At 64.4% G+C, this 55,016-nt stretch carries 58 protein-coding genes and 1 pseudogene (2 of these 59 running past the window's edge); 29 read left to right on the top strand and 30 right to left on the bottom strand.

Going from position 1 to position 55,016, the window contains the following annotated elements:
- Positions 1-121: the 5' end (the start) of a response regulator gene (locus tag G8O24_RS00580; RefSeq protein ID WP_188095470.1), read on the bottom strand. The gene continues 266 nt to the left of window position 1, outside the view; only the first 121 of its 387 coding nucleotides appear in the window; it begins with the start codon at positions 119-121; its stop codon lies off the left edge, out of view.
- Positions 122-361: 240 nt separating this feature from the next.
- Here G8O24_RS00580 and G8O24_RS00585 point away from each other — a divergent pair, with 240 nt between their 5' ends.
- The 3 genes from G8O24_RS00585 to G8O24_RS00595 are packed head-to-tail and all read left to right on the top strand — an operon-like array spanning position 362 to position 4,481.
- A complete protein-coding gene (locus G8O24_RS00585; RefSeq protein WP_188095472.1) occupies positions 362-3,166 on the top strand; it encodes a PAS domain S-box protein in 2,805 nt (934 codons plus the stop codon).
- A gap of 54 nt (positions 3,167-3,220) precedes the next feature.
- The gene (locus G8O24_RS00590) at positions 3,221-4,216 is read left to right on the top strand and encodes a P1 family peptidase (RefSeq protein ID WP_188095474.1); all 996 of its coding nucleotides are present in this window, start codon (positions 3,221-3,223) and stop codon (positions 4,214-4,216) included.
- 52 nt (positions 4,217-4,268) lie between these two features.
- Positions 4,269-4,481 carry a KTSC domain-containing protein gene (locus tag G8O24_RS00595; RefSeq protein WP_188095476.1) on the top strand — a complete coding sequence of 71 codons (213 nt, stop codon included), beginning with the start codon at positions 4,269-4,271 and terminating at the stop codon, positions 4,479-4,481.
- Between the two features lie 13 nt (positions 4,482-4,494).
- On the opposite strand, the gene G8O24_RS00600 is transcribed toward G8O24_RS00595, so the two are convergent.
- Entirely contained in the window at positions 4,495-5,295 is an 801-nt protein-coding gene (locus tag G8O24_RS00600; RefSeq protein ID WP_188095478.1) for an EF-hand domain-containing protein, read from the bottom strand.
- A 253-nt stretch (positions 5,296-5,548) separates the two neighbouring features.
- Between G8O24_RS00600 and rpe the strand changes: the two genes are divergently transcribed.
- The 4 genes from rpe (at position 5,549) to G8O24_RS00615 (ending at position 6,942) form a co-directional block, all read left to right on the top strand.
- Positions 5,549-6,250, top strand: a complete 702-nt coding sequence (rpe, locus tag G8O24_RS00605; RefSeq protein ID WP_188095480.1) for a ribulose-phosphate 3-epimerase — start codon at positions 5,549-5,551, stop codon at positions 6,248-6,250.
- Positions 6,251-6,409: 159 nt separating this feature from the next.
- Complete coding sequence (locus G8O24_RS45030) at positions 6,410-6,544, top strand: hypothetical protein (RefSeq protein ID WP_283815463.1); 135 nt, start codon at positions 6,410-6,412, stop codon at positions 6,542-6,544.
- 4 nt (positions 6,545-6,548) lie between these two features.
- Positions 6,549-6,728: a hypothetical protein gene (locus G8O24_RS00610; protein WP_188095482.1), complete on the top strand. Its 180-nt coding sequence runs from the start codon at positions 6,549-6,551 to the stop codon at positions 6,726-6,728.
- A 22-nt stretch (positions 6,729-6,750) separates the two neighbouring features.
- Positions 6,751-6,942, top strand: a complete 192-nt coding sequence (locus tag G8O24_RS00615) for a hypothetical protein (RefSeq protein WP_188095484.1) — start codon at positions 6,751-6,753, stop codon at positions 6,940-6,942.
- Positions 6,943-6,948: 6 nt separating this feature from the next.
- Here G8O24_RS00615 and G8O24_RS00620 read toward each other — a convergent pair whose 3' ends face one another.
- The 5 genes from G8O24_RS00620 to G8O24_RS00640 form a co-directional block, all read right to left on the bottom strand.
- Positions 6,949-8,382 (bottom strand): serine/threonine protein kinase, encoded by a 1,434-nt coding sequence (locus G8O24_RS00620; protein ID WP_188095486.1) that lies wholly within the window; start codon positions 8,380-8,382, stop codon positions 6,949-6,951.
- A gap of 4 nt (positions 8,383-8,386) precedes the next feature.
- On the bottom strand, positions 8,387-9,127 hold the full coding sequence (locus tag G8O24_RS00625; RefSeq protein ID WP_188095488.1) for a metallophosphoesterase family protein: 741 nt from the start codon (positions 9,125-9,127) through the stop codon (positions 8,387-8,389).
- A gap of 117 nt (positions 9,128-9,244) precedes the next feature.
- Entirely contained in the window at positions 9,245-9,850 is a 606-nt protein-coding gene (locus G8O24_RS00630; RefSeq protein WP_188095490.1) for a hypothetical protein, read from the bottom strand.
- On the bottom strand, positions 9,843-10,529 hold the full coding sequence (locus G8O24_RS00635) for a DUF2135 domain-containing protein (protein WP_188095492.1): 687 nt from the start codon (positions 10,527-10,529) through the stop codon (positions 9,843-9,845). Before G8O24_RS00635 ends, G8O24_RS00630 begins: the two co-directional genes overlap by 8 nt.
- A complete protein-coding gene (locus G8O24_RS00640; protein WP_188095494.1) occupies positions 10,526-11,326 on the bottom strand; it encodes a MotA/TolQ/ExbB proton channel family protein in 801 nt (266 codons plus the stop codon). The genes G8O24_RS00635 and G8O24_RS00640 overlap by 4 nt, the downstream gene beginning before the upstream one ends.
- Before the next feature lie 184 nt (positions 11,327-11,510).
- Between G8O24_RS00640 and G8O24_RS00645 the strand changes: the two genes are divergently transcribed.
- The 3 genes from G8O24_RS00645 (at position 11,511) to G8O24_RS00655 (ending at position 13,949) form a co-directional block, all read left to right on the top strand.
- Positions 11,511-12,881: a sensor histidine kinase gene (locus G8O24_RS00645; RefSeq protein ID WP_188095496.1), complete on the top strand. Its 1,371-nt coding sequence runs from the start codon at positions 11,511-11,513 to the stop codon at positions 12,879-12,881.
- Between the two features lie 7 nt (positions 12,882-12,888).
- A complete protein-coding gene (locus G8O24_RS00650; RefSeq protein ID WP_188095498.1) occupies positions 12,889-13,539 on the top strand; it encodes a response regulator in 651 nt (216 codons plus the stop codon).
- Between the two features lie 101 nt (positions 13,540-13,640).
- Positions 13,641-13,949: a hypothetical protein gene (locus G8O24_RS00655; RefSeq protein ID WP_188095500.1), complete on the top strand. Its 309-nt coding sequence runs from the start codon at positions 13,641-13,643 to the stop codon at positions 13,947-13,949.
- A gap of 9 nt (positions 13,950-13,958) precedes the next feature.
- Here the strand turns inward: G8O24_RS00655 and G8O24_RS00660 are convergent, their stop codons facing one another.
- Entirely contained in the window at positions 13,959-14,543 is a 585-nt protein-coding gene (locus tag G8O24_RS00660) for a TetR/AcrR family transcriptional regulator (RefSeq protein WP_188095501.1), read from the bottom strand.
- A gap of 576 nt (positions 14,544-15,119) precedes the next feature.
- On the opposite strand from G8O24_RS00660, the gene purB reads away from it, so the two are divergent.
- Positions 15,120-16,427, top strand: coding sequence for an adenylosuccinate lyase (gene purB / locus G8O24_RS00665; RefSeq protein ID WP_188095503.1), 1,308 nt, complete (start codon positions 15,120-15,122; stop codon positions 16,425-16,427).
- A gap of 127 nt (positions 16,428-16,554) precedes the next feature.
- Entirely contained in the window at positions 16,555-17,727 is a 1,173-nt protein-coding gene (locus G8O24_RS00670; RefSeq protein WP_188095505.1) for a M20 aminoacylase family protein, read from the top strand.
- Positions 17,728-17,772: 45 nt separating this feature from the next.
- Here G8O24_RS00670 and G8O24_RS00675 read toward each other — a convergent pair whose 3' ends face one another.
- A complete protein-coding gene (locus tag G8O24_RS00675; protein WP_188095507.1) occupies positions 17,773-19,128 on the bottom strand; it encodes a globin-coupled sensor protein in 1,356 nt (451 codons plus the stop codon).
- Positions 19,129-19,713: 585 nt separating this feature from the next.
- Here G8O24_RS00675 and G8O24_RS00680 point away from each other — a divergent pair.
- On the top strand, positions 19,714-20,211 hold the full coding sequence (locus G8O24_RS00680) for a Crp/Fnr family transcriptional regulator (RefSeq protein WP_244645680.1): 498 nt from the start codon (positions 19,714-19,716) through the stop codon (positions 20,209-20,211).
- 10 nt (positions 20,212-20,221) lie between these two features.
- On the opposite strand, the gene G8O24_RS00685 is transcribed toward G8O24_RS00680, so the two are convergent.
- Both G8O24_RS00685 and G8O24_RS46325 read right to left on the bottom strand, forming a co-directional pair.
- Entirely contained in the window at positions 20,222-21,916 is a 1,695-nt protein-coding gene (locus tag G8O24_RS00685; RefSeq protein WP_244645681.1) for a putative bifunctional diguanylate cyclase/phosphodiesterase, read from the bottom strand.
- A 78-nt stretch (positions 21,917-21,994) separates the two neighbouring features.
- A pseudogene (locus tag G8O24_RS46325) lies at positions 21,995-22,213 on the bottom strand (hypothetical protein); the annotation flags it as partial.
- Between G8O24_RS46325 and G8O24_RS44210 the strand changes: the two are divergent.
- On the top strand, positions 22,106-22,438 hold the full coding sequence (locus tag G8O24_RS44210; protein ID WP_244645682.1) for a hypothetical protein: 333 nt from the start codon (positions 22,106-22,108) through the stop codon (positions 22,436-22,438). The pseudogene G8O24_RS46325 and the gene G8O24_RS44210 overlap by 108 nt on opposite strands.
- 208 nt (positions 22,439-22,646) lie before the next feature.
- Here G8O24_RS44210 and G8O24_RS00690 read toward each other — a convergent pair whose 3' ends face one another.
- Positions 22,647-24,554: an acyl-CoA synthetase gene (locus tag G8O24_RS00690; protein WP_188095510.1), complete on the bottom strand. Its 1,908-nt coding sequence runs from the start codon at positions 24,552-24,554 to the stop codon at positions 22,647-22,649.
- 249 nt (positions 24,555-24,803) lie between these two features.
- On the opposite strand from G8O24_RS00690, the gene G8O24_RS00695 reads away from it, so the two are divergent.
- Both G8O24_RS00695 and G8O24_RS00700 read left to right on the top strand, forming a co-directional pair.
- On the top strand, positions 24,804-25,895 hold the full coding sequence (locus G8O24_RS00695; protein ID WP_188095512.1) for a SecDF P1 head subdomain-containing protein: 1,092 nt from the start codon (positions 24,804-24,806) through the stop codon (positions 25,893-25,895).
- Between the two features lie 258 nt (positions 25,896-26,153).
- Positions 26,154-26,960, top strand: coding sequence for a Crp/Fnr family transcriptional regulator (locus G8O24_RS00700; RefSeq protein WP_188095756.1), 807 nt, complete (start codon positions 26,154-26,156; stop codon positions 26,958-26,960).
- Between the two features lie 7 nt (positions 26,961-26,967).
- Here the strand turns inward: G8O24_RS00700 and G8O24_RS00705 are convergent, their stop codons facing one another.
- Positions 26,968-27,609: a glutathione S-transferase family protein gene (locus G8O24_RS00705; RefSeq protein ID WP_188095513.1), complete on the bottom strand. Its 642-nt coding sequence runs from the start codon at positions 27,607-27,609 to the stop codon at positions 26,968-26,970.
- A gap of 162 nt (positions 27,610-27,771) precedes the next feature.
- The gene (locus G8O24_RS00710) at positions 27,772-28,323 is read right to left on the bottom strand and encodes a cytochrome b (protein WP_188095515.1); all 552 of its coding nucleotides are present in this window, start codon (positions 28,321-28,323) and stop codon (positions 27,772-27,774) included.
- Positions 28,324-28,490: 167 nt separating this feature from the next.
- On the opposite strand from G8O24_RS00710, the gene murI reads away from it, so the two are divergent.
- From murI to G8O24_RS00735, 5 genes are all read left to right on the top strand, one after another.
- The gene (gene murI / locus G8O24_RS00715; RefSeq protein ID WP_188095517.1) at positions 28,491-29,288 is read left to right on the top strand and encodes a glutamate racemase; all 798 of its coding nucleotides are present in this window, start codon (positions 28,491-28,493) and stop codon (positions 29,286-29,288) included.
- A gap of 74 nt (positions 29,289-29,362) precedes the next feature.
- Positions 29,363-30,136: an HpcH/HpaI aldolase family protein gene (locus tag G8O24_RS00720; protein WP_188095518.1), complete on the top strand. Its 774-nt coding sequence runs from the start codon at positions 29,363-29,365 to the stop codon at positions 30,134-30,136.
- 170 nt (positions 30,137-30,306) lie between these two features.
- Entirely contained in the window at positions 30,307-31,074 is a 768-nt protein-coding gene (locus G8O24_RS00725) for an acyltransferase (RefSeq protein WP_188095520.1), read from the top strand.
- A 202-nt stretch (positions 31,075-31,276) separates the two neighbouring features.
- The gene (gene rpsD / locus G8O24_RS00730) at positions 31,277-31,894 is read left to right on the top strand and encodes a 30S ribosomal protein S4 (RefSeq protein WP_128965520.1); all 618 of its coding nucleotides are present in this window, start codon (positions 31,277-31,279) and stop codon (positions 31,892-31,894) included.
- An 89-nt stretch (positions 31,895-31,983) separates the two neighbouring features.
- Complete coding sequence (locus tag G8O24_RS00735) at positions 31,984-33,051, top strand: threonine aldolase family protein (RefSeq protein ID WP_188095521.1); 1,068 nt, start codon at positions 31,984-31,986, stop codon at positions 33,049-33,051.
- 3 nt (positions 33,052-33,054) lie between these two features.
- On the opposite strand, the gene G8O24_RS00740 is transcribed toward G8O24_RS00735, so the two are convergent.
- From G8O24_RS00740 to grxD, 4 genes are read right to left on the bottom strand one after another with little or no spacing between them, the layout of a single operon-like run.
- Positions 33,055-34,317: a serine hydrolase domain-containing protein gene (locus G8O24_RS00740; protein WP_188095523.1), complete on the bottom strand. Its 1,263-nt coding sequence runs from the start codon at positions 34,315-34,317 to the stop codon at positions 33,055-33,057.
- Positions 34,298-35,584: a serine hydrolase domain-containing protein gene (locus G8O24_RS00745; RefSeq protein WP_188095524.1), complete on the bottom strand. Its 1,287-nt coding sequence runs from the start codon at positions 35,582-35,584 to the stop codon at positions 34,298-34,300. The genes G8O24_RS00740 and G8O24_RS00745 overlap by 20 nt, the downstream gene beginning before the upstream one ends.
- Positions 35,585-35,630: 46 nt before the next feature.
- Positions 35,631-36,182, bottom strand: coding sequence for an O-acetyl-ADP-ribose deacetylase (locus G8O24_RS00750; protein ID WP_188095526.1), 552 nt, complete (start codon positions 36,180-36,182; stop codon positions 35,631-35,633).
- A 3-nt stretch (positions 36,183-36,185) separates the two neighbouring features.
- On the bottom strand, positions 36,186-36,512 hold the full coding sequence (grxD, locus tag G8O24_RS00755; protein ID WP_128926634.1) for a Grx4 family monothiol glutaredoxin: 327 nt from the start codon (positions 36,510-36,512) through the stop codon (positions 36,186-36,188).
- 238 nt (positions 36,513-36,750) lie between these two features.
- Here grxD and egtB point away from each other — a divergent pair, with 238 nt between their 5' ends.
- Entirely contained in the window at positions 36,751-38,049 is a 1,299-nt protein-coding gene (egtB, locus tag G8O24_RS00760) for an ergothioneine biosynthesis protein EgtB (protein ID WP_188095757.1), read from the top strand.
- A 50-nt stretch (positions 38,050-38,099) separates the two neighbouring features.
- Positions 38,100-39,071 carry an L-histidine N(alpha)-methyltransferase gene (gene egtD / locus G8O24_RS00765; protein WP_188095527.1) on the top strand — a complete coding sequence of 324 codons (972 nt, stop codon included), beginning with the start codon at positions 38,100-38,102 and terminating at the stop codon, positions 39,069-39,071.
- A 22-nt stretch (positions 39,072-39,093) separates the two neighbouring features.
- Here the strand turns inward: egtD and G8O24_RS00770 are convergent, their stop codons facing one another.
- Positions 39,094-40,278 (bottom strand): low temperature requirement protein A, encoded by a 1,185-nt coding sequence (locus G8O24_RS00770; protein ID WP_188095529.1) that lies wholly within the window; start codon positions 40,276-40,278, stop codon positions 39,094-39,096.
- Positions 40,279-40,317: 39 nt separating this feature from the next.
- Positions 40,318-40,554, bottom strand: coding sequence for a BolA family protein (locus tag G8O24_RS00775; RefSeq protein ID WP_015685068.1), 237 nt, complete (start codon positions 40,552-40,554; stop codon positions 40,318-40,320).
- A gap of 196 nt (positions 40,555-40,750) precedes the next feature.
- Between G8O24_RS00775 and G8O24_RS00780 the strand changes: the two genes are divergently transcribed.
- Both G8O24_RS00780 and G8O24_RS00785 read left to right on the top strand, forming a co-directional pair.
- On the top strand, positions 40,751-41,110 hold the full coding sequence (locus tag G8O24_RS00780) for a DUF427 domain-containing protein (protein ID WP_188095530.1): 360 nt from the start codon (positions 40,751-40,753) through the stop codon (positions 41,108-41,110).
- A gap of 66 nt (positions 41,111-41,176) precedes the next feature.
- Complete coding sequence (locus G8O24_RS00785; protein WP_188095532.1) at positions 41,177-42,283, top strand: alpha/beta fold hydrolase; 1,107 nt, start codon at positions 41,177-41,179, stop codon at positions 42,281-42,283.
- A gap of 15 nt (positions 42,284-42,298) precedes the next feature.
- Here the strand turns inward: G8O24_RS00785 and G8O24_RS00790 are convergent, their stop codons facing one another.
- Entirely contained in the window at positions 42,299-42,472 is a 174-nt protein-coding gene (locus tag G8O24_RS00790; RefSeq protein ID WP_092228199.1) for a DUF1328 domain-containing protein, read from the bottom strand.
- Between the two features lie 185 nt (positions 42,473-42,657).
- Between G8O24_RS00790 and G8O24_RS00795 the strand changes: the two genes are divergently transcribed.
- On the top strand, positions 42,658-43,845 hold the full coding sequence (locus G8O24_RS00795; RefSeq protein WP_188095533.1) for an acyltransferase family protein: 1,188 nt from the start codon (positions 42,658-42,660) through the stop codon (positions 43,843-43,845).
- Positions 43,846-43,872: 27 nt separating this feature from the next.
- Here the strand turns inward: G8O24_RS00795 and purL are convergent, their stop codons facing one another.
- Positions 43,873-46,083 carry a phosphoribosylformylglycinamidine synthase subunit PurL gene (gene purL, locus G8O24_RS00800; RefSeq protein ID WP_188095535.1) on the bottom strand — a complete coding sequence of 737 codons (2,211 nt, stop codon included), beginning with the start codon at positions 46,081-46,083 and terminating at the stop codon, positions 43,873-43,875.
- A 188-nt stretch (positions 46,084-46,271) separates the two neighbouring features.
- On the opposite strand from purL, the gene G8O24_RS00805 reads away from it, so the two are divergent.
- Positions 46,272-46,751, top strand: coding sequence for a PaaI family thioesterase (locus G8O24_RS00805; protein ID WP_188095537.1), 480 nt, complete (start codon positions 46,272-46,274; stop codon positions 46,749-46,751).
- A gap of 54 nt (positions 46,752-46,805) precedes the next feature.
- Here the strand turns inward: G8O24_RS00805 and G8O24_RS00810 are convergent, their stop codons facing one another.
- Complete coding sequence (locus tag G8O24_RS00810; protein WP_188095538.1) at positions 46,806-47,777, bottom strand: tripartite tricarboxylate transporter substrate binding protein BugD; 972 nt, start codon at positions 47,775-47,777, stop codon at positions 46,806-46,808.
- Entirely contained in the window at positions 47,774-48,475 is a 702-nt protein-coding gene (gene purQ, locus G8O24_RS00815) for a phosphoribosylformylglycinamidine synthase subunit PurQ (RefSeq protein WP_188095540.1), read from the bottom strand. The genes G8O24_RS00810 and purQ overlap by 4 nt, the downstream gene beginning before the upstream one ends.
- A gap of 167 nt (positions 48,476-48,642) precedes the next feature.
- Between purQ and G8O24_RS00820 the strand changes: the two genes are divergently transcribed.
- Positions 48,643-49,659, top strand: coding sequence for a magnesium and cobalt transport protein CorA (locus tag G8O24_RS00820; protein ID WP_188095542.1), 1,017 nt, complete (start codon positions 48,643-48,645; stop codon positions 49,657-49,659).
- A gap of 22 nt (positions 49,660-49,681) precedes the next feature.
- On the opposite strand, the gene purS is transcribed toward G8O24_RS00820, so the two are convergent.
- Positions 49,682-49,921, bottom strand: coding sequence for a phosphoribosylformylglycinamidine synthase subunit PurS (gene purS, locus G8O24_RS00825; protein WP_061847426.1), 240 nt, complete (start codon positions 49,919-49,921; stop codon positions 49,682-49,684).
- A gap of 13 nt (positions 49,922-49,934) precedes the next feature.
- Positions 49,935-50,702: a phosphoribosylaminoimidazolesuccinocarboxamide synthase gene (purC, locus tag G8O24_RS00830; protein WP_172782948.1), complete on the bottom strand. Its 768-nt coding sequence runs from the start codon at positions 50,700-50,702 to the stop codon at positions 49,935-49,937.
- A gap of 319 nt (positions 50,703-51,021) precedes the next feature.
- On the opposite strand from purC, the gene G8O24_RS00835 reads away from it, so the two are divergent.
- Positions 51,022-51,345, top strand: a complete 324-nt coding sequence (locus tag G8O24_RS00835) for a DUF1476 domain-containing protein (protein ID WP_188095544.1) — start codon at positions 51,022-51,024, stop codon at positions 51,343-51,345.
- Between the two features lie 58 nt (positions 51,346-51,403).
- Here G8O24_RS00835 and cynS read toward each other — a convergent pair whose 3' ends face one another.
- From cynS to G8O24_RS00855, 4 genes are all read right to left on the bottom strand, one after another.
- Positions 51,404-51,892 (bottom strand): cyanase, encoded by a 489-nt coding sequence (gene cynS / locus G8O24_RS00840; RefSeq protein WP_188095546.1) that lies wholly within the window; start codon positions 51,890-51,892, stop codon positions 51,404-51,406.
- Positions 51,893-51,956: 64 nt separating this feature from the next.
- Entirely contained in the window at positions 51,957-52,889 is a 933-nt protein-coding gene (locus G8O24_RS00845) for an ABC transporter ATP-binding protein (RefSeq protein ID WP_188095548.1), read from the bottom strand.
- A 3-nt stretch (positions 52,890-52,892) separates the two neighbouring features.
- Positions 52,893-53,732: a nitrate ABC transporter permease gene (gene ntrB / locus G8O24_RS00850; protein ID WP_188095550.1), complete on the bottom strand. Its 840-nt coding sequence runs from the start codon at positions 53,730-53,732 to the stop codon at positions 52,893-52,895.
- A 169-nt stretch (positions 53,733-53,901) separates the two neighbouring features.
- Positions 53,902-55,016, bottom strand: the 3' portion of a protein-coding gene (locus G8O24_RS00855) for a CmpA/NrtA family ABC transporter substrate-binding protein (RefSeq protein WP_188095553.1). Its footprint extends 265 nt past the window's final position; the window shows 1,115 of its 1,380 coding nt (coding positions 266-1,380); its start codon lies beyond the right edge, outside the window; the stop codon is at positions 53,902-53,904.

The raw sequence follows: 55,016 nt of genomic DNA on the forward strand, positions 1-55,016 counted from the left end.
AGGCTTTCAGGCCGGCCGCGCCCGTATCCGCTTCAACCACGTCATAGCGATTGACCCGGAGGATGATCGAAACCATGGCGCGCACGTCCTTCTGGTCGTCAACAATGAGGACACGAGGCATGGGAACAACTCCCGGATTTGTATCATTGATTGGTTCAATTCAACGACGAGGTGTGCCGCGGCAGTATGGGGCCGTCCAGTAAAGCCAATCTTACCGATTCCCTATTCCGATTCCCCGTTCAGCTTAAGTAAGCTGTAACCCTCGGTTGAGTCGCCGGAGCATCCCCGCAGGACACGCGCCCGGAGCGGGCTACCATGGAAGTCAAGGCAGCCGGCCAAACGAAGTCACGTGGACTGCCCCATGCCGACCCAGCGAGAGGTCAACGTGCACGCAGAGAACGACCGAAGCACATTCCTTTCGACGTTACCGGCCAAGCAGAGCGACCGCACTGCAGCATTGGCGATTGTCGGAATCTCCGCAATCCTGTTCGCTCTGGCCGTCCCCTTCGCGGGAACCCCGCTGCCCCAGGTGCCGGCCTTTGTGGCCAGCTACCAATCGGCGCTCGCCGTCAGCGACATCATCACCGCGGTTCTGCTGCTGTCGCAATTCTCCGTCCTGCGCAGCCGGGCGCTGTTGCTGCTGTCGACCGGATATTTGTTCACGGCGGCGGCAGCGTTGACCCACGCCCTCACCTTCCCGGGACTGTTTGCTCCAACCGGGCTGCTCGGCGCCGGCTCACAGACCACCGTCTGGCTCTACATGATCTGGCACGGCGGGTTCCCGTTGTTCGTGCTGGCCTACGGATGGCTGAAGGACGGTAACGGCGGCAACAAGATCGCGGCGCCGACCGGACGCTCGATCATGTTCGTCGTCCTCGGCGTAATCGCCGCAATGATCATCATTGCCTGGATCGTCACCGCGCAGCACGATCTGCTGCCGGTTCTGCTGAGGGACCGTCGCTACACCGCCACCATGATCGGCGTGGTGTCGTTCGTCTGGTCTCTGAGTTTCGCGGCCTTGGTCACGCTGTGGCTCCGCAAGCCGCACACGGTGATCGACATCTGGTTGATGGTCACGATGTGCGCCTGGCTGTTCGACATCGCTCTGTCGGCCATCGTCAATGTCGCCCGCTATGATCTCGGCTTCTACGTCGGCCGGCTCTATGGCCTATGCGCCGCGAGCTTCGTGCTCGCCGTACTCCTGATCGAGAACGTCCGCCTCCAGGCGAGCACGATGGGCCTGGTCGGCCGCTTACGCGAACAATCGGCGTCCGACCGCGACTATTACGGCAAGCGTCTTGCGCTCTACGGCGCGGTGGTCGAGTCCTCCAACGATGCCATCATCACCGAGTCGCTCGACGGCGTCATCACGGGCTGGAACAAGGCTGCTGAGCGCCTGTTCGGCTATTCGGCCGCTGAAGCCATCGGCCAGTCGATCTATCTCGTGGTCCCGGAGGACCGGAAGGCCGAAGCCAGGGGTCTTCTCAACCGTATCAGCGGCAACGAGTCGATCGCCCAGCACGAAACCGTCCGCATCCGCAAGGACGGCCGTGCAATCGACGTCGTCCTGAACGTCTCGCCGCTGCGATCGGACAACGGCCAGATCATCGGCGCATCCAAGATCGCCCATGACATCACCGACGAAAAGCAGGCGCGGGAGAAGCTGCGCCGCGAGATCGAGGAGCGCCAGCGCATCTTCGAGACCTCGCAGGACCTGATCCTGGTCACCGACGGTTACGGCAATTTCATCCAGGTCAGTCCGAGCGTCAAGGACATCCTCGGCTTCAACCCGGAGGACATGGTCGGGCACAGCGCGACCGAGTTCATCCATCCTGACGACCTCGAGAAGACCCGAGGCGAGATGCGCGCGGCACGGCGCGGCGCAATCAAGCGCAGCTTCGAGGCGCGCTACTATCACTATGACGGCCACGAGGTCTCGCTGAACTGGATGGGCACATGGTCGGAGCCGGTGAAGCGGCATTTCTTCATCGGCCGCGATCTCACCGACAAGCAGGCCGCGGAGGCCCAGCTGCGGCAGGTCCAGAAGATGGATTCCATCGGCCAGCTGACCGGCGGCGTCGCCCACGATTTCAACAACGTGCTCACCGTCATCACCGGCACGATCGGCATCCTGGCGGACGCGGTCGCCGACCGGCCCGAGCTTGCCGCCATCACCAAGCTGATCGACGACGCCGCCGAACGCGGCGCGCAGCTGACCAAGCATCTGCTCGCCTTTGCCCGCAAGCAGCCGCTTCAGCCGCGCGAGATCGACGTCAATGCGCTGACGCTCGAGGCCGCCAAACTGCTGCACCCGACGCTCGGCGAGCAGATCACCATCATGCCGCAGCTCACCGAGGATGCCTGGCCTGCTCTGGTCGATCCGGGCCAGCTCTCCACCGCGATCCTCAATCTCGCCCTGAACGCGCGCGACGCCATGCCCGACGGCGGCACGCTCGTGCTGGAGACCCGCAACATCTTCCTCGACGACGGCTATGCCAGCATGAATCCCGATGTCGTCGCCGGCAATTACGTGATGATCGCGGTCAGCGACACCGGCTCGGGCATTCCGGCAGCCCTGCTGGAGCGGGTGTTCGACCCCTTCTTCACCACCAAGGAGGTCGGCAAGGGCACGGGCCTCGGCCTCAGCATGGTGTTCGGCTTCGTCAAGCAGTCCGGCGGCCACATCAAGATCTACAGCGAGGAAGGCCACGGCACGAGCGTGAAGATCTACCTGCCGCGATCCACCGGCGTGCAGGAAACCGAATACGAGGCGCTCCAGAACGCCCCCCTCGCCGGCGGCAACGAGAAGATCCTGATCGTCGAGGACGACGCGCTGGTGCGGCAGTATGTGGTGACCCAGGTCAAGAGCCTCGGCTATGCCGCGCTCGAAGCCGCCAATGCGGCCGAAGCCCTCGTCATCATCGATGCCGACAAGGACATCGACCTGCTCTTCACCGACATCATCATGCCGGGCAACATGAATGGCCGCCAGCTCGCCGACGAGGCGGCGCGGCGGCGACCGGATCTGAAGACGCTGTTCACCTCCGGCTACACGGAAAACGCCATCGTCCATCATGGCCGGCTCGATTCCGGCGTGCTGTTGCTGGCCAAGCCCTACCGCAAGTCGGAGCTAGCCAAGATGCTGAGGACGGCGCTGGCGAGTTGAGCCGGCCGCTTACGTGCGCTATCGCTGAGCCAAGCAGCGTACGGAGTATCGCCCTTGAAAAACCTCCTCACCGATATTGCCGGCGTCCGCGTCGGTCATGCCCACGATGCGAAGCTTGCCTCGGGCGCGACCGCGATCGTGTTCGACCAGCCGGCGGTGGCCGCGATCGACGTCCGCGGCGGCGGCCCCGGCACGCGCGAGGACGCGTTGCTCGATCCCGCGAGCACCGTCGAGCGGGTCGACGCAATCGCGCTGTCCGGCGGCTCCGCCTTCGGCATCGAGACCGGCGGCGGCCTCCAGGCCTGGCTCGCCGAGCAGGGCCGCGGTTTCCGTGTGCGCGAGGCGCTGATCCCGATCGTGCCGGGCGCAATCCTGTTCGATCTGCTCAACGGCGGCGACAAGGCATGGGGCCGCTTCGCGCCCTATCGCGATCTCGGCTATGCCGCAGCTGCTGCCGCCGGGACGGAGTTTGCGCTCGGCAGCGTCGGCGCTGGCTTTGGTGCCACCACGGCGACGTTCAAGGGCGGGCTCGGCTCGGCGTCATCAGTCACCGGCAATGGCATCAGCGTCGCGGCGATCATCGCGGTCAACGCGGTCGGCAGCGCCACCGTCGGCGATGGACCGTGGTTCTGGGCGGCACCGTTCGAGGTCAATAGCGAGTTCGGCGGCCGCGGACTGCCGGACAAATTCACGGACGACATGCTCAAGATGCGCGTCAAGGGCGGCCCCGCCGCAACCGAGCGCGAAAACACCACGATCGGCGTCGTCGTCACCGATGCAGTGCTGACCAAGCCTCAGGCCAAACGGCTGGCGATGATCGCGCACACTGGCTTTGCACGGGCGATCTATCCCGTCCATGCGCCGACCGATGGTGACGTACTGTTTGCCGCCGCGACAGGTGCGAAGCCGATCGATCCTGTGGTCGGCATGACCGAGCTCGGCATGGTCGCCGCCAACGTCGTCGCCCGCGCCATCGCCCGCGGCGTCTACAGCGCCACCGCGCTGCCGTTTCCCGGCGCGCAGCCCGCATGGAAGGATCGGTTCGGCTAGAAACGAAACGGCGGATCAGACGTTAGTCTGACAGGCAAAGGTGCACCGTCATATGCCTTCTTCCGTGATCCGCTTTTTTCGCTATGCCCCCGGCAGTCGCGAGCTGAAGGTCAGCTTCGTCAGCGGCCGTCTCTACGTCTACGAGCATGTTCCGCCCGAAGTCGCCACCGCATTCAGGAATGCACAGTCGAAAGGGGCATTCTTCAACCGCGAAATCCGTGACCATTATGCCTATCGTGACATCACGCACGAACATGCCGGCTAGCCGCGGAGGCGGCCTACACGCTCATCGACATCGATGAGGCTGCGGAGGCCGCGGCGGTCTGCGCCTGGCGCTGCATCATCTGGCCGAACCAGTCATAGGGCGAATTGCCGCCGCCGCTCGCATTTGACGAACTGGCGGCGCCCGGCACGGTCGTCGACATCTTGAAGCCGTCGGCATAGGCGACGGTGGTGGTGGTCGAGCCGTCTGCATTGGTCGTCGTGGTCGATGTCGATCCGCCGCTCGACGAGGACGAGGAATCCGCGCCGCCGCCGGAGGTATCGCCCGAGCCGCTCGCACCTTGGGCATGGCGGCCGTGATGACCGCTCTTCAGCGCCTTCGACATCTCGTCCAGGCTGACGCTGCCGTCGGAATTCGAATCCAGCTTCGAGAACACATCGTCGGCCTGCGCCAGATTGGTGCCGCCGGCACCGAGTGCGTTCTCGAATTCGGACTTGGTGATCTTGCCGTCGCCGTCCGCATCGATCTGCGAGAACAAATCCTTCAGCGCAGCGTCCCGGCCCGTCGATGTCGAACTCGAGGAGGTCGAAGTCGTCGCGGCGCCGGCGCTGTCCGATGACTGACTCTGCGCCGCGATCAGCGCGCTCATCGTCTCCGGCGAGATCTGCGCGCGATTGCCCGCATTGACCGACGAGGCCGCGCCGCCGGACGTGCTGTTGCTGCTGCTGTCGATCGCGAACGGATTGGTCGCACCCTGCGACGATGCCGTCTTCTGGGTCGACGAGGCCGATTTCGAATTCGTCAGCGACTGGATCGCGTCGAGCGCGCTCGAGACGGCGCCAAGGGCAAACAACATTGCACAACTCCAACCAGTGCGGCACGCCGCGGCCGATGTTCCGGAGGACAATCAGCAAGCGACGTGCCAGCGCAAAAAGTTCAATGAAATCCGCATCTGCCCTGACCGGCAGGACGGGGAAGCACCGGCAATTCATGCCGGCCGCGGCAGAAATTTCCGCCCACAGGAAGCGCGCCTCCCCTGCATTGCCCGCCACGGGGGCCCATGTTAGGCGGTGACCCATCCTCGTTCGGCCGCCACGGGAAACAGCACCATGACCCAAGCCTTCGCCCACCGCCCCCTGGCCATCGCGCCCTCGATCCTGGCCTCGGATTTCTCGAGGCTTGGCGAGGAGGTCCGTGCGGTGGATGCGGCCGGCGCCGACTGGATCCATCTCGACGTGATGGACGGCCACTTCGTGCCCAACATCTCCTACGGCCCTGACGTCATCAAGGCGATGCGCCCGCACACCAAGAAGACCTTCGACGCGCACCTGATGATCTCGCCCTGCGATCCCTATCTCGAAGCCTTCGCCAAGGCGGGTTGCGATCACATCACCGTCCATGCCGAGGCGGGTCCCCATTTGCACCGCTCACTGCAGGCGATCCGCGCGCTCGGCAAGAAGGCTGGCGTCTCGCTCAATCCGGGCACGCCGATCAGCGTACTCGAATACGTGCTCGACCTGGTCGACCTCGTGCTGGTGATGTCGGTCAATCCGGGCTTCGGCGGCCAGGCCTTCATTGCTTCCGCGATCGGCAAGGTCCGCGACATCAGAGCGATGACGGCGGGTCGGCCTGTTGACATCGAGGTCGACGGCGGCGTCGGCCCCGAGAATGCGGCCGCGCTCGCTGCTGCCGGCGCCAACGCGTTCGTCGCCGGCACGTCCGTATTCAGGGGCGGCACGCTGGACGCCTACAAGAACAATATTGCAGCGATCCGCAACGCCGCGCTCGGAGCCCGCGGCGAAGCGATCTGAGCGACGCCGGACTCCGCGACCGGCGAAAACCTGCGGCTTTTACGGAAGTCCCGGCGCGCAATGCCTAAAATTGCAACCACGATCCGTACTCATCCGGGCTTCACTGATTCGCGCAAATCACCGCTACTGGCTGCTGCCTGCTTTTGACGGGAGCACATCATGACGACGACCCTGATTTGGACTGGCGTGGCGTTGTGGATCGGTTTCACCGCGTTCGTTGTGTTTGGCCCATCGGCCGAACCGGAGAAGGTTCCTGCACGCTCCGCCCGTATGATCCGCCGAGACCGGGCCTGACGCCATGCAGATCGCCCTGATCAAGCGCCAGCCGAAGCGCCGCTGCCGCATCCCGCGTCGTCCGCATCCGAACCTCGATTTTTTCTTCGGCCGCCTCGAGCGCGCCGACGGCGCGCTCGACGACGATGCCGGTCCCGACAATTCAGACCTCGATCATTCGTTCGCATCCCAGCGCTGCCACTGAGTCTCTTTTTCGGATTGAAACCATGAAACCGCACTGCCCCAACTGTCTCAAGGAAATGGCCAAGGCAGCCGCGTCGCGTAACCTCTTTGCCTGCGAACCCTGCCGCGAGATCATCCAGTATTTCGGCGGCCATGCCGACCACAGCGGGCCCAATCCTCAGTTCACCTGGCCGATCCGCCGCAAGCGCGCGGTCCACACCGCTCACGCCGCCTGATCTTTCCTAGCCCCACACCACGCCGGCGTCTGGTTTCGCCGCAGCCATCCGCGGCGGCCGCACCACGGTGACGGTGCAGGTCGCCTCCGCCGCGACCTTGGCCGAGACGCTGCCAAGCAACGTGCGCCGAAACGAGCTCTGCCGCGCGCCGATGATGACATGGTCGACCTGGTTGGCCTCGGCGAATTCCAGCAGCGCAGAGGCGGGATCGACGGCCTCCAGCACGTGCACCGACAGCCGGCTCTCGTCGAGCTTCAAGGGCGTCGCCCAATGCCGGAGCGAGACAAGGCGATCGATATGCTTGTTGGAGCCTTGCTCGTCCAGCGTCTTGTCGATGGCGATGCGGTTGAGCTTCAAGACATTCACGCAGGCAAGCCGCGCTGACGGCAGCGTGGCGAGGATCCGCTCCGTGGTCACGCACAGCGCTTCATTCAGCTCCGGCTCGCCCTCCGCCGTATCGAGCGCCACGGCAAGGATCGGGCTCGATGCGATCTGCTCGGCGACATCCGACTGAGCCCGCGGCTGCTTGACGTCCTGATTGAAGCGGCGCCGCCACGCGACGCTCCAGGGATCACGTTTCATCCGCTCCGAACGCGCGGTCAGCCTGACCTGGTCAGGGTGAGCGAGATCGAAGGCGAGTTGCGTTGCGGTCGGATAGCGCCGGACCGGCTCGATCTCCAGGCACCGCAACACCACCTCCTGGAGCCAGGGCGGATAGTCGGCGCGCAAGCTTCGCGGCGGATGCGGATCGCGCCACAGCCGGCGGCGCATCGCGCGCAGCGTCTCGCCCTCGCCGAAGGGACGCTCGCCGGTCGTGAAGAAATAGAGCAGCACCCCGAGCGAAAACAGATCGCTGCGCGGATCGTCGCGCACGCCCAAAAGGCGCTCCGGCGCCATATAGGGCGCGGTGCCGTAAGGCAGGCGGAATTCCTCCTGCAACAAATCGGGCAGATGGTCGTGGTGCGACAGGCCGTAGTCGATCAGCACGGCATCGCCGCTCTCGCGGAACATGACACTGCTCGGCTTGATGTCGTGATGGATCACGTCCTGCCGGTGCAGATCGGCGAGCGCGGCCGCGATCTTCGCAACCAGCAGGCGCGCCTCCTCGTAGGGCAGCGGCAGCTCGGGCAGCCGCTTGTAGAGCGTGACGCCCGGGATGCGCTCGATCACGGCATAGGCCTGGCGCGCAAAATCGCCGGTGCCGTAGCAGCGCGGCACGTGGGGACCTGCGAGCCGCGGCAGGATCATCATCTCCATCTCGAAGGAGACGATCGCCGCGGGGTCTTCGCCTTCCGACGCCCGCGGGACCTTCATCAGCAGCGGCGCCTCGATACCGGGATGGGTGACAGTCCATAGCGTCGCCATGCCGCCGGCATGGACACATTCGCCGATCGTATAGCCATCGATCTCGGCGCCTGCTTTGACCAGGGATTTCGGCATCGACCTAGCGCCCCTGAGACAGCCGGTCGGCGAGCCAGGGCGGCAGGCCGTTCTCGCGGATCTTGTTCGCCGCGCTCGCGATGTCATAGGGCACGCGGCAATAGGTGATCTGGCACGAGACCGTGTCGAACAGCACGAAGGATGCCGATGGGTCGCCATCGCGGGGCTGGCCGACCGAGCCGAGCACGGCCAGCCATTGCCGCCCGCGCAGGAGCTGGACCGGGACGTCGGTCTTGGGCACGAAGCTCGTCATCTTTGCCGTCACCGACATCGAATAGAGCGCGGGCCGATGGACGTGGCCGCAAAAGGTGACATGGGACGGGGTTGCAATCAGGCTCCTGGCGGCATCGGCGGTCGAACGAACGTAGTGCCAGCGCTTGGGGCTCGAGGCCTCCGCATGCACGAACAGACGGTCACCGTCCTCCACAAGCATCGGCAGGTCGGCCAGGAAGCGGCGCTGCGCTGCGTCGAGGCGCCCGCGGGTCCACTCGATGGCAATCTGCGCGTCGTTGTTCATGCTCTCCGTCGTCGTGTTGACGGCCTCGTCATGGTTGCCCCGCACGGCTACGGCTCCATGGGCGACCAGATCCATCGCGGTATCAACGACCCATTCCGGGTCGGCGCCATAGCCGACGAAATCACCGAGCAGAATGAACCGCTCCGCAGCCCTGGCGCGGGCCACCTTCAGGCACGCCTCGAACGCCTGCCGGTTGCCGTGGATATCCGAGAAGACAGCGAGAAGCACGCACCCTCCACCCTCAAATTCTTAATTGGCGCCGATAAAGCCAATTTGAGGGAGGTCAACAAGATGCGCCAGCGCAAGGCAGTTGACCAGCGCCGCGCTGCCGCAATGGTGAAGAGCCTATTGCTCGTCCTTGGGCGGCATCCGCGGGGGCGGTAGCGGCGTGAAGACGGCGCCTTGTGCGCCGGCCGGCGGGGCATTGAATTCACCGGTCGAGGAATCGCCGCCGCTGGTCTCGAGGATGGCCTTGGGCGTCACATACTCCCGGACCATGTCGATCAGGCTGCCCTCGCCGCCGCCGAAATCCGCCGCGCGGCCGCCCTGCGGATAGCCGGCCGCGATCTCGTTCTCTGCCGCGTGGGTCTTGTCGGCCAGACTGTCGTTGTAGGGAACGCGGAAGGCGCGTGGAATGCCGCTCGGGCGATGATCCTGGTCGAGTTCCTCGACCCACAGATAGATCGCGCCGGGATCGCCCTCCAACGAATGCGGCTCGACGATCCGCGCCTTGAGCAGCTTGAAGGTATCAGGCAGCCGGTCGCTGCTGGCCCAGCCGAGTAGCCCGCGCATTTCCGAGAAGCTGACGACATAGAAGGCGCTGGTCACGATCACCGCAACCGCCTTCAGCGACCAGTGCAGCCGGGCATAGACCAGCACGATTAGCAGCAGCGCGCCGATCATGGCATAGGCAACCGACAGCGAGAGGATGACCGTCTGCAGACTAGTCACGGCGCACCCTCGCAGCGTTCTTGCTCACACCGGTCCTCGGGTCGAGATCGGCGCCATTGCGCCAGGTGCTGCGGAAGGTCTCGAGCAGCGATTTCGGCCGCTGGCTCACATCGATGACCTTGCCCTCGGCGTCGAGCCGGAACCGCACCGCGGTCTTCTCGTCGCCGGTATGGTCGAGCGTGAACTTGTTGTCGAACACGACCTGCGCGGTCGGATTGAGCTTCTGTACCTTCACATTGGCCGTCACGGGCTCGCCGGTGGTGGCAACGAAATGCGAGACATTGACGGTGTATTCGCCGGGGACGATGCCCCGCAGCGTGACGATCTCCTCGCGGATGGGCGAGGCGATCTTCTTGCCGGCGACCATGATGAAGTCGTTGGCCCCGCCCCTGTCGTCGCGATCGAGCGTGAGGAAGCCGGCCTCGCGGTGACGATACCAGGCGATGTTGCCGGCGGGATCCTGCACGAACAGGTCGAGATCATCAGGATGATTGTCCGGCCAGTCCAGCGTGATCATGAACTCGGCCTTGGAGTCGATCTTGCCCTCCTTGGCGTCGGGCGAGACCGCGAGCAACGCGAGGAAGAACAGGAAGGCGACCACCTGGAGCGCCTTGAACAGCATCACGCCCAGCGGGTCGAACTGCTCCTCGCGCGGATAGAGGCCGAAATCGTCCATCATGACGGCGTTCCGGCACCTTTAATTCCAGCGCCGTTGATTTTAGCGCCCTGGCGCTCCAGCACCGGCGTGACATAGGTCTCGGTCAGCACCACGGCATCGGAGAACACGCGCTGGGTGGCGGCATCGAGCATGTAATACTGGATCCGGACCAGGATGGAACCGACGAGACCCGCCAAGGTCGTGTACATCGCAACCGCCATGCCGTCGCTCATCAGGCCCATCGAGGAGCGCATCGCGACCTTGTCGGCCGCGTCCAGCCCCGCGATCGGCGCCAGCATGATGATGAAGCCGATGATGGTGCCGAGCAGGCCGAGCTTCATCAGCGTATCGGAGACGAAAGCGCCGAACCCGTTCGACCCGCGCAGACGGTCGGCGAGCGTGCGCAGCAACAGTGTCTGGTCGACCGGACGATAATCCTGCGCGGCGGCCTTGGTGACGAGGCTCTCGATATGATCGCGCACCAGCCCGCGCGGCAGTGCGGACGCGCGCGCATCCAGCACCTTGCTGCCGTCGGGCGCCGCCAGCGCCAGCCGGCAGCGCCGCGCCGCCGCGCCTTCGCGGGCGATCGCCCGTGTCCGCAGGAAGCAATGACCACAGGTCAGGATATAGAGCACCGCGATCACGCTCGAAATGTAGGTCCGGTCCGAGGTCAACATCAGATGGATCAGGCCGAACCGCCACAACAGCACCACGGCGAAGATCGACAGCCCGGTGAAGATCATCCAGAACAGGAGCGCGCTGCGCTCGGATGGGTCGGTCGCGCCGGTCGCGATCGGTCCAATCGTCATCGAACTCATGCTGCGCTGCTCCTGACCTCGAACGATTCCACCCCGATTAGATCAAAACCGCCGTTTCGGGTCTAAAGAGCCATGCCCAATCCGGCTTGGGAAATTTGCCCGAGCTGCAATCCGGCCCACCGCTGCAATTGGCAAGGCGCGGCGGCGTTGTTAGGCTGAGCTTACCAAACTTTGGGGTGATCGCATGCGCCTCGTGCTTCAGCTCGTCGCCCGCCTGCTTCTCATCGTTGCGCTGTGCCTGGGCGCCGCGACCCTGTGGGCGACTTTCGATGCCTATCGCAGCGTCGACCGGGCGACCGCGGCATCCGCGCAACGGGTCGCGCAGGCGCTTCAGGGCCTGTATTGGCACGAACTCTTGCTGCGCAGCAGCAGAATGCGTGAGCACCTCGTGCCGGTTCCGGAATGGCGGACGCTGGAGACGATGAAGCTGATCTCGCCCGGCGTCTGCGTCGAGTTCCAGCCGGCCACCGCGTTCGAGAAACCGCTCTGCGGCCAGAGCCAGGGGATCGGCCGGACACCGCCGCGCTGGTTCGCGTCCATCGTTCCTACTTTCCTCGGCAGCCACGCCGAGGCGGTGCGGCCCGTCAGCCCCCGCGCCGCAACGGCCGGAACGGTGGTTGCGACGCCGGATCAGGCGGCCTCCATCTCGCTCGCCTGGGAGTACATCCTGAACGTGATCGACGTCGCGCTGCTGATGGCGGCGGCCATCGCGCTACTGGCTTCGCTCACGATCGCGCACACGCTGGCGCCGGCACGGGCCATCGTGACAGCCCTGCAACGGATGGCGCGCGGCCAGTACCGCACCAAACTGCCACGCTTCCGCTCCATGGAGCTTGCCATGATCGGAGGCGCCGTCGACGCGCTCGGCAGCCGGCTGGAAGAAGCGACCGAGCAGCGCGCGGCGCTGACGCGGCGCCTGATCGAGATCCGCGACGACGAACGGCGCGCGCTCGCCCGCGAACTGCATGACGAATTCGGACAAAATCTCTCCGCCATCCTGGCCTTCGCCAACACGATCGAGTTGGCGGGCACGCAGCAAACCAGGGACAACGGCATCGCCCAGGATGCGCGCATGATCTCGCAGGCCACGCATCATCTGATGGCCTCGCTGCGCGACGCGCTGAAGCGCCTGCGCAATCCCCTGCCCGAGGAGCTTGGGCTGGAGGCAAGCCTCGTCAACCTCGTCGACAGCTGGCGCTCGCAAAGCGCGACGCAGCCGACGATCCAGCTCGACCTCAAGGGCGATCTCACCGACATCAGCGGCCCGGCTGCCACGACCGCCTATCGCGTCGCACAGGAATGCCTGACCAACGCGCTGCGCCACGGTGCCGCGCGCGAGATCTCGTTGTGCGTCGAGCGACGCGCGGGCGAGGACGATGCGCTGCTGATCCGCGTCGAGGACGATGGCGGCGGCGATGCGGCGCGGGTGGAACGGTCGGCCGGGTTCGGCCTCACCGGCATCCGCGAGCGCGTGACCGCAGCCGGCGGCTCGCTGTCGATCCTGCCCGCGCGGTGTGGGCTGAGCGTCGCCGCGACGATCCCACTCGCCGCGTGAGGCCGCCATGAGCGAGGTCGCAGCAACAGGCATCTCGGTGCTGCTGGTCGACGATCACCCGATCGTCCGCCAGGGCTACCGCCGCGTGCTGGAAAGCCAGGGCGATCTCCACGTCGTCGCGGAAGCCGACAACGCTGCGGATGCGTACGGCGCGTTCAAGACCCATGACCCCGACGTCGTCATGATGGACATCTCGATGCCCGGTGCCTCGGGGCTGGAGGCGATCCGCAACATCCGCGCGCGCAGTCCGCGGGCGCGGATCCTCGTCTTCACCATGCACAACGAGGCCGTGCTGGTGAAAGCCGCCTTCAATGCCGGCGCCTCCGGTTTCGTCACCAAGAGCAGCGCGCCCTCTGCCGTCGTCAACGCCATCCGCGGCGTCGCGCGCGGTGAGCGGGCCATGAGCGACGACATCGCCCATGTGCTGGCCGAGGACAGCCTGTCGGCGGGATCCGTGCTGGATCAATTGGGCGAGCGCGAGATCGAGATTCTGCGCCAGTTCGCTGGCGGCGCCACCACCGAGCAGATCGCCGCGCAGCTCAATCTCAGCGTCAAGACGGTGCAGAACTATCACTATCTGATCAAGACCAAGACCGGTGCGCGCACCGATGCGCAGCTCGTGCGGCTGGCGGCGAGTTGCGGGCTGACCAGGATTTAGCAGCAGGACGGCCGGATTCCGCGCCTCACTTAAATCTGCTCAACCTATTGGAACGCAGACCATCCACGTCAGGTTAATGGCAGAGTGGAGGAGCACGCGCCATGAGTAAGCCTCATCACAAGACAGTCGACCATCCTTCGATCATCACCGTAGGCGACCTCATCGACCAGCTTTGCCGCTTACCTGATACGGCGGTCGTCCATTTCTGCTGTCCGATGCTGGATCAGGAATTGGCATTTCACCGCCTGCGAAAGCGGTCGAAGGATGCCGTCGAAATCACGGTCAGCGCATACCCGGAGCGCCCGCCGGTCGTGCCGTCGGTCGACGGTGCTTTTCAGCCGCGAAGGCACAGTTCGTCCGCGCGCTCGCTTCGCGACGGTGCCCTGATTCAGAACAAGAGGGTGAGCTAGTCGGGTCGTCTAAGCTTTCAATCCGCGCAGCACCAGCGCGAGAGTCGCGTCCACACGCGCCGGAAGCTCGGCATCCTTCCACTCGTCGGCATGGGCCGGATGATGGAAGCGGCAGGTGGCATCGAACAGCGCGCGCGCCGTCATCTTGACGTCGTCAACCGCGAACACGCCCTGCTTGACGCCGTCGGCCAGGATCGCCGCGATCTGATCGATCATCGTGTCCTTGTGGCACTTGACCGCCGCGCAGGCCTCGCGCGCCAGCGTCAGATAGGTCTCGAACATCTCGGGGTCGTCGAGCACGCGCGAACGCTTGGCAGCGAACAGTGTGCGCAGCCAGCGGTCGAGCCTGTCAGGCGCAGGGCCCTCTTCCTTGGCGATCGCCAGCAGCGGCGCGTCGATGCGATCCAGCCAACGTTTGGCAACGGCCTCGCGCAGCGAGGCCTTGCTTGGGAAATGGCGATAGACGCTGCCGTGGCTCACATCGAGCGCACGGGCCACGTCCACCACGGTGGCCTTGGCAAGTCCGTAGCGCCGCAACACGTCCTCGGTGACTTCGAGGATTCGCTCCGGCGTCAAAACAACGGCTTCGTTCATGCCAGCACCATGTTCCCACTAGAGGACTAAGGTCTTCCGGCGAAGGATGCTTACCGAAGCGCCCTTGACCGGTCGTTTCGGAAAGCTCTCGCCTTAATGAGGCAGTTTTGCAGCCTGCGCCGCGATCTGGCGCGCGACCAGTAAATTGAGCCAATGCCCAATCGTACCGGTCAAGTTGATGATTTCGGTCGTCATTGTCTTAAGTCTCCATTCGACCGCGGTCCCACCTCTGAACTACGTCCCGCGATCCGCAGATGTTTCGGACCCCGGGCTCCCGGGCGGGTCGCCGCGGAACGCCCAAACCGGAGCGTCCGGAAACGGATATACACGGCTCGATGACAGATTTCAATATCTGTCAGTCAATGATCGGTGATTGATAGCCAATATTTGCAATTTCGCTACCTTTTTACCGCCAAATGCGGCTGGCCAGTCCGGTGGATAGCTCGGTGATCTCCCTCTCCAGAGAGCCAGATCGTTTGTTTCGCCCTGTCCGCTCTGTTAAATCACGGCGTAAAAAGCATTTTGGCAGGTCGCGTCTCCTTCCGGGGCGCCCGCCCACCTTCCTGGAGCCGTCTAATGATTCCGCGCTATACTCGTCCCGAAATGGCCTCGATCTGGGAGCCGCAGACCCGGTTCAAGATCTGGTTCGAGATCGAGGCACATGCAGCGGACGCCCTTGCCGAGCTTGGCACTATCCCCAAGGAGGCCGCCAGGACGGTCTGGGCCAAGGCCAAGGACGCCACCTTCGACGTCGCCCGCATCGACGAGATCGAGCGCGAGACCAAGCACGACGTCATCGCCTTCCTCACCCATCTCGCCGAGATCGTCGGCCCCGAGGCGCGCTTCGTGCACCAGGGCATGACCTCATCCGACGTGCTCGACACCTGCCTCAACGTCCAGCTCACCCGCGCCGCCGACCTCCTGCTCGCCGACCTCGACAAGGTGCTGGCGGCGCTGAAGAAGCGCGCCTTCGAGCACAAGATGACGCCGACCATCGGCCGCAGCCATGGCATCCATGCCGAGCCCGTCACCTTCGGCCTCAAGCTCGCTTATGCCTATGCCGAATTCACGCGTGCCAAGGAGCGCTTGATCGCGGCGCGCAAAGAGGTGGCGACCTGCGCCATCTCGGGCGCCGTCGGCACCTTCGCGCAGATCGATCCGCGCGTCGAAGAGCATGTCGCCAAGGCCATGGGTCTCGTGCCAGAGCCGATCTCGACCCAGGTCATCCCGCGCGACCGCCACGCGATGTATTTCTCGACGCTCGGCGTGATCGCTTCCTCGATCGAGCGCATCGCGGTGGAAATCCGCCACATGCAGCGCACCGAGGTGCTGGAGGCCGAAGAGTTCTTCTCGGAGGGACAGAAGGGCTCCTCCGCCATGCCGCACAAGCGCAACCCGGTGCTGTCCGAGAATCTCACCGGCCTCTCCCGCATGGTGCGCGCCTATGTGACGCCGGCGCTGGAGAACGTCGTGCTCTGGCACGAGCGCGACATCTCGCACTCCTCGGCCGAGCGCATGATGGGCCCCGACGCGACCGTGACGCTCGACTTCGCGCTGGTGCGCCTTGCCGGCCTGATCGACAAGCTCCTGGTCTACCCCGCCAACATGCAGAAGAATCTCGACCGCCTCGGCGGCCTCGTGCATTCGCAGCGCGTGCTGCTCGCGCTCACCCAGAAGGGCGCAAGCCGCGAGGATTCCTACAAGCTCGTGCAGCGCAACGCCATGCCGGTCTGGCGCGGCGAAGGCGACTTCCTCCAGCTCCTGAAGAAGGATGCGGACGTGAAGAGGTATCTCTCGGACGCGGAGATCGAGGAGCAGTTCGACCTCGGCTATCACCTCAAGCACGTCGACACGATCTTCAGGCGCGTGTTCGGGGAGAGCTGAACCTCCCGTCATTCCGGGGCAGCCGCGGCGTGACCCCGGAATCTCGCGCGACAATCTCCGGATTCCGGGGCCGATGCTACGCATCGTCCCGGAATGACAAAAGAACCCTCAAGAAACGGACCCCCTCATGCCGATCGTCAATCGCATCGCCGCCCTCTCCGACGAAATGGCCGCCTGGCGCCACGACTTCCACGAGAATCCCGAATTGCTCTACGAAGTTCACCGTACGGCCGGCATCGTCGCCGACAAATTGCGTGCGTTCGGCTGCGACGAGGTGGTGACGGGCATCGGCCGCACCGGCGTCGTCGGCGTGATCCGCGGCCGCAAATCCGGCTCCGGCAAGGCGATCGGCCTGCGCGCCGACATGGATGCGCTACCGATCATGGAAACCGCCGATGTGCCCTATGCCTCCAAAATTCCCGGCAAAATGCACGCCTGCGGCCATGACGGCCACACCGCGATGCTGCTGGGCGCTGCGAAGTATCTCGCCGAGACGCGCAATTTCGACGGCTCAGCGGTCGTGATCTTCCAGCCCGCCGAGGAAGGTGGCGGCGGCGGCAAGGCCATGATCGAGGACGGCCTGATGACGCGCTGGAATATCCAGGAGGTCTACGGCATGCACAACATGCCGGGCCTGGCCGAAGGCCATTTCGCGACCACGGCGGGTCCGCTGCTGGCCTCCTCCGACAACATCAGCATCACCGTGCGCGGCAAGGGCGGCCATGCCGGCGCTACCCCGCACCGGGCGATCGACAGCGTGCTGATCGGCTCGCAGATCGTGGGCGCGCTGCAGTCGATCGTCGCGCGCAACGTCAATCCCCTGCAGTCGGCGGTGATCTCGATCACGCAATTCCACGCCGGCACGGCCTTCAACATCATCCCCGAGACCGCCGAGCTCAGCGGCACCGTTCGCACGCTCGATCCTGAGGTGCGCGATCTCGTCGAGCGCCGGATCGGCGAAGTCGCCGAGAGTGTCGCCCGGGCCTATGGCGGCTCGGCGGAGACGAAATACACGCGGATGTATCCGGTGACGCTGAACCATGCGCGCGAAGCCGGCCTTGCCGCCGACGTCGCCCGCGACATCGTCGGCACCGAGCGTGTCAACGACAAGATCATCCCGATGATGGGCGCGGAGGATTTCTCATTCATGCTCGAGGCGCGCCCCGGCGCCATGGTGCTGGTGGGCATGGGCGACAGCCCGGCTTGCCACCACCCGGCCTATGTCTTCAACGACAACATCCTCGGCCACGGCGCCTCGTTCTGGGTGCGCCTGGTCGAGACACGGATGCCGGCGGGGTAGGTTCGACGGGGGGCTTGCGCCTTCGCTTGCTCAGCTCTGCCGGGTTCAGGCTACCCGAATTGCGGCAAAGAAGTCTTCGACTTCGGAGCGCAGGCCGGCAGCCTGGCCCGAGAGCTCCCTGGAGGCGGTCAGCAGCTCGGACGCGGTGATGCCGGTCCTGCTCGCGGCGTGGCTCAGACCCCCGATGTTGCTGGACACGTCGTGCGTCCCCCGCGCCGCCTCCTGAATATTGCGGGAGATCTCGGCGGTCGCCACGCCCTGTTGTTCGACCGCGGCCGCAATCGCGGTCGCAATTTCGTCGACGGCCGTTATGGTCGAGCCGATCTGGCGAATGACGCTGACGGACTCCTTGGTCGCGTCCTGAATCGAGAGGACCTGCTGACCGATCTCACCGGTCGCCTTCGCCGTCTGCTCCGCCAGCGCCTTGACTTCGGATGCGACCACCGCAAAGCCCCGGCCGGCCTCGCCGGCGCGCGCCGCCTCAATGGTCGCATTCAGGGCAAGCAGATTGGTCTGCCCCGCGATCGTGTTGATCAGCTCGACGACGTCCCCGATCCTCTGAGCGGCCCTGGTGAGGCCTTCGATCGCCGCACCGGAACGCGCGGCCTGATCGACGGCCTGGCCGGCGATTCTGGTCGATTCCGCGACCTGACGGCTGATCTCCTTGATCGAAGAGGCGAGCTCCTCAGTTGAAGCTGCGACCGCCTGCACATTGGTCGAGGCCTCTTCCGAGGCGGCGGCCACGGCGCTGGATTGCCCGGTCGACCGTTCGGCGCTCGCGCTGAGCTCATCGGCCACGCCTTGCAGGCCGGCCGCCGCGCTTCCGAGCTTTTCCAGCACGATCTTCGCCCGCCCGTCGAAACTGGAAATTGCCGCGGCGATCTTATCCTGCTGCTTCTGCCTGTCCGCCAACATCGCCTCTTGATACGCGGAGATGGCGATGTCCATGTCCAGCATCACCGCGCTATTGAGGGCGTTGAGCACGCCGATCATTCGTGCCGGCGTCCATCGATATTTGCTGACGGCCAGGGCCACCAACCGGCAGAGAACGAAATTGTAGCCACCGATATACCAGCGCGGCTCGAGGCCGATCTTGTTGTGGATCAGCCCGATCATGCGGACGCCATGCATGTAGTCGTGATCGAAGCGGCCGTTGAAGAGGCGGGCCCAGTGCGAGCCCTGGGCTTTTTTCAGCCGCGGCATGTCGTTGCCGATCAAGGCGGCCAGCCGCGGCTCGCTCGATACATGCCGATAGAATCCATCCAGGATATCCGGCAATGCGTGCTCGACCGAGATCCAGAATTCGCGCAGGAGCGCGCCGGAATCTGCATCGATGCGCATGAAGCGCATGCGCCCGTCCCGATCCTGGCTCTCTTCACTTACCGTCGAAACGAATGTCATGGATAACGCCCCTTGCGATCTGTCGGAGGCAAAACACTGCAAACCAATCACGCGGCAGGCTCAATACCGGCCATTATCACTCGTCTCGGTTAAGTTTGATTGAGCGCAAATCAACGCAGGTGGATGCGATTTGACGCAAGTTAATAACGCACATCAACATCGAGGGAGCTTCGTCCAGAACGTAACGATGGCCGTCGACATCGAAAGCCCGTGGGTTGTTCGGTTCGCCCTTCGGTCAAATGCTGCAATTCTGCGATCCGAAATTTGCAACCAAATGAGCTGTTGACTATGCGAAAATGTTACGGATCATAGTGGCACCATGACATCCGGAGAATGCGTCACGATGCGCAGCGGTGACTTCAGCCAGCGATGAAGGACATTTCGCCTTGCGCAAGCTGCCCAAGAAGTGGCACTGCGGGATTCTGTCACGCGGTCTTCGAAAGCGAAGCACCGGCCGGATCAATCAGAACATCTCGTTGGCAGCATCATCACGTGGTGCCGGCGGGGCGTCAGTTTCTGACTGCGAACCAGACGTCACCTGACATCTATGTATTCTGCGCAGGTTGGGGATTTCGATTTCTTCAGATGCCCAACGGGCGACGGCAGATACTGAGCTTCCTGCTGCCCGGCGACGTCCTGACCGGTTCGCTGTTCCAAGGCCCCCTGCAGTTTTCAGTCAAGGCCCTGACGGCGATCCAGATCAGCACGATGAAGCGGGAAGAAATCGATGCGCGCGTCGCGGTGAATCTGCGCATCCTGTGGGCCGCGGCGGAATGTTGTGCGGACGAAGCCAGGGCCGCCGACGAGACAATCGCCGCACTGGGACAGTTCTCGGCGGAGGAACGTATCGCCCACCTGTTTCTGCAACTGATGAAGCGGATTGCGAGCCGCAACGTTATCCGCGACGAGCGCTATCGGTTGCCGCTTCGCCAGCAGCACATCGCCGACGCGGTCGGACTGACGCCGGTCCACGTCAGCCGCGTCCTCAGTAGCTTCCGGGAACGTCGCGTCGCGGATTTGTCGAACGGCGTGCTCGAGGTGTTCGATCTGCGCGAGCTGCAGCGGTTGGGGGCCCTGAACTGAGCCTTTGGGCTCAGCCTCCTCCGAAGGTCCCCGTCCGGCATACGCGATTGAGGTCGTCCCGGAACACCGGCGCGCGGACAAACTCGTTGCAGGGAACGGGACGCCCGAACAGATATCCTTGTGCGAAATCGATTCCCAGCGCGCGAACGTCCTCGAACTGAGATTCCGTTTCTATTCCCTCCGCGGTGACGCTGATGCCCAGTCCCTTCGCCAGCACCACCGCCGACGCGATCACCGCCGCGCACTCGCGACTTTGCAGGCCCTGTATGAAGGACTTGTCGATCTTGATTTTGTCGAACGGAAAGTTGGTCAGATAGCTCGCCGATGAAAATCCTGTGCCGAAATCGTCCAGCACGAGCGTGGCGCCCATCGCTTTCAATCGCCGAAACGTCTGGAGTTGCTCGGATTGCTGCTCCAGCAGCACCGTTTCGGTGACCTCGATCTGCAGGCGCTGCGGATTCAGGCCGGATCGAAGCAGCGCCCTCATGACGACATCGAACAGATTGCCACGCTTGAACTGGGTCGCGGAGACGTTGACCGCGAGTTGGACGCTGGGCGGCCAGGACACCGCGTCCAGGCAGGCCTGCTCAATGATCCATTCGCTGAGGGGCTGAATGAGCCCCGTGCGCTCGGCCAGGGCAATGAACCGATCCGGCGCCACGAGACCACGGACGGGGTGACGCCACCGCACGAGCGCTTCAGCCGTATGCACAGAACGGGTTCCGACATCGAGAATGGGCTGGTAGTGCAGCTCGAATTCCCGGGCAGTGATCGCGTGACGCAACTCCGCTTCCAGCGCCTTCTCGCCCTTGACCGCGTCGAGCATCGCCGGCCGATAGAGGCGGTAGCCATCGCGTCCGGCAGCCTTGACCTCATAAAGTGCAAGATCAGCCTTTTTCAGCAGATCCGCCGGGTTCGAGCCGTGCTCCGGACCGACCGCGATCCCGACGCTGGCACCGACATCGAGCTGATGCCCTTCGATCTCGAACGGTTCGGCAATCGCCGCGACGATCCGGCGACCGATATCCAGGGCGGACTCGCCGACGTCATCGTCTGCTCGCCGGATCATGGCAAACTCATCGCCTCCCAATCGGGCGACGAGGTCCCGATCCGACGCAAGCGATCGGAGGCGCGAGGCGACCTCCTTGAGCAGATTGTCGCCGGCTTCATGCCCGAACGTGTCATTGACGTGCTTGAATCCGTCAAGATCGATCAAATAGACGCCCAAGCCGCCCGATTGCCTCTCTGGACCGCAATCATTTCGCGCCTGATCCAACAACGCGCGCCGGTTCAGAAGGCCGGTCAGGGAATCGTGAGTGGCTGCGAAGGAGAGTTGCGCTTCGGCTTCCTTCCTCGCCGTAATGTCGACCCGGATGGCCATGTAGGCGACCGGCCTGCCGTCCGGGCCGAGCTGCGGCGTGATCACGGTGTCCACCCAGTACAGCTTTCCGGACTTGGCTCGATTGCAGAGTTCGCCGCGCCAGACATGCCCGCTCGCCAGGCAACGATACATGTCGCGGAACAACTCCTTGGGGTGAGCGCCGGATTTCAGCAGACGATGATTTTGCCCGATGAGTTCGTCGCGTGAATAGCCGCTGATCGTGCAAAAATTGTCGTTGGCATAATTGATGATGCCCCTAACATCCGTGATCGCGACGATCACGGCCTGGTCGATCGCATACTGCTTCTCGATCAGCGCCTGCATCGCTTCATCGGCCTCGCTCTCGGCCAGCCGTTCGCCGGTGACGTCACGATGGACCTCGACCAGGCCGCCGCAGGCCATCGGATGCTGCGAGATCGAAATGAACCTGCCGTCGCGGAGTTCGTCAACTGACCGCAGCGCCTCCGCGGCGCCGACCTCACCGGTGACTTCGATGACACGTTCCGAAAGCCCATGCGCGGCCTTCCTGGTTTCGACGATTTGATTCATCCGCGTTCCCGGTTTGACGTCGGCGCCCGTCAAACCGTACATGCCGGCGAACTGCTCGTTGCTTGCGATCACCCGCATATCCGGCGCGAACACGCAAAGACCAACCGGAACGCTCTCGATCGCCCGCTTGAGAAGGTTTGCATCATCGGTGTAGCGCAGCCATGCCAAGGCCAGGAGAAGTCCACTGGACAAGAACATGACATAGCCGGCCCAGGCATCCGCGCCGATCTGCAGGACCATCACCGCGGCAACCAGCAGGACAACACCACCGCCGATTTTTGCCGAACGATTCAATGAGCACATCAGAGCTCCCTCCCCAGGCCCGATGCGAACACTCAGCCGTCTAAAACGAACTTAAGATTGCGGCGATCGCCGCCGAACTCCGATGGCAAGCTTCGGTCGCGGTAAATGTTTGAATCGGCCGCTTAATCGGTGTTCTTAATCTGGATCAAGCACCGACATGCAGAAAGGCCCGACCGAACGAGAGTGAATCGTCGCCCCAGACCTACGTGCACACCACCTCGTGCCGCATCACGAACGGCGCGAGCAGCGCATGCACCTCGCTGGCGACGACCTCGCGCTGGTCCGGCGGCAGGCCGGCAAGCGTCACGGTCGCAATCGAGCCGTGGCTGCCGTGGGCGCCGACCTTCACCTTGCAGTCGATGCCGCGCTCGGTGAGCGGCGCCAGCACCCTGGTGAACACGCGCTGCGCCGCGTCCCAGCGCAGTTGCGGCTTGAACACCTTGCCGACCCCGGTCACCGGCATCGGATCAATCGCGATGACCTGCACCGGGACGGCCGCGCGCTCCGGCGTACGCTCGCGGACCCACGCTTCCAACTCGCCCGGCTCGACGGATGCGCCCGGCTTCAATTGTACATAGCCCACAGGCAACTCGCCGGCATAGGCATCGGGCTGGCCGACCACGGCGGCGAAGCCGACGGCGGGATGACGGAACATGATCTCCTCGATCGGCGCCGGGTCGATGTTGTGGCCGCCGCGAATGACGAGGTCCTTGGCGCGGCCCGTGATCCAGAGATAGCCGTCAGCGTCCAGCCGGCCGAGATCGCCGGAATTGACCCAGACCTTGTCGACAAAGGCACCCTTGTTGTGGGCGTCGTTGAGATAGCCGCCGAACACGCCGGGCCCGGCCATGATGACGACGCCGATCTCGTCCGCGTTGCAGTCGCGGACCAAATTGCCGTCGGCATCCAGCTGCACGATACGCACGCGGGAATAGGGCATGGGAAGGCCGACCGAGCCGAGCCGGATCGGCCGTGACGGATAGGCGAGCGTATGCACGCTCGAGGTCTCGGTCATGCCATAGACCTCGACCACCGGAAGCTTGAGCTTGTCCTGGATGGCCGAGCCGACGGCGACGGGGATCGCCGAGCCGCCGCCGGCTGCGTATTTCAAGCTGGAGATGTCGGCATTCTCAGTCGGCACCGCGAGCGTTGCGGCCAGCACCGTCGGCACGCTCGACAGCGCCTCCGGCTTGAAGCGCTCGACCAGCCCCCAGATGTTCTTCACCGCATTCGGATTGCGCCAGCCGCTCGGCGACAGCACGACCAGCGAGCCGCCGCTCGATAGCGTCAGCAGCACCTGGGTCAGCGATCCGCCGACGTGGAACAGCGGCATGCCGAACAGCATGTTGGCGCCGGGCTTGGACTTCAACAGCAAATTGAGCGCCCAGGCCTGATAGACTTGGTTGGCGTGGGTGTGTCGGACCAGTTTCGGCGTGCCGGTGGTGCCGCCGGTGTGGAAATAGGCGGCGATGTCACCACCCGAAATCTGGCGCCCGCTGACGAGCCGATCGGACGGCTGCTGCTTGATCAAATCGTTGAACGCGAAAACGCCGTTCGCGGGATCGCCGCCGCCAGCCACCTGCACGATCGCCTTCAGCTGCTTGAGCGAGGGGCGGATCTGCTCGACCTTCTGCCAGATGTCGGTCCCCGGCAGCGGCCCGAGCGCCACCAGGATTTTCGTATTCGCCGCTTCCAGGATTTCCGCGATCTGGTGCGGCTCGAGCAGCGGATTGACGGGGTTGGCGATGCCGGCGGCCTCGGCACCGAACAGCGTCACGAAGGCATCGGGCAGCAGCGGCAGCATGAAGGAGATGACGTCGCCCTTGTCCGCGCCGAGCGCGTGAAACATGTTGGCGGCCTGCGTGACGCGCGCGATGAAATCGCGGTAGGTCACGACGAGCGGCGTATCGGCCGGATCGGCATTTTGCAGAAACTGAATCGCCGCCGCGTCGGGGTTGCGCGCGGCGCCGAGCTTGATGGCATCGTAGGTGCTCTCGGCCGCGACCCGATCGGCATAAGGGACCTGCTCAAAGGCCCGGACGTCCGCGTCCGTCGCCAGGTCCGGATAATCATTGCCGATAAATCGATCGAGTGCGTGAATGCCCGCCATGGAATACCGTCCTCCCTCAGCTGTCGTCCCTCGCCGCCTGTCTTTTTGACGTTTGGTGCGGCGGGCCCTCGACCGATTGGCCGGTCGAGCGGAACCACAATGATGGATGATTTGGCGTTCGTCCATTGCCCATCGGCTGCGGCGATAAACCTCGCCTGAGAGGCTTTTGAACCTCCCCGCCCGATCCGGGTACCAAGAACTGACATTGAACTCGTCTGCCAGCGTCCTGCCGCAAGACTCGAGGTGATGATGACCAGGCCCCCGCGGAATCGCGCTACACGGCTCATCCTCGCCTTCACCATGGCGGCGACGATCGCCTTGCCGCGCGCTGCGCTCGCCGAGGACCAGCTTGACAAGATGCGCGCCAAGATCGCGGCCTTCGTCGGCGACAAGATGGAGAAGCTGGGCGGATCACACATCGTCTACAAGGTGGACGGCGAGGCCCTGCGCGAGAGCGTCGTCACGGATCTGCGCGACGACGTCTACAAGATCCTGCACGACGGCCATATCGCCTTCTCCGGCCTTGCGATCCGCGAGGGCGGCGTCGAATTGAAGATCGCGGACGCCAAGGGCCGCGAGCAGCTCGCGCGCAAGCTCGCATCCGCCGCGGAGGGATTGCCGTCGCATGCCGTCGCCGTGACCGACGGCGGCGACGGGGCGGTCCGGCTCGCACTGAGCGATGCCGCATGCAGGGCGCGGCTGACCGAGCTGGTCGAGGACTCCATCGCCATGATCGAGCAGCGCCTCAAGGATGCCGACGTCAAGCTCGTCAGTGCCGTCCCTGACGGGACTGACCGCATCCGCATCTTCCTGCCCGGGATGACCGATCCCGAGCGCATCACCGCGATCTTTGCCCGGAAGGTCAAGGTCAGCTTCCGCCAGGTCGATGCTTCGATGTCCGCGGAGCAGGCGCAATCCGGCGCGCCGCCCGAGGGGTCGGAAGTGCTGCTCGGCTTCAAGGACAAGCGGCCCTATCTGGTCGCCAAGGAAAGCTCAAAGGACAGCGCGCTCGACGGCGAAGACATCAGCTATGCGGCGCCGGGCTTTGCGGCAGGTACCAAGGACCCCATCGCCCAGTTCCGCTTCAACGGGCGCGGCGCGCGGCGGTTCGCCCACCTCACCGAGGAGAATGTCGGCAAAACCCTGGCCATCGTGCTCGACGACAAGGTGCTCTCCGCTCCCGTGATCCGCGAGCCCATCACCGGCGGCTACGTCCAGATCTCCGGCAATTTCACCCTCGAGGAGGCCAATAGCGTTGCCATGCTGCTGCGCGCCGGCACCCTCCCCGGCCACCTGACGCTCGTCGAGCAGCAGGTCATCCAGCCCGGCGCCAAGCCGTAGGAGTTGCTGGGCCGCCTTTTTTTGGCGCCGCCGCGCTTCGGACGCCAGGCTCTGCCTTGCGGCGCCAGGCCGAATCACGGTGCGCTCCGGGATCATGCGCCCAACCAACGGGCAATTGCCGAAACCACCGATCAGGCTAAAATTTGCCCCTTGCGGCAAGGCGACCGAAAGCTTCATTTCAAGCGGTCGTCATTCGATTTCGGCTATAGGTGCCGCGGATACCGACCAGGACTGAAGGCCTTACGCGGGGTTCGTACCATGCCGTCCGGCAGCGCAGACATTTCCTCGATCCTTGACCGCATTCTGGATGCGGCCACGGACAACCTCAGGATCGCAAAAATCCTGGTCCAGATGGGGCTCGATCCCAATAACGTCACCTGGGACGCGATCTTCAACCGGCTGCTGGAAATCTTCGTCCACAACATCACGCTTGCCAATATGTTCGCCGCGGTCGGCGCCGGCTTCTTCGTCGCCACGCTGCTGATGCGGACGATGGTTCCCCTGCGCGTCGCCAACATGATCGGCTGCGCCTTCTTCGCCGTTTTCGGCGCGCTCTCGGCCAACGTCTCCACGTTCCTGCTCTATCTGCTGTTGCTCCCGATCAACGCTCTCCGCCTGCGGCAGATGCTCAAGCTGGTCAAGAAGGCGCGTCATGCCGCCGAAGGCGACATGTCGATCGAATGGCTCAAGCCGTTCATGGCCGAACGCAAATATCGCCGCGGCGACGTCCTGTTCCGGCTGGGCGATCCGGCCAAGGAGATGCTGCTCACGGTCACCGGCAAATTCCTGGTCAAGGAGATCGGCGTCGAGATTCTGCCCGGTGCTCTGATGGGAGAGTTCGGCTTCCTCACGCCGGACAACCGGCGCACCGGAACGATCGAATGCATCGAGGACGGTCAGGTGCTGACGATCACCTATGACCGGCTGCTCGAGATCTACTTCCAGGACCCGCAGTTCGGTTATTACTTCCTGGTGCTGACCAGCCAGCGCCTGCTGCAGAACATCGATCGCTTGCAGAAGCAGCTGGCCGCAGCGCGGGCGGCGACCACGAACAAGATCGCCTGATCAGGGTTCAGCTGAGCAGCAACGCCATTCCGGGATCGCCCTTCTCCATCGCGCGGCGATAGGCGGGACGCGCACTGACGCGGCCGAGATATTTCACCACGTTCGGGCAGCGCTGGAGATCATAGGGCTGGAAATAGCGCATCGTGGTGAGCGTGAAGCCTGTCATGATATCAGCGGTCGTGAAAGTGCTGCCTGCCAGATATTCGGCATCGCGCACGCGTTCATCGACAAGGTCGAAGGCACGGTCGACGCGCGCCCTGATGGCAATCAGCATCGGATTGTCATCAGCGAGCTTGAGCCGGTTCAGCAGCATCAGCCGGCCCATGCCGGCCTGCAAGGTGCCGTTGGCGAAGTGAAACCAGTACAGGAACTGCGCAAAGTCCGGATCGCCCGCGCGAAGCACGAGGCGACCATTGCCATATTTGGCGATGATGTAGTCGACGATGGCGCCGGACTCGGCGAGCACGAGATCGCCGTCGGTAATGACGGGCGCCGATCCGATCGGATGCAGCGCCTTGTAGTCGGGAGGCGCCAGCATGGTGACGGAATCGCGCGCATAGCGCTTCAGCTCATAGGGGATCCCGAGCTCCTCGCAGAGCCAGACGATGCGTTCGGACTGCGATTTGCCGAGATGGTGGACGGTGAGCATGGCGCCTCCTGAAGAGATGAAGCAAAACTGGCGCTACATTCTACCCTGTCATTGCGAGCGCAGCGAAGCAATCCAGACCTCCGCCGCGGAAAGACTCTGGATTGCTTCGCTGCGCTCGCAATGACGGCGTGGTGGGAGCGCCCAAAACTACGCTCTCGTCCCCTAGCCCACCTCGTCTGTCACCATACGCGCCACGACGCGGTCGCGGCGGATGAAGTGGTGCCAGAGGGCTGCGACGACGTGGATCGCAATCAGCGCCAGCAGCACATAGGCGAGGAAGATGTGGCGGTCTTCGAAGGCATCCGCCGCCGCCTTGTCGGGTGAGGTGAATTGCGGCACGTGAAACAGGCCGAAGAAGTCGGAGTAGTTGGTGGCGCGCGCGCCGGAATGCGCCCAGCCCATCATGGCGACCAGGATCACCGCGAGGTAGAGCGCGCCATGGCTGACGCGGGCCGCGATCTTCTGCCAGGGCAAGGACCCGGCCGGCAGCGCCGGCGTCGGGTTGATGGCGCGCCAGGCCAGGCGCAGCACCGTGAGCAGCAGGATCACATAGCCGATGTCGGCATGGATCGAGCGGTAGAAGAATTTGTCGGGGCGCGCCGGGATATGATTCATCCACCAGCCGAAGCCGATCATGCCGATGATGGCCAGCGCCAGGCCCCAGTGAAACCACCGGGCGACGCTGCCCCAGCCGTTGCTCGTGTTTCTGATCATGTCGGCTCCCCAAAGTTCGCTTCTGCCCCAACCGCAGCGCAACACGGCTGATAGCGGGGACAGGCGGCAAACGCGAAATTGAATTGCTCCAAACTGGGCGCCGGCCGCCCCCGCCGCAAAACCGCCCCAAAAACCGAATGGTAACCATGAGGGCTTAAGGTAGCGACGTGACCAATTCCCCGACGATCCTGGTATTCGATTCCGGCCTTGGCGGCCTCACCGTGCTGCGTGAGGTCGTGGCCGCGCGCCCGGACGCACATTTTACCTACGTCGCCGACGACGCCTTCTTCCCCTATGGCCATCACAGCGAGGACGAGATCATCGCCCGCGTCGTGCCGCTGATGGGGGAGCTGATCGGCACCCATGATCCTGACCTCGTCGTCATCGCCTGCAATACGGCGTCCACCCTGGTCCTATCGCATTTGCGGGCCGCTTATTCCGTGCCCTTCGTCGGTACGGTGCCGGCGATCAAGCCGGCCTGCGCCCGCTCGAAGAGCCGCCGCGTCTCGGTGCTCGGCACCAAGGGCACGGTGAAGCGTGAATACACCCACGCCTTGATCCGGGATTTCGCGCAAGGCTGCGAGGTCACGCTGGTCGGCTCGCCGGAACTGGCCTCGCTCGCTGAACGCGAGCTCGGCGGCCATGAGATCAGCGACGGCGACATCCTCGCCGAGCTGGCGCCCTGCTTCGTCGGCGATGCTGCGGATCCGGGCGCGCGCACCGACACGGTGGTGCTCGCCTGCACACATTATCCGCTGCTGCTCGACCGGTTGAAAAAGCTCGCGCCCTGGCCGGTGGACTGGATCGATCCGGCGCCGGCCATCGCCCGCCGCGTCTCCGATCTGCTAGGCGCAGGCGTTGGTGGCGTCGCGCAATCCGGCGCCGAGATGATTTTCACGTCGAACCGCGCGCATGGCCTCAGCGCCACGCTGACGCCGTTCTTCGGCGGACGTGCCGTCGCCTGACTTTTCGCGGCCACGGCGCGCTGCTAGGCTTTGCGCATCATCATCCCGCGCAAGGTCATTCCAAGGTCATTTCCATGTCGATCCCTGCCACGCCGCTCAATCGCCTCCGCCAGATGTGGCGCGAAGGCCGCCCCGCCTTCGGCGCGATCGCGACCATCCCGAGCGTGCAGATGGTGCAGATCATGGCGCGCTCGCTCGACTGGATCATTGTCGATCTCGAGCACGGGCCGATCGGCCTCACCGAAGCGCATGCGATGATCGCCGCGACGACGGGCACGCCGTGCACGCCGCTGGTGCGGATCGCGGCGAACGAGCCGTGGCTTGCGAAAGCACCGATGGACATCGGCGCCTTCGGCATCAATTTCCCGATGATCACGAACCGTGATGAAGCGGAGAAAGCGGTGCGCAGCGTGCGCTACCCGCCACGCGGCGACCGGCTCTGGGGTCCCTTCCACGCGCCATTCCGCTGGGGCCAGTCGATGCCTGACTACATGGCGTCGGCCGACGACGAGATGATCTGCATGATCACCATCGAGCATGTCGAGGCCGTCAACCGCATCGACGAGATCATGGCAACGCCGGGCATCGACGTCGCCGTCATCGGTCCCGGCGACCTCGCGACCTCCATCAACAAGCGCGGCCGGATGGATGATCCCGAGCTGCTCGAGCTCATCGCGCGCGCCGAGGCAGGTATCCTCAGAAGCGGCGTGCCGATCGGCGGCGTTGCGCGTAGCGCCGACCAGGCCAACGCCCTGATCGATCGCGGCTACCGCGCGATCGCGCTCGGCTTCGACTGGTCGCTGTTCCAGCGCGGCATCATGGCGGCGTTCGAGGGGATCAGGCGCTGAACGGGCCGATTGCCACCTTTACGTCGTCGACAAGACAAAGCCGGCGGCCTCCTCGGTATTATGGTACGGAGAACCGATCCCGCCCAAACGGGTTGGTTCGTGCTAAAGCGGACCGGCGAGCGGAAGACCGCTCGCTGCCGATATTTTCAGCTGCGGGAACCGAAAGAGAGATGCGCGGGACGCCCAAGACGATTTCGCTGCCGCGCCGCCTGATTTGCGACCTGATGCGCGCGTCGATGGGCGTACCGTTCGTCTCGCTGTCCCGTTCCCTCAATATCCGCCCCCTGCTGGAGGCCCGCGCAGGCGCGATGGCGCCGGCCGGCTGGGCGGCGATGTTCGTCAAGGCCTTTGCCATCGTCGCCAGGGACGAGCCGGTCCTGCGCACGGTCTACGCCAAATGGCCCTGGCCCTCCCTCTACGAGCTGCCGAAAAGCGTGGCCCTGGTCGCCGTCGCCCGGGTCGAGAACGGCGAGGAATGCGTGTTGCCGCAGCGTATCGCGGCCCCCGAGGCCATGGCTCTGGCCGCAGTCGATGCCGAGATCCGGCGCGCCAAGACGGCGCCGATCGAGGACGTCCCGATGTTCCGCAAGATCATGCGGGCGACCCGGCTGCCGCTGCCGCTGCGGCGGCTATCCTGGGCCGTAGGGCTCAATTTCGGCCGCCAGCGCGGTAACTGGTTCGGCAGCTTCGCGGTGAGCTCGGTCGCGGCCTATGGCGGCGGCGAGCTTCATCCGGTCACCCCCGGCCCTTTCATCGTCAGCTATGGGGTGGTCGAGCCCGACCAGACCATCCATGTCGTGATCCGCTGGGACCACCGGGTCACCGATGCGGCCCCCATCGCCCGCATCCTGACCCGGCTGGAACAGGTCCTGAACACTGAAATTGCCGCCGAATTGCGCGCATCTGGCCCCAAGCCGATCCGGGCGGTCGCGACCTGATTTCGGGCCCGCTCGCATTGACAGCGAACCCCAAACTCCCCTAAAAGCCGCCTGCTCGCGGGCCGATTTCGGCCCGCGAAGCGTTTCGCGACCCGTGGTCCGCTCCCTTAAAGCTTTGGGGATTGGACCTGTCGGTGCCAGGCTACAGCCTGTCACACAGGAGGGCGCGTTTCCTCATATCCATGCAACCGAAGAGGACGCGATGACTAAGCGCAGTGAGGCGAAGTACAAGATCGATCGCCGTATGGGCCAGAACATCTGGGGCCGCCCGAAGAGCCCCGTGAATCGCCGCGAGTACGGCCCCGGCCAGCATGGCCAGCGCCGCAAGGGCAAGCTCTCGGACTTCGGCGTGCAGCTGCGCGCCAAGCAGAAGCTGAAGGGCTACTACGCCAACATCAGCGAGCGCCAGTTCCACGGCATCTATGTCGAGGCGAGCCGCCTCAAGGGTGATACCGGCGAGAACCTGATCGGCCTGCTCGAGCGTCGTCTCGACGCGGTCGTGTACCGCGCCAAGTTCGTCTCGACGATCTTCGCCGCCCGTCAGTTCATCAACCACGGCCACATCAAGGTGAACGGCCGCAAGGTCAACATCTCGAGCTACCAGGTCAAGATCGGCGACGTGATCGAGGTCAAGGAAGCCTCCAAGCAGCTCGCTCACGTGCTCGAAGCCAGCCAACTCCCCGAGCGCGACACCCCCGACTATCTCGAAGTCGACCACGGCAAGATGACCGCCAAATACGTGCGCGTCCCCGGCCTCTCCGACGTGCCGTTCCCGGTGCAGATGGAGCCCCATCTGGTCGTCGAATTCTATTCGCGCTAAGATCTGAATATCGAAAGGCCCCGGTTCGCCGGGGCCTTTTTGCTTAAGAGCCACAGTTCAGTGGCCGCAATGCTTCGAGGAGCCGTCGCATGCTCTACACCCCTCCCCCGATCGATCCCAAGGCGCCTCCGGTGCGCATCAATCTGCTGTCGGACACGCAGACGAGGCCGACGGCCGGAATGCGCGAGGCGATGGCGCGCGCGGAGGTCGGCGACGAGCAGGTTGGCGATGATCCGACCGTGAACGCATTGTGCGAGCGCGTGGCCGCGCTGCTCGGCAAGGAAGCCGCGGTGTACATGCCCTCGGGCACGATGTGCAACGTCACCGCGACGCTGGTGCATTGCCGCCCTGGAGACGAGATCCTGGCGCATGAGACCGCGCACATCATCGCCCGCGAAGGCGGCGCGCATGCCGCGATCGGCGGCTTCCAGGTGACGCAGCTCAAGGGCGCCGACGGCCAATTCACGCCGGAGACGTTCCGGAAGGCCCTGCATCCGCGCACGCGCTACCAGCCGCCGCAGACCGTCGTCAGCGTCGAGCAGACCGCCAATATCGGCGGCGGCACGATCTGGAAAAAGACCGCGCTCGACGAGATCGTCGCGATCGCCAAGCAGCACGGCCTCGTCACCCACATGGATGGCGCGCGCCTGCTGAACGCGACCGTCGCGAGCGGCATCTCCCCGCGCGACATGACCGCGGGCTGGGATTCGGCCTGGATCGATTTCTCCAAGGGCCTGGGCGCACCGATCGGCGGCGTGCTCGCGGGCACCCGCGCCTTCATCGATGCGGTCTGGCAGTGGAAGCAGCGCCTCGGCGGCTCGATGCGGCAGGCCGGCATCTGTGCGGCCGCCTGCATCTACGCCCTCGACCACCACGTCGAGCGCCTTGCCGACGACCACGCCAATGCGCGCGCGCTCGCCCGCGGGCTGTCGCAGATATCAGGCATCGAGGTGCAGGAGCCCGAGACCAACCTCGTGTTCTTCAAGCCCGACGGCGCCGGCATTGCCGGCGACAAGATGGTCGCGGCGCTGCGCCAACGCGGCGTGACGCTCGCGATGATGGACGGCCGCATCCGCGCCTGCACCCATCTCGACGTCACCGCGGCCCAAGTCGAGGAGACGATCGGATACGTGCGCGAGATCGTGCGCGCCGCCTAACCATCAGCGGTTCATTGCTGCATAGACCAGCCGCTTCACCTCGTCCTGGATCGGACCGCGCTGCGAGGGCGACTGCATCATGCAGATCACGAACATGTCGTCGGCGGGATCGATGAAGAAGAAGGTGCCGCCGACACCGTCCCAGCGATATTCGCCGGCCGGCAGTGCGCCGTTCGCCATGGTGCGCACGGCGAAGCCGAGACCAAAGCTGCTGTCGCGGCCCGGAAAGTAGAACTCGGGCTCCGTCCTGACGCCAGTCCCTGCGAGCTGGTCGGAAGTCATCTGCGCCAGCGTCTCGCGCCTGAGATAGCGGCGGCCCGCGAGCTCGCCGCCGCCGAGCAGCATCTGCGCGAAACGCGCGTAGTCTTTGATCGTGCCGACCATGCCGGCGCCACCGGATTCCCAGCGACGCGGCGCAGTCGCCTCCGTGATGCCGGCGACGGGACGATCGAACCAGTCGCCGGGCAAGGGCTCGGCGATCAGCGGCCGCTTGGCATCGTCGGCGACGAAGAATGCGGTATCCCGCATCTCCAGGGGATCGAGCAGCCGCTGCTTCTCGAATTGATCGAGCGACTGGCCCGAGGCGATCTCGATCACGCGCCCGAGCACGTCGGTGGAATGGCCGTAATCCCACACCGTCCCAGGCTGCTCGGCCAGCGGCAGCCGCACAAGCCGCGCGACGAATTGCGCGTTGTCAGGATCGCCGTCGAATAGGCCGGCCTGCGCATAGAGCTTGCGCACGGGACTATCGCCGTAGAAACCATAGGTGATGCCGGAGGTATGACGGAGCAGGTCGCGCACCGTGATCGGCCGGGCGAGCGGCTGCAGCGCCAGCTTGCCGCCTGTCTGGGGGACGCCGACCTGCACATCGGCAAAGGCTGGAATGTATTTCGCGACAGCATCGTCGAGCGCGAGCTTGCCGTCCTCCACGAGCATCATCGCCGCCACCGAGGTGATCGGTTTCGACATCGAGTAGAGCCGAAAGATGCTGTCCTCCGTCATCGGCTGCGCCGTCGTCACGTTGCGCAGGCCGAAGCTCTCGGAGAGCACCGGCTTGCCGTGCTGCTGGATCAGCAGGACGGCTCCCGGAATCCTCCGGGCGGCGACCTCGCCGCGGAGAAAGGCGCTGACGCGCGCGAGCCCCGCGGCCGAGAAGCCGCGCGCGACCGGTGCTTCGGCGTGGACCTTACCGGCCGCGCCGGCCAGCAGGACAAGGGCGGCAACGAGGACGGCGCGCGCGAGGGCCTCAGTTCTCCATGGCCTCATAGACCAACTGCTTCAATGTCCGCTGCACGCGCTGGCGCTCGCTCGGGGTCTGCTCCAGCAGGACGAAGAACATGTCCTGCTTGGGGTCGATGACGAAATAGCAGCCGGAGGCGCCGTCCCATTTCAGTTCGCCGAGATCGCCGGGCGGCGGCGGCTTGGCGTTGCCGGGATCGGTGCGCACCGCGAGCCCGAGCCCGAAGCCGAAACCATCGCCGGGGAAATAGAAATAATCGCGGTCGACGCCCGAATTCGGGCCGATCTGGTCGGTCGTCATCAGCTTGAACGTCTCGGGCTTGAGAACCGTCTTGCCGTCGAGACTGCCGCCGTTGAGCAGCATCTGCGCGAAGCGCTGATAGTCGGCCATGGTCGTGACCATGCCGCCGCTGGCAAACTGGATCTTCTTGACGACCGTCGGATCGTTGATCCGGCCGACGCGGAAATCGCTGTCGTTCGGCACCGGCTGCGCAAGCAGCTTCTGCTTCTCGGGGTCGGTGACGAAGAAGCCGGTATCGACCATGCCGAGCGGGTCGAGCAGCTTCTCCCTGATGATGTCGATCAGCGGCTTGCCCGCCGCGATCTCCATGACGCGCGCCAGCACGTCGGTGGAGTGGCCATATTGCCAGAGAGCGCCCGGCTGATTGTGCAGCGGCAATTTGGCGATGCGCTCGGCGAACTCGGCAAGGTCGAAATCGCCGGCATAGATGTTGGCGGCGCGATAGGCTTGGCGAACCAGGCTGTCGCCATAGAATCCATAGGTGACGCCCGAGGTGTGCGTCATCAGATCCTTCACCGTCATCGGCCGGTTCGGCGCCACCAGCTCGAGCGACTTGGTGCCATCCTCCGCTTTCTTCTCGACGCCGACCTTCACGTTGGCGAAGGACGGGATGTATTTGGAGACGGGATCGTCGAGCTTGAACTTGCCGTCCTCGAGCATCTTCATCGCCGCCACCGAAGTGATCGCCTTGCTCATCGAGAACAGGCGGAAGATCGTCTTGTCGGTGATCGGCGCCTTGCTGACCACGTCCTGCACGCCGAAGGCTTGGTGATAGACCGGCTTGCCATGCTGCTTGATCAGCACCGTGGCGCCGGCGATCTTGCCGGTCGCGACCTCGTTCTTGAAGAACTCGCTGACCTTGGCGAGCTTGTCCTGATTGAAATGCGCGCCGGCTGGAATCTCGTAGGTGCCTTCGGCGCGGGCGAGCGACATCGTGCCAAACGAAACGAGCGCGCCGCAAACCAATGCGCGTAGTCCAATACGTGAAATCATATCCCCTCCCCGGAACATGGCGGGGCGGAGTGTACCGGGCGCGCCGTCAGGCACAAGGGCTGCCGTAGCGCGCCAAAACGTCGGTGTGGAGCGCAGCGCTTCTCTCCGAGAAACAGCAAAATATGACGCGGGCGACTGAGGGGGCGATCGGCAAGGCGTCGATGGTCGTATGGACTGCAATCTTCGCGGCCTGGTCGGCCGGAAAACGATAGACCCCAGTCGAGATCGCGGAGAACGCCAGCGAGTTCAACCCATTGGCCTGGCACAACTCAAGCGCACGGCGATAGCAGGAACTGAGCGCTTCGGCCTCTCCGCGGCTGCCGCCGGACCAGACCGGACCGACCGCGTGGATCACGTGACGGGCGGGCAGCAGGTAGCCATTCGTGATCCTGGCATCGCCGGTGGGGCATCCCCCGAGTGTCCGGCACTCAGCGACCAGTTCGAGCCCGGCCGCCCGATGGATCGCCCCATCCACGCCGCCCCCGCCAAGGAGCGACGCGTTGGCCGCGTTGACGATGGCGTCAACGCCCAGCGTGGTGATGTCGGCGACGACGACCTCGAGCTGGACATCGCCGATCCGGCGCGCCAGCACGGTCATGCATCACGCCGCGACGACGACGCCCTTCTCGGAGAAGAGCTGCTGCAATTCGCCGGCCTGGAACATCTCGCGGACGATGTCGCAGCCGCCGATGAACTCACCCTTGACGTAGAGCTGGGGGATGGTCGGCCAGTTCGAATATTCCTTGATGCCGTTACGCAGCTCGGCGGATTCGAGCACGTTGAGGCCCTTATAGCCGACGCCGACGTGGTCGAGGATCTGGACGACCTGGCCGGAGAAACCGCACTGCGGAAATTGCGGCGTTCCCTTCATGAACAGAACCACGTCGTTCGACTTCACTTCGTTGTCGATGAATTCCGCGATGCTCATATCCGTGTCCTTCTGGGGCAGAGCCCTCACCTGTCAATCCGGGCCGGCTCAGCCGATCTAACCCGATACCTGCCCATATATGTAGCCCAAACCGTTGTGCATCCAAAGTAAAATGGAAAAGAGCGGCCCCGGAGGGCCGGCCGGGGTGGCCTGTCCCCATTACATGACGGCACGAATATCATCACCGCGGAGGACTTTCATACCGTAACGGAGCCCCTATCTAGGACGAACCTCGGTGTTGGAACCTGATATCGCCAACAACGTTCTCTTGTCCTGTCTGGAGAAAAACGTGACGAAACAAGCCTCCGCTACGGCCGATCAGCCGCTTTCGTCACCGTCGGCCGCCCCCGGCGGCCTCGCCCAGAGGCTGGAGACCGCCTTTCTCGCCGTTCGTCACGAGACCGAACGCCGGGCCGCGCCGCTCTCGCCTGAGGATCAGCAGATCCAGTCCATGCCGGACGCAAGCCCGGCGAAATGGCACCGGGCCCATACCACCTGGTTCTGGGAGCAGTTTCTGCTCGGCGAGCACGCGGCGGGCTACCGGCCCTTCCATCCCGACTTCGCCTTCCTGTTCAACTCCTATTACGTCAGCGCCGGCCCCCGCCATGCCCGCAATCATCGCGGCGACATCACCCGGCCCAGTGCCGGCGAGGTCGGCGCCTATCGCAGACATGTCGACGCAGCCGTCGTCAAGTTCTTCCGCGAAGCCGGCGAGGACCAACTCCGTGAGATCGTCCCGCTGATCGAGGTCGGGCTGAATCACGAGCAGCAGCATCAGGAATTGATGTTCACCGACATCCTGCATGCGTTCGCGCAGAACCCGGTCTATCCGGCTTACGATCCGGACTGGCGCTTTCCGGCCGCGACGCGGACGGGTGAGGAGTGGTTGACGCTCAACGAAGGCATCCACACCGTCGGCCATGTCGACGACAGCTTCCATTTCGACAACGAGAAGCCGGCGCATCGCGCCCTGGTCGGCCCCGTGAAGATCGCCCGCAATCTCGTCAGCAACGGCGAATGGCTCGCCTTCATGCGCGACGGCGGCTACGCGAAAGCAACGCTGTGGCTGATGGACGGCTTTGCCGCCGCCAGCAAGGACGATTGGCAGGCGCCGGGCCATTGGCGCGAGATCGACGGTGAGTGGCACGTGATGACGCTCGCCGGCGTCAAGCCGGTCGATCCCGACGCCCCGGTCTGCCACGTCAGCTATTACGAAGCCGATGCGTTCGCACGCTGGGCCGGAAAGCATCTGCCGACCGAGATGGAGTGGGAGGTCGCGGCCCGCGCCGGCCAGCTCAACGATGCCTTCGGCATCGTCTGGCAGTGGACGCGTTCGTCGTATTCACCCTACCCCGGCTACCGCGCCGTCGAAGGCGCGCTCGGCGAGTACAACGGCAAGTTCATGGTCAACCAGCTGGTGCTGCGCGGCTCCTCGCTGGCGACGCCCGACGGTCACAGCCGCGTCACATATCGCAACTTCTTCTATCCGCACCACCGCTGGCAGTTCACGGGGTTGCGGCTCGCCGACTACGCGTAAGAATTCATCCGACGACAATACGCGCCGGACAGCGCGTTCAGGAGAGTATCATGAATGTGCACGCCAGCGCTTTGGCCGAAGCCCATCTTCCCGACGAACAGACCACCGCGTTCGCCCGCGAGGCGATCGAGGACCTCTCGCAGCAGCCGAAAAAGCTGTCGCCGAAATATTTCTACGACGCTGCTGGATCGGAGCTGTTCGAGGCAATCACGCGCCTGCCGGAATATTATCCGACGCGCACCGAGCTCGCGATCCTGAAGGAGCGCGGCGGTGAGATCGCAAAGATCATTCCGGAGCATGCGGCACTGGTCGAGTTCGGCGCCGGCGCGACCACGAAGGTCCGCCTGCTGCTGAACCATTGCAAGTTCGCAGCCTATGTGCCCGTCGACATCTCCGGCGATTTCCTGCAGGCGCAGGCCAACGGGCTGAAGCGGGATTTCCCTTCCCTTGGCATCTATCCGGTGGCCGCGGATTTCACCACGCCGTTCGAGTTGCCGAAGGCGGTCGCATCCATGCCCAAGGTCGGCTTCTTCCCGGGCTCGACCATCGGCAATTTCGAGCCGGAGGAAGCGCAGGCGTTCCTGAAGAGCGCCCGCCAGATCCTCGGCAAGGGTGCGCAGATGATCATCGGCGCCGACCTCGAGAAGGAGGAGCGCCTGCTGCATGCCGCCTATAATGATGCGGCCGGCGTCACCGCGCGGTTCAATCTCAATGTGCTGGTGCGGATCAACCGCGAGCTCGGCGGCAATTTCGACCTCTCCGCCTTCACCCATCGGGCGATCTACAATCACGCACGGCACCGCATCGAGATGCACCTGATCAGCCGCAAGGCCCAGACCGTGCGCCTGCTCGGCACCAGCTTCTCGTTCAAGCCGGGCGAGAGCATCCACACCGAGAACAGCTACAAATACAGCCTCGAGCGCTTCGCCGCGCTGGCGCAAGGCGCCGGCTGGCGCGTGCGCGAGAGCTGGACGGACGCGGCGAAGATGTTCTCGGTGCACGCGCTGGAGGCGGCGGAGTAAGGCTCCGTCGCTTCAACGCTCCTTACGCCTCTTCCGCCTTCGAGCCCAGCGACACCGATTCCCACGCCGCGACCACGATCATGATCACGCTGGTTGCGACCGTCAGCCAGAGCGGCGACAGGTCGCTTGCGAACCAGCACAGCGCTGCGAGCGCGATGATGCCGATGCCGTGGGAGAGCTGGAGGAAGCCGCGGATCGAGTGCTTGAACAGGATGGTGCCGATCAGGAACACCAGCGGGCCGGCGATCGTGCTGACGATGGTGCGGACATCGGAGTGTCCGGTCGGGTGCTTCAGCACCAGTTCGTCCGAAACCGCGGTCAGGATGATGCCGGCGACGATCGGCATGTGCAGATAGGTATAAGCGAGCCGTGCCAGCCGGCCGGATTCGGCCGATTTCGAGATCCGTTCGGAGCCGGCCTCCGCGCCCTTGTGGAAATAGACCCACCACATCGCGATGCTGCCGACGAGGCACGCCACGAAGGCCAGGATGTTGTCCGCGGTCCAGTCCAGCTCGGCAAAGGTCGCGCCGTTGACGACGACGGCCTCGCCGAGCGCGATGATGATGAAGCCGGCGCAGCGCTCGGCCATGTGGCCGCCCTCGACCGCCCAGGCCTCGACCGACGAGAAACCCAGCTTCGGCACCCAGAAGCGCACCGCGGGCGAGACATATTCGATGGCGAGTGCCGCGATCCAGAACCACAGCCTCTCCTCGCCGTGCGAAAGGCCGCCTGATATCCACAGCACCGCGGAGCCGCAAAGCCAGACCAGGATGCGGATCGCGTTGTGGCGCACGGCGGTGCGATGGCGCGGGGTCGCGAACAGCCAGAACGCGGTCCGTCCGACCTGCATGGCCGCGTAGGCGACCGCAAACCAGAGGCCGCGGCCGTCGAATGCGCTGGGAATCGTCGTCGACAGCACGAGGCCGCCCAGCATCATCAGGAAGATCAGGATGCGGACCGGCGTCAGCTCGGGGTTGAGCCAGTTGGTGACCCAGGCGGTATAGACCCACACCCACCACACCGCCAGGAACAGCAGCGTGACCTCGACCGCGCCGAGCGGTGTGAAGTGATGCAGCAGCGTGTGCGAGATCTGCGTGACGGCGAAGACGAAGACGAGATCGAAGAACAGCTCGGCGTTGGTGACACGGCTCGGCTGGTTCGGCACGATCACGCGAAACATCGCGCCGCGCGGATTGTCCGCAGCCATCATCGCTCCAATCGTACGATCAGGTCGGATGCGTTCAGGTCAGGTGCCCGGTACCCCGGTTTGCAGCGCCAGCGCGTGCAGCACGCCGCCCATCTGACCCTGCAGGGACCGATAGACGATCTGGTGCTGCTGGACGCGGGATTTGCCGCGGAAGGATTCCGAGATCACGGTGGCAGCATAGTGGTCGCCATCGCCGGCGAGGTCACGGATGGTCACCTCGGCATCGGGGATCGCTGCCTTGATCATCGCCTCGATATCGTGGGCGTCCATGGGCATTCGGGTCTAGCTCCTGTCTCGTCGGCTTGCGGCCTCAGGCATCGAATCGCTGCCGGGGGTCCCCTCTCCGGCAGGGCAAACTTAGCGTGAACGGTCTTCTACGTCACGCCTCCAGGCACTATATCCCGGATCCCATCAGGATAAAGGCACGACAAAGTGCCGCGCGCGGCAGATTGATCGAAAAGGCGTGAAATTCATGAAGCTTCCAGGCCCCGACCACCCCATCACCATCACCCAAAACCCCCGCCGCGTCCGCGTCACGGCGGGCGATATCGTGATTGCCGAGAGCACCAAGGCGCTGACGCTGAAAGAAGCCCGCTATCCGGCGGTGCAATATCTGCCGCGGGAGGATGCCAATATGGCGCTGCTGGAGCGTACTGCTCGCACCACCCATTGCCCCTACAAGGGGGACGCCAGTTACTACAGCGTCAAGGCCGGCGACAAGACGCTGGACAACGCCATCTGGACCTACGAGACGCCGTTTCCCGCGATGGCGGAGATCTCGGGCCACCTCGCCTTCTATCCGGACAAGGTGAAGATCGAGGAAGTGGGATAAGGCTCATTGGCGTTCTGACGCCGGGGCGATCGTCAGGCGCTTCCCTGCATCGACACGGGGCACGCGATGCCGCGCAAGGCCGCAAGACGGATTGGGGTCTCGTTGCTGGGGGTCGCCGGCGTCCTCGTGATCGCGGCCGCTGCGGCCCTCGGGTTTCGTGCCTATCGCCAGCATCTTGCTGCCGAAACGCTGGCCATCCGCTCGCCCAACGGCGTGCAGGAAGGCGCCTTCGTCGACATCGGCGGCATCAAGCAATGGATCGTGATCCGCGGCGAGGATCGGGCTAACCCGGTCCTCCTGTTCGTCCACGGCGGGCCCGGAGGCTCGACCTTGCCGATCTCGTCGGGTTGGCGCCCCTGGGAAAAGCATTTCACCGTCGTGCAATGGGACCAGCGCGGCACCGGCCGCACCTATGGCGCCGCAGGAGAAGATACGCTCGCGCCGACCATGACGCTGGAGCGCATGACGCAGGACGGCATCGAGCTGGTCGAGTACCTGCGAAGCCATCTCCACAAGGACAAGATTGTCCTGGTCGGGCATTCCTGGGGCTCGTTCCTGGGCATTCACATCGTCAAGCAGCGCCCGGATCTGTTTTATGCCTATGTCGGCACCGGACAGGTGGTCGGCAGGGTGACATTCGAGACATCATTCGAGCTCGCGATCGTTCATCTGCAACAGCTGGCGCAGTCAGCCGGCAACGGCGAGGCCCTGACCGAATTGGCACCACTCGTCGCGCGCCCGGTGATGACCCCGGAAAATCGACTGGTCGCGGATAAATGGAGCAAGACACTTGGGCTGCCCTCCATCGAGAGCTTCCAGCTGGCGGGGCCGGTCCCGCCCCCGTTCATGCCGGACTTCTCGCTGCTGGACTGGTACTACTGGCGCAAGGGAATGGCGTTCTCCGCAAAATATCTACGCGGACGGGACGGCCCCATGTTCAAGCGCGACATCAGATCGCTGGGGCCGGCGTTTTCGATCCCCGTGGTCCTCATCGAGGGCGATGCGGACTACAACACGCCGAGCGGTCCGGCCGAACAATTCTTTGATCAGATCACGGCCCCCTATAAGGAATTTGTCCGCGTCGCCGGCGGCGAGCATTTCATTCCGTTCGATCGCCCCGACCAGTTCCTGGCGGCGCTGCTTACCTACGTGAAACCGCTCGCGCACGATTGAGACCGGACATGTCCGCTAGGCTCGAAAGATCGTGAGCCCCAGTATCAGCAGCACCAGGAAGATCACGACGAAGACGTAGAACAGGAAGCGCGCGACATCGGCCGAAGCGGCCGAGATGCCGGTGAAGCCGAGCACACCGGCCACAATCGAGATCAGCAGGAAGATCAGCGCCCATTTCAGGATCGTCATTGGCAGCTCCGCTGGTAGCGGCCGTCGCAATCGCGGCCCCTCACCCGTTTCGGAAACGCTAACTGCGTTGTGCGGAACTGGTTCCTGAACCCACAAGGGAAGGATTCGACGCCACAACGGCCCTTGCTGAATCGGGTTCCTGGCGGCACAGTCCGGCCGGGACGGAAAGCGCGACCGGGGCGGCCATGATTACGATGTCACATTCTGCGACGATCGGCGCTGAAGCGCATGCGGCGCCGAAGGCGAAGGCGCGCAACCTCTCGCTCGACCGCGCCCGCACCTTCCTGACGCTGGTGGTGCTGCTGCATCATTCCGTCATTCCCTACACCCATTTCGGCCACACCGATCCGAGCTCCTGGATCGGCTTCGACATCGTCGTGCTCGCCACCGACAGCTTCTTCATGGCGATGTTCTTCTTCCTGTCGGGACTGTTCACCTGGCCCGGCATCGCGCGCAAGGCGCCACAGGTCTTCCTGCGCGACCGGCTGCTGCGGCTCGGGCTGCCGTTCGCCATCGCGGCTTTCACGGTCATTCCGCTCGCCTATTACGCGCTCGCGCTGCGCGAAAATCCCGAGCTGAGCTTCGCTGCGTTCTGGTGGAAGACGGTCACATCAGGGCCATGGCCAAGTGGACCGATCTGGTTCGTCTGGGTGCTGCTGGCGTTCGACCTCACCGCCAGCCTGCTCTACCGGGTGTCTGCGCATCTGGTCGATCCCGTGAATCGCATTTCGGTCCGGGGCTTTGAACAACCGGCCGTGTTCTGGCTGCTGCTCGCCGTCGTGACCATCATCGTCTATGTGCCGGCGCTGATCTATTTCGGCGCCAACAGATGGTTCGAGTTCGGGCCGTTCTCGGTGCAGGCGAGCCGGATCCTGCTCTACTTCGCCTATTTCTTCATTGGCGCCAGCGTGGGCGCCGCGAATTTCGATCGCGGCATCCTCAGTGCCGACGGCCAGCTGCCGAAGCAGCGCTGGCTGTGGGTGGGCGCGACGCTGATCCCCTACTGCCTGATGTGGGGCATGATCTACATCAAGCGCGAGATCCTCGGAAATCCCGACGTGCTGCCGCACTGGTACCATGCGATCTACGGCACGTTCCTGGTGCTGTTCTCGGCCGCGATCCTGCTCACGATCCTCGCCTTCTTCCTGCACGCGAAGGCGCCCGGACCCACCCTGCTCGACCGGATGCAGGCCGACGCCTACGGCATATTCCTGGTGCACTACCCGATCGCATTGTGGATCCAGTATGTGCTGTACGATTATTCGCTGCCTGCGATCGTGAAGGCCGCGATCGGCTTCGCGCTCACGCTGCTGCTGAGTTGGGGCGTGACGGCAGCTTTGCGGAAGATTCCGGGCGCCTCGCACGTGTTGTAGATACGAGGCCGAGGGTGAGGCGGCGCCTTACGCCGCCTTGCCGCTCATATAATCCGGCAGCCAGCGCTCGTGCGAGGTCCGCAAGATATCGATCGAAACAGGCGCTTCGCCGACAATCGCGATCGCATCGCCGCCGGTGGTGCCGATGCGCACGCAGGGCACCTCGCAGCCGCGCATCTTGGCGAGCACGCGGCCGGCTTCGGTTTCCGGCACGGTGACGAGATAGCGCGCCTGGTCTTCGCCGAACCAATAGGCCTGCGACACCAGCGACGTCGGCGCGGCCAGCAGCTTGGCGCCGATGCCGCCCGCCATCGCCATTTCGGCGAGTGCGATCAAGAGGCCGCCGTCGGAGAGGTCGTGCACCGCGGTTGCCGTGCCCGCATGGATCATGCCGCGCACGCAATCGCCATTGCGCTTCTCGGCCGCAAGATCGACCGGCGGCGGTGCGCCCTCCTCGCGACCGCAGATGTCGCGCAGGTACACCGACTGGCCGAGCCAGCCATGGGTCTCACCAATCAAGAGGATCGCCTCGCCCTCGGCCTTGAAGGCCAGCGACGCCGACTTGGTGAAATCGTCGAGCAATCCGACGCCGCCGATCGAGGGCGTCGGCAGGATCGCGCGGCCGTTGGTCTCGTTGTAGAGCGAGACGTTGCCGGACACGACCGGGAAGTCGAGCGTGCGGCAGGCTTCCGAGATGCCTTTCAGGCAGCCGACGAACTGGCCCATGATCTCGGGCCGTTCGGGGTTGCCGAAATTGAGATTGTCGGTGATCGCGAGCGGCTTGCCGCCGACGGCGGTGATGTTGCGCCAGGCTTCCGCCACCGCCTGCATACCACCTTGATAAGGATCGGCCTCGCAATAGCGCGGCGTGACGTCGACGGTCAGCGCGAGGCCCTTCGGCCCGTCCTGCACGCGCACCACGGCGGCATCGCCACCCGGACGCTGCATGGTGTTGCCGAGAATGACGTGGTCGTACTGCTCCCAGACCCAGCGCTTAGAGCACATGTCGGGCGTGCCGATCAGCTTCTCCAGCGCGGCGCCGAGCGCCATCGGCGCGGGCACGTCGCGCGCATGCACGATCGGCAGCGCGGCGGAGGGGACATGCGGACGGTCATAGACCGGCGCCTCGTCGCCGAGTTCCTTGATCGGCAGATCAGCCATGACGTCGCCGCCGTGCTTGACCACGAAGCGCTTGCTCGGCGTGGTGTAGCCGACGACAGCGAAATCGAGGCCCCACTTCTTGAAGATCGCCTCGGCTTCCTTTTCCTTCTCGGGCTTGAGCACCATGAGCATGCGCTCCTGGCTTTCCGAGAGCATCATCTCGTAGGCGCTCATGCCGGTCTCGCGGGTCGGCACCGCGTCGAGATCGAGATCGACGCCGAGATCGCCCTTGGCGCCCATCTCGACGGCCGAGCAGGTCAGGCCCGCCGCGCCCATGTCCTGGATCGCGATGACGCAACCCTTCTCCATGATCTCGAGGCAGGCTTCCAGCAGCAGCTTTTCGGCGAAGGGATCGCCGACCTGCACGGTCGGGCGCTTCTCCTCGGACTTGTCGTCGAATTCGGCCGAGGCCATCGAGGCGCCGTGGATGCCGTCGCGCCCCGTCTTGGAGCCGAGATAGACGATCGGCATGTTCACGCCGGAGGCCGCCGCATAGAAGATCTTGTCGGCATCGGCGAGGCCGACCGCCATCGCGTTGACGAGGATGTTGCCGTCATAGCGGGTGTGGAAGCGAACCTGGCCGCCGACCGTCGGCACGCCGAAGGAGTTGCCGTAGCCGCCGACGCCGGCGACGACGCCCGAGACGAGATGGCGCGTTTTGGCATGTTCGGGCGCGCCGAAGCTGAGCGCGTTCAGGCAGGCGATCGGGCGCGCGCCCATGGTGAAGACGTCGCGCAGGATGCCGCCGACGCCGGTGGTTGCGCCCTGATAGGGCTCGATGTAGCTCGGGTGGTTGTGGCTCTCCATCTTGAAGACCACGGCCTGGCCGTCGCCGATGTCGATCACGCCGGCATTCTCGCCGGGGCCCTGGATCACCCATGGCGCCTTGGTCGGCAGGCCGCGCAGATGGATGCGCGAGGATTTGTACGAGCAGTGCTCGTTCCACATCGCCGAGAAGATGCCGAGCTCGGTGAAGGTCGGCTCCCGCCCGATCAGCTTCAGGATGCGCTCGTACTCGTCGGGCTTGAGCCCGTGGGCGGCAACCAGTTCGGGGGTGATCTTGGGTTCGTTCTTCATGGCTTCAGGGGCTTTCGGCGGCGCTTTGGCCGTTCTTAGGAAGATCGGAGGCTCACGAAAAGCCCTTTATGGCGCATTTTCCCGCTGTCCCACGTTTTGCCGGCAGGCCGCCCCGCGGGAACAGCAATTGCATGGCGTGGACGGATCGGATTTAAGGGCTCACGACCCGCAATTGAAGGCCCATTTCCTTGCACGAATTGACCAAAACGCCCCCGCCCCACCGTCCCGACCTGCATATCGCGACCGAGGGGGAGTTCGCGGGCTGGCAGACCTGGATCCGCGACAGCTTTGAGAACCATATCGGCCCCTTCTGGCACCGTTTCGAGGCCGACGGCCGCGTCCGCTGCGCCTTCCGGGTCGAGAAAAAGCACCTCAACGGCTCCCAGAACGTCCATGGCGGCTGCTTCATGGCGTTCGCCGATTACTGCCTGTTCGCGATCGCCCGCCATGAGCTGCAGGGCAAGGGCGTGACCGTCAATTTCGGCTGCGAATTCCTGGACGCGGGCCACGAGGGCGAGCTGATCGAGTGCACCGGCGAGGTCACCCGCGCCGGCGGCTCGCTGATCTTCCTGCGCGGGGAGATGATGGCGGGCGAACGGCGCCTGTTCACCTTCTCCGGCACGATCAAGCGGGTGAAGCGGAAGCCGGCAACGCAGGCAAAGGCATAGCTCGGCGCCTTGTCGAGCCGTCCGCAGGCCTCTGCATCTACGATTGAGCCGCCATTACTTGGCGTCGTCAGCCAGCATCTTGCGATACTTCTCGACATCGCGCGTCACGAGCTTTTGCAGAACCTCGGGCGTGTGCTCGTCGGGATCCGGCGCAACGGTCGACAGGTCGGCAAAGCGCTTCTTCACCGCATCGGTCTCCACCGCCGTGCGTGCCGCCGCGTTCAGCTTGGCGATGATTTCAGGCGGCGTGCCCTTGGGCGCGAACAGGCCGTTCCAGCCCTGCGCCTCGAATTCCGGCAGACCGGCTTCAGCTGACGTCGGCAGATCAGGCAGCGTCGCAAGCCGCACCGTCGAGCCGACGACGAGACCCTTCACCAGCTTCTCGTTGATCGACTGCGAGACGGAGGCGGCCGCGTCGCAGACGCCGTCGATCTGGCTGCCAATCGCATCCGTCAGCGCCGGCGACGCGCCGCGATAGCCGACCAGCGTCGCGTCGATCCCGGCGGCCGTGACAAAACTCTTGCAGATGAGATAGTTCGACGAGCCGACGCCGGCGTGTCCCAGATTGATCTTGCCCGGATTGGCCTTGGCGTAGGCGATAAACTCCTTCAGATCCTTCGCCGGAAAATCCTTGCGCAGCGCGATGATGCCGAAGGTCTTCGCCACCATCGCGATCGGCGCGAAGGACTCGGGCGTGAACGGCAGCTTCGGATAGATGGTGTAGGTCGCAGCATTGGTGCCGGCATTGCCGATCGCGATGGTGTAGCCGTCGGGCTCGGCGCGGGAAGCGCGCGCCAGCGCGGTCGAGCCGCCGGCGCCGGCGACGTTCTCGATCACGATGGACTGGCCCAGCGCCACGCCCATCTGCTCGGCCACCGTGCGCGCGATCACGTCCGAGGTGCCGCCTGCGGCGAACGGCACGATCATGGTGATCGGACGCTTGGGGAAATCCTGGGCGAATGCAGACGTCGCGAGCGCGACAACGGCAATGGCGGCCGACAGCCGCTTCACCACGAACGAGATCACGCCGCCTTTTCCAGATGCGCAGTGAGGCCGGCGAACAGGCCGCGGCCATCGGTGCAGCCCATGATGTCTTCGACGTGGTTTTCCGGATGCGGCATCATGCCGAGCACGTTGCCCTTGTCGTTGACGATGCCGGCGATCGAATGCGCCGCGCCGTTGATGTTGGCGGCCTCGTCGACCACGCCGTCGGCCGAGCAGTAGCGATAGAGCACCCGTCCCTCGCCTTCGAGCCGCTTGATGGTCTCTTCATCCGCCTCGTAATTGCCTTCGCCATGCGCGACCGGCACGCGGATCACCTGGCCGGCATTGTAGCCGCGGGTGAACGGCGTGTCGGAGCGCTCGACGCGCAGATGCACGTCCTTGCAGATGAATTTCAGCCGCGCGTTGCGCATCAGCACGCCCGGCAGGAGCCCGGACTCGCAGAGGATCTGGAAGCCGTTGCAGACGCCGAGCACGAGACCGCCCTTGGCCGCATAGTCACGCACCGCATCCATCACAGGCGCCCGCGCCGCAATCGCGCCGCAGCGCAGGTAATCACCGTAGGAGAAGCCGCCCGGCACCACCACGAGGTCGGTACCCGCCGGCAGCGACGGCTCGGCATGCCATACCATCGCAGGCTCGTGGCCCGAGATCAGTTTCAACGCCCGCGCCATGTCGCGCTCGCGATTGATTCCGGGAAAGACGAGGACGGCGGCTTTCATGCTTCGGGTTCCCAGAGTGGCTGGAATCGGGCTGGCCCGTGGGGCCAATTGATCAGGAGACATAGCCATTTGACGGGGATTTTACCAGTGCTAGCCTCGCTAGACGGCCTTGTACACAGGCCATGCCACGGCACTTTTGCCTGACGATCTTGCCCGGGATGGAAGCCATGAATGTCCCGTCGCGGCCCACCTCTCCTGCCGAACCGGTGCCCACCGAGGGTATCGTCGCGGCCGGTGCCTATGTCGACGGCCGGCGTGTCGCCAATATCGCCATCAGCGAGGCCTCGAGCTGGCGCGCCAAGCCGGGCCACGTGGTCTGGATCGGGCTGCACGAGCCTGATATGGCGCTGCTCGGCGCGGTGCAGAAGCAGTTCGACCTGCACGACCTCGCCATCGAGGACGCCAACCACGCGCATCAGCGACCGAAGATCGAGCAATATGGCGAGGCCCTGTTCATCGTCGCGCGCACCGCGCAACTGCTCGAGGGTCGCATCGCCTTCGGCGAAACGCACATCTTCGTCGGCGAAGGCTATCTGGTCTCGGTGCGCCACGGCGCCTCGACGTCCTACACGCCGGTGCGCGAACGCTGCGAAAGTTGCCCGCGGGCGCTCGCCCGCGGCGAGGACTACATCCTCTACGCCATCCTCGATTTCATCGTCGACAACTATTCGCCGGTGCTCGAGAGCATCCACGACGAGGTCGAAGGCATCGAGGACGACGTGCTGTCCAAGCCGATCAGCAAGGCGCAGATCGAGCGATTATACATGCTGCGCCGCGACCTGCTGCGGCTCAGGACCGCGATCGGCCCGTTGGTGGAAGTGTGCCGCCGGCTCGAGCATGACGAACTGTCGATGGTGCGGCAGGCCATGCAGCCGCTGTTCCGCGACGTGACCGACCACGTTCGCAACATCCAGGAGCGCATCGATTCGATGCGCGAGGTGCTGGCCTTCGCGTTCGAGGCGAGCCTGCTGGTCGGCCAGGCGCAGGAGACTGCGGTGTCGAAGAAGCTCGCCTCGTGGCTTGCGATCCTCGCGGTCCCGACCGCGTTCGCCGGCATCTACGGCATGAACTTCAAGAACATGCCGGAGCTGCAATGGGAGTACGGCTATTACAGCCTGCTCGGCGTCATGGCGGTCTCGTGCGCCGCGCTCTATTGGCGCTTCCGCCGCGCCGGGTGGCTGTGACACCAGGCGGGCAACTCGAGCGCTACACGATCTCGACCCGATAGTTCTCGATCACGGTATTCGCCAGCAGCTTGTCGGCGGCGTCCTTCAGCGCGGCTTCGGCCTTGGCCTTGTCGGCGCCGGCGAGCTCGATGTCGAACACCTTGCCCTGGCGGACGCTGGCGATGCCGTCGACGCCGAGCGACTTCAGTGCGCCTTCGATGGCCTTGCCTTGCGGATCCAGGATACCCGTCTTCAGGGTAACGGTGACACGTGCCTTCACGTCATCTTCCTCTTCAGCTCTTCACCAGCACCGGACCCGTGCCCTGCGGACGCTCGTTCTCCATGAGGATGCCGAGACGTTTTGCAACTTCCGTGTAAGCCTCCAGCAGGCCGCCCAGGTCGCGACGGAAACGGTCCTTGTCGAGCTTCTCGTTCGACTTGATGTCCCACAGACGGCAAGAGTCCGGCGAGATCTCGTCGGCGACGATGATGCGCATCATCTCGTTCTCGAACAGGCGGCCGCACTCCATCTTGAAGTCGACGAGGCGGATGCCGATGCCGAGGAAAAGGCCGGTGAGGAAATCGTTGACGCGAATGGCGAGCGCCATGATGTCGTCGATCTCCTGGGGCGTGGCCCAGCCGAACGCGGTGATGTGCTCTTCCGACACCATGGGGTCGTTGAGCTGGTCGTTCTTGTAGTAGAACTCGATGATCGACCGGGGCAGCTGCGTGCCCTCCTCGATGCCGAGGCGCTGCGACAGCGAGCCGGCGGCCACGTTCCGCACCACCACCTCAAGCGGCACGATCTCGACCTCGCGAATCAACTGCTCCCGCATGTTGAGGCGGCGGATGAAATGGGTCGGCACCCCGATGTCGTTGAGGTGCTGAAACAGGTACTCCGAGATCCGGTTGTTGAGGACACCCTTGCCCTCGATCACCTGATGCTTTTTGGCATTGAACGCGGTGGCGTCGTCCTTGAAGTGCTGGATCAGGGTACCGGGCTCCGGACCTTCATACAGAACCTTTGCCTTGCCTTCATAAATGCGACGCCGACGGCTCATTGGGATGTACCGTGTTTTGTTGAAATCCATGTATTTGGTGTGCTCCGGTTACCAGGTTACGACCCACAGCGGAGCTGCCGTGAACGGCTGGGAACCCGTCTATATCCAGAGGAAACAGACCGGGAACCAAGCCTTTAGGCAACCTATCCGATTGGCTGTCCCAGCACAATCGATCCGGCCAATCCGACGCTGACTTATACCGCCTTGCCTGCGGCTTTACGGCTCGTTGTTTCGCCGATTCCTGCCCCCTATCTAGGCATGCGCCGGGCCCCTCGCAACGAGGGCCGCCGGGTCCAGTCAGCAGGGAATTGGAAAAGGCATGAGCGAAATCAACAAGCGCGAGGAGGGCTTTGAAAAGAAGTTCGCCCTCGACGAGGAGCAGAAATTCAAGGCGGAGGCCCGCCGCAACCGGCTGCTCGGCCTGTGGGCGGCCGAAAAGCTCGGCATCACGGGCGAAGCCGCTGCCGCCTATGCCAAGGAGGTCGTCGCGGCCGATTTCGAGGAGGCCGGCGATGCCGACGTCCTGCGCAAGGTCATGGCCGATTTCGCCGCCAGGAACGTCGCGCTCACCGAGCAGGCGATTCGCGCCAAGATGAGCGAATTGCTGGCGGTTGCGACCGCGGAGGTGAAGGCGGGGAAGTGACAAGAAGTGTCATTCCGGGTCGCGCGCCAGCGCGGACCCGGAATGACAGAGGCCTGTCTCACCCCTCCTTGAAGCCGTATTCCGGCACGTTGCCGCTGGCGCCGTAATATTTGTAAGGCAGGAACTTACCTGACATGGTGATCTTGACGCGATCGCCCTTCGGATTGGCGACGCGCTCGATTCCCATGTCGAAGTCGATCGCCGACATGATGCCGTCGCCGAACTCCTCCTCGATCAATGCCTTCCAGGCCGGGCCGTTCACCATCACCATCTCGTAGAAGCGGTAGATCAAGGGATCGGTCGGCGGCATCGGCGTGCCGGTGCCGCGCATCGGCACCTCGTTGAGCATGGCGGTCTCGGTCTTGGACAGGCCGAACAGCTCGCCGGCGTTCGCCGCCTGCGGCTTGGTCAGTTTCATCTGGCCCATGATCGCGCCGACGATCAGCACCTCGGAATAGCCGCCGATCTTCTCGCAGATGTATTTCCAGCTCCAGCCCTTCTCGCGCTTGATGTCGAGCAGCTTCTCGGTGAGGTCTTCGCGTTTCATGTCGGTCTCCTTGGTTGTCGTCATGCCCGGGCTTGTCCCGGGCATCCACGTTCTTGGTCGCACCTCAGGAAGACGTGGATGGCCGGGACAAGCCCGGCCATGACGCCTCTCTGGGCGACTCCGGCTTCGCATCAGATGCGATCGTGAGGCCGGGCTTGCCGATCTGCACGGTCGGCACGTTGCGCGGATCGTGATCGGGCCGCTCGGCCACAAACGTCTTGCTGCGCGTCACCAGGAAATCGATGATGTGGTTGCGCAGCGCGTAATAAAGCGGATGGCGGTGCAGATCCGTGCGACCACGATCCTTCGGCAGCGGGTTCTCGACGACCTCCGCCAGCATTGCACCCGGGCCGTTGGTCATGAGGAAGATCTTGTCGGCGAGATAGATCGCCTCGTCGACGTCGTGGGTGATCATGAATGCGGTCTGCCCGGTCTGAAGGCAAATCCGACGCACCTCGTCCTGCAGCGTGCCGCGGGTCAGCGCATCGAGCGCCGAGAACGGCTCGTCCATCAGCATCATCTTCGGCGTGATCGACAGCGCCCGCGCGATGCCGACGCGCTGCTTCATGCCGCCTGACAGCTCCGAGGGACGCTTGTGCTCTGAGCCCGTCAACCCGACGAGATCGATGAAAGTCTGCGCATGCGCCTTCACCCTGGCGCGGTCCCAGCTCCGCCATTTCGAGCTCACGGCATAGGCGACGTTGCCGAGCACGGTCCGCCACGGCAGCAGCGCGTGGCTCTGGAAGATCACGGCGCGGTCGAGGCTGGTGCCTGATATCGCCTGGCCGTCGACGATGACGGCGCCCTCGCTCGGCGCATCGAGGCCGGCGAGGATGTTGAGCACCGTGGTCTTGCCGCAGCCGGAATGGCCGATCACGCAAGCGAACTCGCCGCGCGCCATCGACAGCCACAGATTTTCGAAGATCGTCGTCGTGGCCCCGCTCCTACCCGGATAGCGCTTCGCGATGCCCTCGATGGAGATGAATTTGTCGGTCACGGCCTACTCCGGAAACGTGACCAGGCGCGAAAAGCGCGCGAGGATCTGATCGAGCAGCATGCCGACGATTCCGATCAATAGGATCGCGATGATCACATTGGTAATCGAGAGATTGTTCCACTCGTTCCAGACGAAGTAACCGATGCCGGTGCCGCCGACGAGCATTTCGGCGGCGACAATGACGAGCCAGGCAATGCCGATAGAGATGCGCATGCCGGTCAGGATGGTTGGCGCCGCCGCGGGGAGGATCACCGTGAAGGCGCGCCTGATCGTGCCGACCTCCAGCGTCCGCGCCACGTTGATCCATTCCTTGCGCACGCTCGCGACACCGAACACGGTGTTGAGCAGCATCGGCCAGATCGAGCAGATGAAGATGACGAAGATCGCCGAGATCGAGGAATCCTTGATGGTGTAGAGCGCGAGCGGCATCCAGGCGAGCGGCGAGATCGGCTTCAGCACCTGGATGAACGGGTCGAGGGCCCGGCTCAGCAGCGGCGACATGCCGATCAGGAATCCGAGCGGAATGGCGACGAGCACGGCAAGAAGGTAGCCAGTGCCGACGCGTGCGATCGAATAAGCAAGCTGGATGCCGAGGCCCTTGTCGTTCGGCCCGTTGTCGTAGAACGGCCTCTTCAAATGCTCCCAGAGCTTGGCGCCGACATCGAGCGGCCCGGGCATCGCCGACTTTCCTTGCGTCGCCGTCAGGCCCATCAGCTTGGCGTATTCCGGGCTCATGGTGGCAACAGGCGCCGTCGAGCGCGTCGCGAGATGCCAGATGCCGAGGAACGCAGCGAGCAGCGCGATCGAGACGATCGCCGCGCGGAGACGGAGGGAGCTGTTCATCTTGCGAGATCCCTCCGCCCGTCGTCCCGGCGAAGGCCGGGACCCATACCGCGGAATCTATCGATCGGGTTCGGTACGAGTACCGAACGACGAGTCTTCGCCAAACCTCTCCCTGGGGTTATGGGTCCCGGCCTTCGCCGGGACGACGATGAGGAGAGAGCGCGGCCCATCACAACTGCTTCCTGATCTTGAAGCTGGCGGCGTAATCCTGGGGCTTTTCCGGGTCGAAATTCTTGCCCATCACCGCGAACGATTTGTAGCTGCTTGTGGGCGGCGTGAGCCCCATCTCGGTCATCAGCTTCCTGGTGTCGGTCGCCAGATACACCTGCTCGGCGACCGCCTTGTAGTCGACATCGCCCTTGATCTGGCCCCACCGCTTCATCTGCGTCAGCATCCACACCGCAAAGGACTGCCAGGGGAACGGATCGAAATCGACGCGCTTTGGGTCGGTCTTCACCCCGCCAAGACCGTCGGCATAGGTGCCGGTCAGCACCTGTTCCAGCACCGTCACCGGCGCATTGATGTAGTTGGCGGGCGCGATGGCTTCGGCGATCTGCTTGCGGTTCTCGGCCTTCGACGCATAGGCGGTGGCATCGACGATCGCGCGCGTCAGTGCCGCAAAGCTGTTCGGCGCCGTCGTGATGAATTCGCGGCTGGCAGCAAAGCTGCAGCAGGGATGGCCGTCCCAGATCTCCTTCGACAGCAAATGCATGAAGCCGACACCGTCGTAGATCGCGCGCTGGCAGACGTTGTCGGGCGCGAGGAAGCCGTCGATGTTGTCGGCGCGGAGATTGGCGACCATCTCCGGCGGCGGCACCGAGCGCAGCTGCACGTCGGTGTCGGGGTCGAGCCCGTGCTCGGCGAGATAATAGCGCAGCAGGTAATTGTGCATGGAATAGTCGAAGGGGACGGCGAACTTCAGACCCTTCCAGTCCTTCGGATCGCGCTTGTCCTTGTGCTTGGTCGCGAGCACGATGCCCTGCCCGTTGATGTTCTCGATCGCGGGCACGGCGAAGGGAATCGCATTGGCGCCAAGGCCGAGCGAGATCGCGATCGGCATCGGCGCCAGCATGTGGGCGGCGTCGTATTCCTTGTTGATGGTCTTGTCGCGAATCACGGCCCAGCCGGCGGTCTTGACCACCTCGACGTTGAGGCCGTGCTTCGAATAGAAGCCGAGCGGCGCCGCCATGATGATCGGGGTCGCGCAGGTGATCGGGATGAAGCCGACCTTGAGGTCTTTCTTCTCTGGCGTGCCGGTGTCGGCGAACACCTCGGTTGCTGATT

The organism is Bradyrhizobium campsiandrae, assembly GCF_014529705.1.
Taxonomy (GTDB): domain Bacteria; phylum Pseudomonadota; class Alphaproteobacteria; order Rhizobiales; family Xanthobacteraceae; genus Bradyrhizobium; species Bradyrhizobium campsiandrae.

Coding starts and splice junctions, on each gene's coding strand:
- G8O24_RS00795 (WP_188095533.1), top strand. CDS start 42,658: ATGATTACGATGTCACATTCTGCGACGATCGGCGCTGAAGCGCATGCG.
- G8O24_RS00655 (WP_188095500.1), top strand. CDS start 13,641: ATGAGTAAGCCTCATCACAAGACAGTCGACCATCCTTCGATCATCACC.
- G8O24_RS00785 (WP_188095532.1), top strand. CDS start 41,177: ATGCCGCGCAAGGCCGCAAGACGGATTGGGGTCTCGTTGCTGGGGGTC.
- G8O24_RS00700 (WP_188095756.1), top strand. CDS start 26,154: ATGCCGTCCGGCAGCGCAGACATTTCCTCGATCCTTGACCGCATTCTG.
- G8O24_RS00645 (WP_188095496.1), top strand. CDS start 11,511: ATGCGCCTCGTGCTTCAGCTCGTCGCCCGCCTGCTTCTCATCGTTGCG.
- ntrB (WP_188095550.1), bottom strand. CDS start 53,732: ATGAACAGCTCCCTCCGTCTCCGCGCGGCGATCGTCTCGATCGCGCTG.
- G8O24_RS00615 (WP_188095484.1), top strand. CDS start 6,751: ATGAAACCGCACTGCCCCAACTGTCTCAAGGAAATGGCCAAGGCAGCC.
- G8O24_RS00835 (WP_188095544.1), top strand. CDS start 51,022: ATGAGCGAAATCAACAAGCGCGAGGAGGGCTTTGAAAAGAAGTTCGCC.
- G8O24_RS00660 (WP_188095501.1), bottom strand. CDS start 14,543: ATGAACGAAGCCGTTGTTTTGACGCCGGAGCGAATCCTCGAAGTCACC.
- G8O24_RS00720 (WP_188095518.1), top strand. CDS start 29,363: ATGTCGATCCCTGCCACGCCGCTCAATCGCCTCCGCCAGATGTGGCGC.
- rpe (WP_188095480.1), top strand. CDS start 5,549: ATGACCCAAGCCTTCGCCCACCGCCCCCTGGCCATCGCGCCCTCGATC.
- G8O24_RS00725 (WP_188095520.1), top strand. CDS start 30,307: ATGCGCGGGACGCCCAAGACGATTTCGCTGCCGCGCCGCCTGATTTGC.
- egtD (WP_188095527.1), top strand. CDS start 38,100: ATGAATGTGCACGCCAGCGCTTTGGCCGAAGCCCATCTTCCCGACGAA.
- G8O24_RS00710 (WP_188095515.1), bottom strand. CDS start 28,323: ATGATCAGAAACACGAGCAACGGCTGGGGCAGCGTCGCCCGGTGGTTT.
- G8O24_RS00745 (WP_188095524.1), bottom strand. CDS start 35,584: ATGATTTCACGTATTGGACTACGCGCATTGGTTTGCGGCGCGCTCGTT.
- G8O24_RS00705 (WP_188095513.1), bottom strand. CDS start 27,609: ATGCTCACCGTCCACCATCTCGGCAAATCGCAGTCCGAACGCATCGTC.
- G8O24_RS45030 (WP_283815463.1), top strand. CDS start 6,410: ATGACGACGACCCTGATTTGGACTGGCGTGGCGTTGTGGATCGGTTTC.
- purB (WP_188095503.1), top strand. CDS start 15,120: ATGATTCCGCGCTATACTCGTCCCGAAATGGCCTCGATCTGGGAGCCG.
- G8O24_RS00780 (WP_188095530.1), top strand. CDS start 40,751: ATGAAGCTTCCAGGCCCCGACCACCCCATCACCATCACCCAAAACCCC.
- G8O24_RS00670 (WP_188095505.1), top strand. CDS start 16,555: ATGCCGATCGTCAATCGCATCGCCGCCCTCTCCGACGAAATGGCCGCC.
- G8O24_RS00600 (WP_188095478.1), bottom strand. CDS start 5,295: ATGTTGTTTGCCCTTGGCGCCGTCTCGAGCGCGCTCGACGCGATCCAG.
- G8O24_RS00650 (WP_188095498.1), top strand. CDS start 12,889: ATGAGCGAGGTCGCAGCAACAGGCATCTCGGTGCTGCTGGTCGACGAT.
- G8O24_RS00595 (WP_188095476.1), top strand. CDS start 4,269: ATGCCTTCTTCCGTGATCCGCTTTTTTCGCTATGCCCCCGGCAGTCGC.
- cynS (WP_188095546.1), bottom strand. CDS start 51,892: ATGAAACGCGAAGACCTCACCGAGAAGCTGCTCGACATCAAGCGCGAG.
- G8O24_RS00695 (WP_188095512.1), top strand. CDS start 24,804: ATGACCAGGCCCCCGCGGAATCGCGCTACACGGCTCATCCTCGCCTTC.
- G8O24_RS00750 (WP_188095526.1), bottom strand. CDS start 36,182: ATGACCGTGCTGGCGCGCCGGATCGGCGATGTCCAGCTCGAGGTCGTC.
- purL (WP_188095535.1), bottom strand. CDS start 46,083: ATGAAGAACGAACCCAAGATCACCCCCGAACTGGTTGCCGCCCACGGG.
- G8O24_RS00620 (WP_188095486.1), bottom strand. CDS start 8,382: ATGCCGAAATCCCTGGTCAAAGCAGGCGCCGAGATCGATGGCTATACG.
- grxD (WP_128926634.1), bottom strand. CDS start 36,512: ATGAGCATCGCGGAATTCATCGACAACGAAGTGAAGTCGAACGACGTG.
- G8O24_RS00770 (WP_188095529.1), bottom strand. CDS start 40,278: ATGGCTGCGGACAATCCGCGCGGCGCGATGTTTCGCGTGATCGTGCCG.
- purQ (WP_188095540.1), bottom strand. CDS start 48,475: ATGAAAGCCGCCGTCCTCGTCTTTCCCGGAATCAATCGCGAGCGCGAC.
- G8O24_RS00690 (WP_188095510.1), bottom strand. CDS start 24,554: ATGGCGGGCATTCACGCACTCGATCGATTTATCGGCAATGATTATCCG.
- G8O24_RS00610 (WP_188095482.1), top strand. CDS start 6,549: ATGCAGATCGCCCTGATCAAGCGCCAGCCGAAGCGCCGCTGCCGCATC.
- G8O24_RS00740 (WP_188095523.1), bottom strand. CDS start 34,317: ATGAGGCCATGGAGAACTGAGGCCCTCGCGCGCGCCGTCCTCGTTGCC.
- purC (WP_172782948.1), bottom strand. CDS start 50,702: ATGAGCCGTCGGCGTCGCATTTATGAAGGCAAGGCAAAGGTTCTGTAT.
- G8O24_RS00680 (WP_244645680.1), top strand. CDS start 19,714: ATGCCCAACGGGCGACGGCAGATACTGAGCTTCCTGCTGCCCGGCGAC.
- G8O24_RS00775 (WP_015685068.1), bottom strand. CDS start 40,554: ATGCCCATGGACGCCCACGATATCGAGGCGATGATCAAGGCAGCGATC.
- G8O24_RS00820 (WP_188095542.1), top strand. CDS start 48,643: ATGAATGTCCCGTCGCGGCCCACCTCTCCTGCCGAACCGGTGCCCACC.
- G8O24_RS00790 (WP_092228199.1), bottom strand. CDS start 42,472: ATGACGATCCTGAAATGGGCGCTGATCTTCCTGCTGATCTCGATTGTG.
- G8O24_RS44210 (WP_244645682.1), top strand. CDS start 22,106: ATGCGCGGCCTTCCTGGTTTCGACGATTTGATTCATCCGCGTTCCCGG.
- G8O24_RS00585 (WP_188095472.1), top strand. CDS start 362: ATGCCGACCCAGCGAGAGGTCAACGTGCACGCAGAGAACGACCGAAGC.
- G8O24_RS00640 (WP_188095494.1), bottom strand. CDS start 11,326: ATGAGTTCGATGACGATTGGACCGATCGCGACCGGCGCGACCGACCCA.
- rpsD (WP_128965520.1), top strand. CDS start 31,277: ATGACTAAGCGCAGTGAGGCGAAGTACAAGATCGATCGCCGTATGGGC.
- G8O24_RS00675 (WP_188095507.1), bottom strand. CDS start 19,128: ATGACATTCGTTTCGACGGTAAGTGAAGAGAGCCAGGATCGGGACGGG.
- G8O24_RS00735 (WP_188095521.1), top strand. CDS start 31,984: ATGCTCTACACCCCTCCCCCGATCGATCCCAAGGCGCCTCCGGTGCGC.
- G8O24_RS00635 (WP_188095492.1), bottom strand. CDS start 10,529: ATGATGGACGATTTCGGCCTCTATCCGCGCGAGGAGCAGTTCGACCCG.
- G8O24_RS00685 (WP_244645681.1), bottom strand. CDS start 21,916: ATGCAGGCGCTGATCGAGAAGCAGTATGCGATCGACCAGGCCGTGATC.